The 55,772-nt window shown below is 61.2% G+C and carries 56 protein-coding genes (2 of these 56 only partly in view); 21 read left to right on the top strand and 35 right to left on the bottom strand.

From position 1 onward, the window contains the following. The 15 genes from nuoG to MRY17_RS15280 all read right to left on the bottom strand — a co-directional run. A protein-coding gene (gene nuoG / locus MRY17_RS15350) for an NADH-quinone oxidoreductase subunit NuoG (protein WP_243352410.1) crosses the window boundary here: on the bottom strand, positions 1-1,356 show its start. It extends 1,359 nt beyond the left edge of the window; the window shows 1,356 of its 2,715 coding nt (coding positions 1-1,356); the start codon lies at positions 1,354-1,356; its stop codon lies off the left edge, out of view. A gap of 136 nt (positions 1,357-1,492) precedes the next feature. Beyond that, positions 1,493-2,851, bottom strand: a complete 1,359-nt coding sequence (gene nuoF, locus MRY17_RS15345) for an NADH-quinone oxidoreductase subunit NuoF (RefSeq protein WP_057024316.1) — start codon at positions 2,849-2,851, stop codon at positions 1,493-1,495. Continuing rightward, entirely contained in the window at positions 2,848-3,345 is a 498-nt protein-coding gene (nuoE, locus tag MRY17_RS15340) for an NADH-quinone oxidoreductase subunit NuoE (protein ID WP_003232080.1), read from the bottom strand. The genes nuoF and nuoE overlap by 4 nt, the downstream gene beginning before the upstream one ends. Positions 3,346-3,347: 2 nt before the next feature. Beyond that, positions 3,348-5,132: an NADH-quinone oxidoreductase subunit C/D gene (gene nuoC / locus MRY17_RS15335; RefSeq protein WP_243352409.1), complete on the bottom strand. Its 1,785-nt coding sequence runs from the start codon at positions 5,130-5,132 to the stop codon at positions 3,348-3,350. 72 nt (positions 5,133-5,204) lie between these two features. Beyond that, the gene (locus tag MRY17_RS15330; protein WP_191951894.1) at positions 5,205-5,879 is read right to left on the bottom strand and encodes an NADH-quinone oxidoreductase subunit B; all 675 of its coding nucleotides are present in this window, start codon (positions 5,877-5,879) and stop codon (positions 5,205-5,207) included. A 10-nt stretch (positions 5,880-5,889) separates the two neighbouring features. Beyond that, positions 5,890-6,303 carry an NADH-quinone oxidoreductase subunit A gene (locus MRY17_RS15325; RefSeq protein ID WP_003192109.1) on the bottom strand — a complete coding sequence of 138 codons (414 nt, stop codon included), beginning with the start codon at positions 6,301-6,303 and terminating at the stop codon, positions 5,890-5,892. A 639-nt stretch (positions 6,304-6,942) separates the two neighbouring features. Further along, positions 6,943-8,268 (bottom strand): isocitrate lyase, encoded by a 1,326-nt coding sequence (gene aceA / locus MRY17_RS15320; RefSeq protein WP_025858968.1) that lies wholly within the window; start codon positions 8,266-8,268, stop codon positions 6,943-6,945. A gap of 177 nt (positions 8,269-8,445) precedes the next feature. After that, the gene (locus MRY17_RS15315) at positions 8,446-9,183 is read right to left on the bottom strand and encodes a secretin N-terminal domain-containing protein (protein ID WP_243352408.1); all 738 of its coding nucleotides are present in this window, start codon (positions 9,181-9,183) and stop codon (positions 8,446-8,448) included. A 220-nt stretch (positions 9,184-9,403) separates the two neighbouring features. Beyond that, a complete protein-coding gene (locus tag MRY17_RS15310; RefSeq protein WP_181284191.1) occupies positions 9,404-9,826 on the bottom strand; it encodes a GNAT family N-acetyltransferase in 423 nt (140 codons plus the stop codon). Then, the gene (locus MRY17_RS15305) at positions 9,819-10,985 is read right to left on the bottom strand and encodes a cupin domain-containing protein (protein ID WP_181284190.1); all 1,167 of its coding nucleotides are present in this window, start codon (positions 10,983-10,985) and stop codon (positions 9,819-9,821) included. Before MRY17_RS15305 ends, MRY17_RS15310 begins: the two co-directional genes overlap by 8 nt. An 84-nt stretch (positions 10,986-11,069) precedes the next feature. Next, the gene (gene purB, locus MRY17_RS15300; RefSeq protein ID WP_181284189.1) at positions 11,070-12,440 is read right to left on the bottom strand and encodes an adenylosuccinate lyase; all 1,371 of its coding nucleotides are present in this window, start codon (positions 12,438-12,440) and stop codon (positions 11,070-11,072) included. Between the two features lie 125 nt (positions 12,441-12,565). Beyond that, positions 12,566-13,189, bottom strand: coding sequence for a high frequency lysogenization protein HflD (gene hflD / locus MRY17_RS15295; RefSeq protein ID WP_003192101.1), 624 nt, complete (start codon positions 13,187-13,189; stop codon positions 12,566-12,568). Beyond that, positions 13,186-14,310: a tRNA 2-thiouridine(34) synthase MnmA gene (gene mnmA, locus MRY17_RS15290; protein ID WP_243352407.1), complete on the bottom strand. Its 1,125-nt coding sequence runs from the start codon at positions 14,308-14,310 to the stop codon at positions 13,186-13,188. Before mnmA ends, hflD begins: the two co-directional genes overlap by 4 nt. A gap of 59 nt (positions 14,311-14,369) precedes the next feature. Further along, positions 14,370-14,816, bottom strand: a complete 447-nt coding sequence (locus tag MRY17_RS15285; protein ID WP_243352406.1) for an NUDIX hydrolase — start codon at positions 14,814-14,816, stop codon at positions 14,370-14,372. A gap of 219 nt (positions 14,817-15,035) precedes the next feature. Next, a complete protein-coding gene (locus MRY17_RS15280; protein ID WP_243352405.1) occupies positions 15,036-17,261 on the bottom strand; it encodes an NADP-dependent isocitrate dehydrogenase in 2,226 nt (741 codons plus the stop codon). 494 nt (positions 17,262-17,755) lie between these two features. Between MRY17_RS15280 and icd the strand changes: the two genes are divergently transcribed. Continuing rightward, entirely contained in the window at positions 17,756-19,012 is a 1,257-nt protein-coding gene (icd, locus tag MRY17_RS15275) for an NADP-dependent isocitrate dehydrogenase (protein WP_191951889.1), read from the top strand. A 56-nt stretch (positions 19,013-19,068) separates the two neighbouring features. Here the strand turns inward: icd and cspD are convergent, their stop codons facing one another. Then, positions 19,069-19,377 (bottom strand): cold shock domain-containing protein CspD, encoded by a 309-nt coding sequence (gene cspD / locus MRY17_RS26440; RefSeq protein WP_181284185.1) that lies wholly within the window; start codon positions 19,375-19,377, stop codon positions 19,069-19,071. Positions 19,378-19,601: 224 nt separating this feature from the next. Between cspD and clpS the strand changes: the two genes are divergently transcribed. Both clpS and clpA read left to right on the top strand, forming a co-directional pair. Beyond that, positions 19,602-19,970, top strand: coding sequence for an ATP-dependent Clp protease adapter ClpS (gene clpS, locus MRY17_RS15265; protein ID WP_005789091.1), 369 nt, complete (start codon positions 19,602-19,604; stop codon positions 19,968-19,970). A 29-nt stretch (positions 19,971-19,999) separates the two neighbouring features. Next, positions 20,000-22,270 carry an ATP-dependent Clp protease ATP-binding subunit ClpA gene (gene clpA / locus MRY17_RS15260; RefSeq protein ID WP_057721795.1) on the top strand — a complete coding sequence of 757 codons (2,271 nt, stop codon included), beginning with the start codon at positions 20,000-20,002 and terminating at the stop codon, positions 22,268-22,270. Positions 22,271-22,453: 183 nt separating this feature from the next. Here the strand turns inward: clpA and infA are convergent, their stop codons facing one another. From infA to aat, 3 genes are all read right to left on the bottom strand, one after another. Continuing rightward, positions 22,454-22,672 (bottom strand): translation initiation factor IF-1, encoded by a 219-nt coding sequence (infA, locus tag MRY17_RS15255; protein WP_002553999.1) that lies wholly within the window; start codon positions 22,670-22,672, stop codon positions 22,454-22,456. A gap of 100 nt (positions 22,673-22,772) precedes the next feature. Further along, positions 22,773-23,480 (bottom strand): arginyltransferase, encoded by a 708-nt coding sequence (locus MRY17_RS15250; protein ID WP_181284184.1) that lies wholly within the window; start codon positions 23,478-23,480, stop codon positions 22,773-22,775. Positions 23,481-23,536: 56 nt separating this feature from the next. Next, a complete protein-coding gene (gene aat / locus MRY17_RS15245; protein WP_181284183.1) occupies positions 23,537-24,217 on the bottom strand; it encodes a leucyl/phenylalanyl-tRNA--protein transferase in 681 nt (226 codons plus the stop codon). A 475-nt stretch (positions 24,218-24,692) separates the two neighbouring features. On the opposite strand from aat, the gene MRY17_RS15240 reads away from it, so the two are divergent. The 6 genes from MRY17_RS15240 to cysG are packed head-to-tail and all read left to right on the top strand — an operon-like array spanning position 24,693 to position 32,195. Next, positions 24,693-27,101: a DNA translocase FtsK gene (locus MRY17_RS15240; RefSeq protein WP_124424042.1), complete on the top strand. Its 2,409-nt coding sequence runs from the start codon at positions 24,693-24,695 to the stop codon at positions 27,099-27,101. A gap of 54 nt (positions 27,102-27,155) precedes the next feature. Continuing rightward, entirely contained in the window at positions 27,156-27,779 is a 624-nt protein-coding gene (gene lolA / locus MRY17_RS15235; protein WP_124358889.1) for an outer membrane lipoprotein chaperone LolA, read from the top strand. 27 nt (positions 27,780-27,806) lie between these two features. Then, the gene (locus MRY17_RS15230; protein WP_057721800.1) at positions 27,807-29,129 is read left to right on the top strand and encodes a replication-associated recombination protein A; all 1,323 of its coding nucleotides are present in this window, start codon (positions 27,807-27,809) and stop codon (positions 29,127-29,129) included. Beyond that, entirely contained in the window at positions 29,129-29,503 is a 375-nt protein-coding gene (gene crcB, locus MRY17_RS15225; protein WP_124424039.1) for a fluoride efflux transporter CrcB, read from the top strand. Before MRY17_RS15230 ends, crcB begins: the two co-directional genes overlap by 1 nt. Before the next feature lie 16 nt (positions 29,504-29,519). Then, positions 29,520-30,800: a serine--tRNA ligase gene (gene serS / locus MRY17_RS15220; protein ID WP_243352404.1), complete on the top strand. Its 1,281-nt coding sequence runs from the start codon at positions 29,520-29,522 to the stop codon at positions 30,798-30,800. Then, positions 30,801-32,195, top strand: coding sequence for a siroheme synthase CysG (cysG, locus tag MRY17_RS15215; protein WP_124433162.1), 1,395 nt, complete (start codon positions 30,801-30,803; stop codon positions 32,193-32,195). It begins immediately after the preceding gene. A 616-nt stretch (positions 32,196-32,811) separates the two neighbouring features. Here cysG and MRY17_RS15210 read toward each other — a convergent pair. The 6 genes from MRY17_RS15210 to tusD form a co-directional block, all read right to left on the bottom strand. After that, positions 32,812-33,807 carry a glutathione S-transferase family protein gene (locus MRY17_RS15210; RefSeq protein WP_191951888.1) on the bottom strand — a complete coding sequence of 332 codons (996 nt, stop codon included), beginning with the start codon at positions 33,805-33,807 and terminating at the stop codon, positions 32,812-32,814. Positions 33,808-33,895: 88 nt separating this feature from the next. Further along, complete coding sequence (locus MRY17_RS15205; protein ID WP_243352403.1) at positions 33,896-34,897, bottom strand: glycosyl transferase family protein; 1,002 nt, start codon at positions 34,895-34,897, stop codon at positions 33,896-33,898. After that, the gene (locus tag MRY17_RS15200; protein WP_243352402.1) at positions 34,894-35,229 is read right to left on the bottom strand and encodes a TusE/DsrC/DsvC family sulfur relay protein; all 336 of its coding nucleotides are present in this window, start codon (positions 35,227-35,229) and stop codon (positions 34,894-34,896) included. Before MRY17_RS15200 ends, MRY17_RS15205 begins: the two co-directional genes overlap by 4 nt. Further along, positions 35,226-35,504, bottom strand: coding sequence for a sulfurtransferase complex subunit TusB (gene tusB, locus MRY17_RS15195; RefSeq protein WP_243352401.1), 279 nt, complete (start codon positions 35,502-35,504; stop codon positions 35,226-35,228). Before tusB ends, MRY17_RS15200 begins: the two co-directional genes overlap by 4 nt. Next, positions 35,504-35,854 carry a sulfurtransferase complex subunit TusC gene (gene tusC / locus MRY17_RS15190; protein ID WP_181283788.1) on the bottom strand — a complete coding sequence of 117 codons (351 nt, stop codon included), beginning with the start codon at positions 35,852-35,854 and terminating at the stop codon, positions 35,504-35,506. Before tusC ends, tusB begins: the two co-directional genes overlap by 1 nt. 1 nt (position 35,855) lies before the next feature. After that, positions 35,856-36,248 (bottom strand): sulfurtransferase complex subunit TusD, encoded by a 393-nt coding sequence (gene tusD, locus MRY17_RS15185; RefSeq protein ID WP_181283789.1) that lies wholly within the window; start codon positions 36,246-36,248, stop codon positions 35,856-35,858. Between the two features lie 158 nt (positions 36,249-36,406). On the opposite strand from tusD, the gene MRY17_RS15180 reads away from it, so the two are divergent. After that, positions 36,407-37,582 carry a CaiB/BaiF CoA transferase family protein gene (locus MRY17_RS15180; RefSeq protein ID WP_243352400.1) on the top strand — a complete coding sequence of 392 codons (1,176 nt, stop codon included), beginning with the start codon at positions 36,407-36,409 and terminating at the stop codon, positions 37,580-37,582. A gap of 92 nt (positions 37,583-37,674) precedes the next feature. Here MRY17_RS15180 and MRY17_RS15175 read toward each other — a convergent pair whose 3' ends face one another. Together MRY17_RS15175 and MRY17_RS15170 are read right to left on the bottom strand one after the other, a co-directional pair. Beyond that, complete coding sequence (locus MRY17_RS15175) at positions 37,675-38,169, bottom strand: SprT family zinc-dependent metalloprotease (protein ID WP_057721915.1); 495 nt, start codon at positions 38,167-38,169, stop codon at positions 37,675-37,677. A 127-nt stretch (positions 38,170-38,296) separates the two neighbouring features. Continuing rightward, positions 38,297-38,899: a Yip1 family protein gene (locus MRY17_RS15170; protein WP_181283792.1), complete on the bottom strand. Its 603-nt coding sequence runs from the start codon at positions 38,897-38,899 to the stop codon at positions 38,297-38,299. 362 nt (positions 38,900-39,261) lie between these two features. Here MRY17_RS15170 and ttcA point away from each other — a divergent pair, with 362 nt between their 5' ends. Both ttcA and MRY17_RS15160 read left to right on the top strand, forming a co-directional pair. Continuing rightward, positions 39,262-40,086, top strand: coding sequence for a tRNA 2-thiocytidine(32) synthetase TtcA (ttcA, locus tag MRY17_RS15165; protein ID WP_191951882.1), 825 nt, complete (start codon positions 39,262-39,264; stop codon positions 40,084-40,086). A gap of 67 nt (positions 40,087-40,153) precedes the next feature. Further along, the gene (locus tag MRY17_RS15160) at positions 40,154-40,825 is read left to right on the top strand and encodes a DNA-3-methyladenine glycosylase I (protein ID WP_191956454.1); all 672 of its coding nucleotides are present in this window, start codon (positions 40,154-40,156) and stop codon (positions 40,823-40,825) included. A 114-nt stretch (positions 40,826-40,939) separates the two neighbouring features. Here the strand turns inward: MRY17_RS15160 and MRY17_RS15155 are convergent, their stop codons facing one another. The 3 genes from MRY17_RS15155 to arsC are packed head-to-tail and all read right to left on the bottom strand — an operon-like array spanning position 40,940 to position 42,292. Continuing rightward, the gene (locus tag MRY17_RS15155; RefSeq protein WP_243352399.1) at positions 40,940-41,344 is read right to left on the bottom strand and encodes a DUF2069 domain-containing protein; all 405 of its coding nucleotides are present in this window, start codon (positions 41,342-41,344) and stop codon (positions 40,940-40,942) included. Beyond that, positions 41,328-41,942, bottom strand: a complete 615-nt coding sequence (wrbA, locus tag MRY17_RS15150; RefSeq protein ID WP_181283795.1) for an NAD(P)H:quinone oxidoreductase — start codon at positions 41,940-41,942, stop codon at positions 41,328-41,330. Before wrbA ends, MRY17_RS15155 begins: the two co-directional genes overlap by 17 nt. After that, the gene (gene arsC, locus MRY17_RS15145; RefSeq protein WP_181283796.1) at positions 41,939-42,292 is read right to left on the bottom strand and encodes an arsenate reductase (glutaredoxin); all 354 of its coding nucleotides are present in this window, start codon (positions 42,290-42,292) and stop codon (positions 41,939-41,941) included. The genes wrbA and arsC overlap by 4 nt, the downstream gene beginning before the upstream one ends. Before the next feature lie 115 nt (positions 42,293-42,407). Here arsC and MRY17_RS15140 point away from each other — a divergent pair, with 115 nt between their 5' ends. Continuing rightward, positions 42,408-42,869 carry a TlpA family protein disulfide reductase gene (locus MRY17_RS15140; protein ID WP_181283797.1) on the top strand — a complete coding sequence of 154 codons (462 nt, stop codon included), beginning with the start codon at positions 42,408-42,410 and terminating at the stop codon, positions 42,867-42,869. 123 nt (positions 42,870-42,992) lie between these two features. On the opposite strand, the gene MRY17_RS15135 is transcribed toward MRY17_RS15140, so the two are convergent. From MRY17_RS15135 to MRY17_RS15120, 4 genes are all read right to left on the bottom strand, one after another. After that, positions 42,993-43,397, bottom strand: coding sequence for an META domain-containing protein (locus MRY17_RS15135; protein WP_181283798.1), 405 nt, complete (start codon positions 43,395-43,397; stop codon positions 42,993-42,995). Then, on the bottom strand, positions 43,394-43,834 hold the full coding sequence (locus tag MRY17_RS15130; RefSeq protein WP_181283799.1) for a hypothetical protein: 441 nt from the start codon (positions 43,832-43,834) through the stop codon (positions 43,394-43,396). Before MRY17_RS15130 ends, MRY17_RS15135 begins: the two co-directional genes overlap by 4 nt. A gap of 71 nt (positions 43,835-43,905) precedes the next feature. Continuing rightward, a complete protein-coding gene (locus MRY17_RS15125; RefSeq protein WP_191951879.1) occupies positions 43,906-44,895 on the bottom strand; it encodes a 2-hydroxyacid dehydrogenase in 990 nt (329 codons plus the stop codon). Positions 44,896-45,064: 169 nt separating this feature from the next. Continuing rightward, the gene (locus tag MRY17_RS15120; protein WP_181283801.1) at positions 45,065-47,818 is read right to left on the bottom strand and encodes a response regulator; all 2,754 of its coding nucleotides are present in this window, start codon (positions 47,816-47,818) and stop codon (positions 45,065-45,067) included. A gap of 205 nt (positions 47,819-48,023) precedes the next feature. Between MRY17_RS15120 and MRY17_RS15115 the strand changes: the two genes are divergently transcribed. Continuing rightward, positions 48,024-48,752, top strand: coding sequence for a response regulator transcription factor (locus MRY17_RS15115; RefSeq protein WP_191951878.1), 729 nt, complete (start codon positions 48,024-48,026; stop codon positions 48,750-48,752). Continuing rightward, a complete protein-coding gene (locus MRY17_RS15110; protein WP_191951877.1) occupies positions 48,739-50,097 on the top strand; it encodes a sensor histidine kinase in 1,359 nt (452 codons plus the stop codon). Before MRY17_RS15115 ends, MRY17_RS15110 begins: the two co-directional genes overlap by 14 nt. 3 nt (positions 50,098-50,100) lie before the next feature. On the opposite strand, the gene MRY17_RS15105 is transcribed toward MRY17_RS15110, so the two are convergent. After that, the gene (locus MRY17_RS15105) at positions 50,101-50,616 is read right to left on the bottom strand and encodes a DUF2062 domain-containing protein (RefSeq protein ID WP_124358869.1); all 516 of its coding nucleotides are present in this window, start codon (positions 50,614-50,616) and stop codon (positions 50,101-50,103) included. Positions 50,617-50,751: 135 nt separating this feature from the next. Between MRY17_RS15105 and MRY17_RS15100 the strand changes: the two genes are divergently transcribed. The 6 genes from MRY17_RS15100 to kdsB all read left to right on the top strand — a co-directional run. Beyond that, positions 50,752-52,977, top strand: coding sequence for a DNA internalization-related competence protein ComEC/Rec2 (locus tag MRY17_RS15100; RefSeq protein ID WP_243352398.1), 2,226 nt, complete (start codon positions 50,752-50,754; stop codon positions 52,975-52,977). A 109-nt stretch (positions 52,978-53,086) separates the two neighbouring features. Continuing rightward, the gene (locus tag MRY17_RS15095; protein ID WP_104505301.1) at positions 53,087-53,722 is read left to right on the top strand and encodes a MotA/TolQ/ExbB proton channel family protein; all 636 of its coding nucleotides are present in this window, start codon (positions 53,087-53,089) and stop codon (positions 53,720-53,722) included. Beyond that, positions 53,719-54,147: an ExbD/TolR family protein gene (locus MRY17_RS15090; RefSeq protein WP_181283805.1), complete on the top strand. Its 429-nt coding sequence runs from the start codon at positions 53,719-53,721 to the stop codon at positions 54,145-54,147. Before MRY17_RS15095 ends, MRY17_RS15090 begins: the two co-directional genes overlap by 4 nt. Further along, positions 54,147-55,157, top strand: coding sequence for a tetraacyldisaccharide 4'-kinase (gene lpxK / locus MRY17_RS15085; protein ID WP_191951875.1), 1,011 nt, complete (start codon positions 54,147-54,149; stop codon positions 55,155-55,157). Before MRY17_RS15090 ends, lpxK begins: the two co-directional genes overlap by 1 nt. A gap of 24 nt (positions 55,158-55,181) precedes the next feature. Further along, positions 55,182-55,367 carry a Trm112 family protein gene (locus MRY17_RS15080; RefSeq protein ID WP_003174668.1) on the top strand — a complete coding sequence of 62 codons (186 nt, stop codon included), beginning with the start codon at positions 55,182-55,184 and terminating at the stop codon, positions 55,365-55,367. Continuing rightward, positions 55,364-55,772, top strand: partial view of a 3-deoxy-manno-octulosonate cytidylyltransferase gene (kdsB, locus tag MRY17_RS15075; RefSeq protein ID WP_191951874.1) — the 5' portion only. The gene runs 356 nt beyond the window's last position; only the first 409 of its 765 coding nucleotides appear in the window; its start codon is at positions 55,364-55,366; its stop codon lies off the right edge, out of view. Before MRY17_RS15080 ends, kdsB begins: the two co-directional genes overlap by 4 nt.

Below are 55,772 nucleotides of genomic sequence, written 5' to 3'. Positions count from 1 at the left end.
GCGGGCGAGGTCGTCCGGTGCGGCGTGGACGCATTCTTCGGCGATGTCGTCGAGCTTGGTTTCAGCCAGGGACGCGATAAACAGCGGGTTCAGCGCGTGCTGGCCGATGTTCTTCACTGCAGCGTCGAGCCAAGGCTGTACGCGCATGGCGTCGGCCATGTCTTCGGCCTTGCCTTTGACCGACTGGCGCAGCGACAGCGCTATACGCGCGGCGGTCTGGGTCAGGTCTTCACCGAGCACGAAGATCGCATCGTGGTCTTCGATGTCGCGCATGTTCGGCACGGGCAGGGGGCTGTCATTCAGCACTTGCAGAACCAAGCGGATGCGCTCCAGCTCGCCGGCTTCGATACCGCTGTAGAAGTGCTCGGCACCCACCAGCTCGCGCAACGCGAAATTGCTTTCGAGGCTGGCGCGGGGCGAACCGATCCCGACGATGTTACGGCCACGCAGCAGGTCGGCGGCCTTGTCCAGCGCCGCGTCCACGCTCAGCTTGGCGCCGTCGGCCAGCAGCGGCTGGCGTGGACGGTCTTCGCGGTTGACGTAGCCATAGCCGAAACGGCCACGGTCGCACAGGAAGTACTGGTTGACCGAACCGTTGAAGCGGTTTTCGATACGACGCAGTTCGCCGTAGCGCTCGCCCGGGGAGATGTTGCAACCGCTGGAGCAGCCATGGCAGATGCTTGGCGCGAATTGCATGTCCCATTTGCGGTTGTAGCGCTCGGAGTGAGTCTTGTCGGTGAACACACCGGTGGGGCAGACCTCGGTGAGGTTGCCGGAGAACTCGCTTTCGAGCACGCCGTCTTCAACGCGACCGAAGTACACGTTGTCGTGGGCGCCGAACACGCCCAGGTCAGTGCCGCCGGCATAGTCTTTATAGAAGCGCACGCAGCGGTAGCAGGCGATGCAGCGGTTCATTTCGTGGGAAATGAACGGGCCGAGGTCCTGGTTCTGGTGGGTACGCTTGGTGAAGCGATAACGGCGCTCGTTGTGGCCGGTCATCACCGTCATGTCTTGCAGGTGGCAGTGACCGCCTTCCTCACAGACCGGGCAGTCGTGGGGGTGGTTGGTCATCAGCCATTCGACCACGCTGGCGCGGAAAGCCTTGGATTCTTCATCGTCGATGGAGATCCAGGTGTTGTCGGTGGCTGGGGTCATGCACGACATGACGATACGACCACGGGTGTCGTTCTCGTCGGTGTATTGCTTGACCGCACACTGGCGACAGGCACCGACGCTACCAAGCGCGGGGTGCCAGCAGAAATACGGGATGTCGAGGCCGAGTGACAGACATGCCTGTAACAGGTTGTCCGCCCCATCGACTTCGAGCGCTTTGCCGTCTACGTGGATAGTGGCCATGGTTCAAAGTTCTTCGTTGGCCCGTTGTCAGCGGGCGTGGCTAATGGAATCTTGTTATTCATGTGCATCAACACAGCCATCAAGGCGTCCGCACATGAGAAAAGCGAAGGGCACGGACCCTTCGCCTTTTTAAGCGTTACGCACCGACCATCGTCGGTGATACCACCTGAGTGAGTTCGCCCGCGCGGGTTGGCGCGATGCCGGCCTCGAATTCAGGGCGGAAGTATTTGATTGCGCTGCCCAATGGCTCCACGGCGCCCGGTGCGTGAGCACAGAAGGTCTTGCCTGGGCCAAGGAAGCCGACCAGCCCGAGCAGGGTTTCGATATCACCCTCGCGACCTTCGCCGTTTTCCAGCGCCATCAGCAGCTTGACGCTCCACGGCAGACCGTCGCGGCAAGGGGTGCAGAAGCCGCAGGATTCACGGGCGAAGAACTGCTCCATGTTGCGCAGCAGCGAGACCATGTTCACCGTGTTGTCCACCGCCATCGCCAGGCCGGTGCCCATCCGGGTGCCCACCTTGCCGATGCCGCCGGCATACATCTGCGCGTCGAGGTGCTCGGGCAGCAGGAAACCGGTGCCGGCGCCGCCTGGCTGCCAGGCTTTCAAGGTGTAGCCGTCGCGCATGCCGCCGGCGTAGTCCTCAAACAGCTCGCGCGCGGTGACGCCAAATGGCAGTTCCCACAGGCCAGGGTTCTTGACCTTGCCAGAGAAGCCCATGAGCTTGGTGCCCATGTCTTCGCTGCCTTCACGGGCCAACGATTTGTACCAGTCCACGCCGTCGGCAATGATCGCCGGCACGTTGCACAGGGTCTCGACGTTGTTCACGCAGGTCGGCTTGCCCCACACGCCCACGGCGGCAGGGAAGGGCGGCTTGGAGCGCGGGTTCGCGCGGCGGCCTTCGAGGGAGTTGATCAGTGCGGTTTCTTCTCCGCAGATATAACGCCCGGCGCCGGTGTGCACGAACAGTTCGAAGTCAAAGCCGGAACCGAGGATGTTCTTGCCCAGCAGGCCCGCGGCCTTGGCTTCTGCCACGGCACGGTTGAGGTGCTTGGCGGCGGTGGTGTATTCGCCGCGCAGGAAGATGTAGCCCCGGTAGGTTTTCAGCGCGCGGGCACTGATCAGCATGCCTTCGATCAGCAGATGGGGCAGTTGCTCCATCAGCATGCGGTCTTTCCAGGTGTTGGGCTCCATTTCATCCGCGTTGCACAAAAGGTAGCGGATGTTGATGGATTCGTCTTTGGGCATCAGGCCCCATTTCACGCCCGTGGGGAAGCCTGCACCGCCACGGCCTTTGAGGCCGGCGTCCTTCACGGTCTGGACGATGTCGTCCTGGGCCATGTCGGCGAAGGCTTTGCGCGCAGCGGCGTAACCGTTCTTGGCCTGGTATTCGTCGAGCCATACCGGCTCGCCGTCATCACGCAGGCGCCAGGTCAGCGGGTGGGTCTCGGCCGAACGCTTGATCAGGTTGGCCGGGCCGAAAGATGTCAGGGTCATGGGTAGCCCTCGAGCAATTGGGTCACGCCAGCAGGCTGTACGTCACCGAATGTGTCGTCGTCGATCATCAACGCCGGCGCCTTGTCGCAGTTGCCCAGGCAGCACACCGGCAGCAGCGTGAAGCGGCCGTCGGCGGTGGTCTGGCCCAGGCCGATGCCCAGCTTTGCCTGTATTTCGCTGACCACGGACTCGTGGCCACCGATGTAGCAGACCATGCTGTCGCACACGCGAATGATGTGGCGGCCCACCGGCTGGCGGAAGATCTGGCTGTAGAACGTGGCCACGCCTTCAACGTCGCTGGCGGGGATGCCGAGGATCTCGCCGATGGCGTAGAGAGCGCCGTCCGGCACCCAGCCACGTTCCTTCTGGACGATCTTCAGGGCTTCGATCGACGCCGCGCGCGGGTCTTCGTAGTGATGCAGCTCGTGCTCGATGGCCGAGCGCTCGGTTTCACTCAAGGTGAAACGGTCTGTCTGGATAAGCGTGCTGTTCATGCTTAGCGGTCCACGTCGGCCATAACGAAATCGATACTACCCAGGTACGCAATCAAGTCCGCGACCATCTCGCCTTTGATCACCGAAGGGATCTGCTGCAAGTGCGGGAAGCTTGGGGTGCGAATCCGGGTGCGGTAGCTCATGGTGCCGCCATCGCTCGTCAGGTAATAACTGTTGATACCCTTGGTCGCTTCGATCATCTGGAAGGACTCGTTGGCCGGCATCACCGGGCCCCACGAAACCTGCAGGAAGTGCGTGATCAGGGTTTCGATGTGCTGCAGCGTGCGCTCTTTGGGCGGCGGCGTGGTCAGCGGGTGATCCGCCTTGTACGGGCCTGCCGGCATGTTGCGCATGCACTGCTCGATGATCTTCAGGCTCTGGCGCATTTCTTCGACGCGCACGATGCAGCGGTCGTAGGCATCGCCGTTGGCCGCCAGCGGTACTTCGAACTCGAAGTTCTGGTAGCCGGAGTACGGGCGCGCCTTGCGCAGGTCGAAGTCGCAACCGGTGGAACGCAGGCCGGCACCGGTGACGCCCCATTCCAGGGCCTCTTTGGTGTTGTATTGCGCGACGCCGATGGTACGGCCCTTGAGGATGCTGTTATCCAGGGCGGCCTTCTGGTATTCGTCCAGACGCTTGGGCATCCAGTCGATGAATTCCTTGACCAGGCGCTCCCAACCGTTAGGCAGGTCGTGGGCCACGCCGCCGATGCGGTACCAGGCCGGGTGCAGACGGAAACCGGTGACCGCTTCGATGACCTTGTAGGCGCGCTGGCGGTCGGTGAAGGTGAAGAACACCGGCGTCATGGCGCCCACGTCCTGGATGTAAGTACCCAGGAACAGCAGGTGGCTGGTGATGCGGAAGAACTCGGCCATCATGATGCGAATGGTGTCGACGCGGTCCGGCACCTTGATACCGGCCAGCTTCTCGACCGAGAGCACATACGGCAGGTTGTTCATCACGCCGCCGAGGTAGTCGATACGGTCAGTGTAGGGGATGAAGCTGTGCCAGGACTGACGCTCGGCCATTTTTTCGGCACCACGGTGGTGGTAGCCGATGTCCGGGACGCAGTCGACGATTTCCTCGCCATCCAGTTGCAGGATGATACGGAAGGCACCGTGGGCCGAAGGGTGGTTGGGGCCCAGGTTGAGGAACATGTAGTCCTCGTTGGTGCCCGAACGCTTCATGCCCCAGTCTTCCGGGTTGAAGCGCGCCGCTTCTTCCTCGAGCTGTTGCTTGGCCAGGGTGAGGCTGAAGGGGTCGAACTCGGTGGCGCGCGCCGGGAAGTCCTTGCGCAGCGGGTGACCTTCCCAGGTCGGTGGCATCATGATGCGGGTCAGGTGCGGGTGGCCCGGGAAGTCGATGCCGAACATGTCCCAGACTTCACGCTCGTACCAGTTGGCGTTCGGCCAGATGCCGGTCACGGTCGGTACGCTCAGGTCGCTCTCGCTCAGGGCGACCTTGAGCATCACGTCGCTGTTACGTTCCAGCGACATCAAGTGGTAGAACACGGTGAAATCGGCGCCACTGGGCAGGCCCTGGCGCTTGGTGCGCAGGCGCTCGTCCACGCCATGCAGGTCATAGAGCATGACGTAGGGCTTGGGCAAGTTGCGCAGGAAGGTCAGGACTTCGATGAGCCTGGCGCGGGCAACCCACAACACGGGCATGCCGGTGCGGGTCTCCTGGGCGGTGAACGCCTCGGCGCCAAAACGGTTGTTCAGTTCGACGACCACGTCCTGGTCGTTTGCCTTATAAGGCGGGATGTACAGAGCACTGCCTGTAGTCATGGTTTTTTATCGCTTTCGGTCAACGTAAAGAATGAAGCCAGGTTATCGTTCTATAAAAGAAGCGGTGCTGGATCAGACTTCGTCGGGGCTGCGCAGATTGGTGACTGCGATTCGCTGTTCGCGGCGCTGTTCCTTTTGCGACGGCATGTCGGCGCGGTACACGCCTTGATCGCCGACGACCCAGGACAACGGGCGACGCTCCTGTCCGATCGATTCCTGCAGCAACATCAAGCCTTGCAGGAACGCTTCGGGGCGGGGCGGGCAGCCGGGCACGTAGACATCCACCGGGAGGAACTTATCGACCCCCTGGACCACGGAATAGATGTCGTACATGCCACCGGAATTGGCACAGGCGCCCATGGAAATGACCCACTTGGGTTCCAGCATCTGTTCATACAGGCGCTGGATGATGGGGGCCATTTTCAGGAACGGCGTACCGGCGATAACCATGAAATCCGCCTGGCGCGGCGATGCCCGGATCACTTCGGCGCCAAAGCGCGCGATATCGTGGGGCGCCGTGAAGGCGGTGGTCATTTCCACGTAGCAGCACGAAAGGCCGAAGTTGTACGGCCACAGGGAGTTTTTACGCCCCCAGTTGACCGCGCCACTCAGCACGTCTTCCAGCTTGCCCATGTAGATGTTCTTGTGGACTTGGTCTTCTAACGGGTCGGAAACGGTTTGCCGTTCGCCGATGGGGTACTGCTCGTTAGGAGCATCCGGGTTGATCCTGGTGAGATTGTATTGCATTGCCAAAGCCTCATTGTTTCAGCTTCGCCTGCCGCTTGCGACGAGCTTCCGGAGCCCAGTCAAGGGCGCCCACTCGGAACAGGTAGACAAGACCTGCCAACAGAATTGCTATGAAAACGAGAGCTTCGACGAATCCGGTCCAGCCGCTTTCGCGGACGGACACAGACCAGGCAAAGAGAAAGAGGGCTTCGATATCGAAGATCACGAAGAGCATCGCGACCAGATAGAATTTGGCTGAGAGCCGCAAGCGGGCGCCACCTGTAGGTAGCATGCCGGACTCGAACGGTTCGTTTTTGCTGCGACCCCAGGCTTTTGACCCGAGGAGGCTGGAGACGCCGAGCATGAAGGCGCAAAGCCCCACAACACCGAGGAGGAAAATGGCAAAGCCCCAGTTGTGGGCCATGAGTCCTGTCGCGTCGGTCATGCTGGAAATCCTTAACAGAGAGCAAAGGTCTCTGAGCTCGAAAAAGTAACGATGCAGTGACGATATGTCGCACTGCAATCAATCTCGGTGATTTTATGGCTAAACACCGGGCAAGTAAAATTCCTGTGGCGAAATTATTCGGTGGAATAAGCACATAGTGCACCTTTATGGGGCTGTAGCCCTTGCGGGACGGGCATTAGCGGGCTTTTTATGAAATGTGTTTTGTTTAAGTGGTAAAGAAGTTTTCTCATTCCAAATGATAATGAATATTGTTTGCGCGGGGTTTAAGCGAATGTTTCTCGTGTGGCGGGGGAAGTTGCCGTTACTTGGTTGAGTGTCGCTTAGTTGGTGGTGCGGATCTTTTAACGGATTTGACCGGGGCAGATACCGCTCTGGATCAATGTTTTGCGCAAAATCCATTGTGGGAGGGGGCTTGCCCCCGATTGCGGAGTGCCAGTCAGCACATCTGTTGCTGATCCACCGCTATCGGGGGCAAGCCCCCTCCCACATTTTGATATGCGTTGTTCCAGCAGCATTTCTTACGCGCAAAAAAAACGCCCCGAACCAGTCGGGGCGTGATTGTTGCGCGGCACTGCGGTTAGGTCTTCCGTGGGGCGGCAGTGGCCGTGTACGCGGTGCTTAGTGGAACTGCTCTTCTTCGGTCGAACCGGTCAGCGCGGTCACGGACGAAGTGCCGCCCTGAATCACGGTGGTCATGTCGTCGAAGTAGCCGGTGCCCACTTCCTGCTGGTGCGCCACGAAGGTGTAGCCTTTGGCGGCGTCAGCGAATTCCTGCTCCTGCAGCTTCACGTAGGCGGTCATGTCGTTGCGGGCGTAGTCGTGCGCCAGGTTGAACATGCTGTGCCACATGTTGTGAATGCCGGCCAGGGTGATGAACTGGTGCTTGTAGCCCATGGCCGACAGTTCACGCTGGAACTTGGCGATGGTCGCGTCGTCCAGGTTCTTTTTCCAGTTGAAGGAGGGCGAGCAGTTGTAGGACAGCAGTTGGTCCGGGTATTCCTTCTTGATCGCTTCGGCGAAACGACGGGCTTCGTCCAGGTCCGGCTTGGCGGTTTCGCACCAGATCAGGTCGGCGTACGGCGCGTAGGCCAAGCCGCGGGCGATGGCCTGGTCGAGACCGGCGCGCACTTTATAGAAGCCTTCCTGAGTACGTTCGCCGGTGACGAATGGCTGGTCGTACGGGTCGCAGTCCGAAGTCAGCAGGTCGGCGGCGTTGGCATCGGTGCGCGCCAGGATGATGGTCGGCGTACCGGCCACGTCAGCGGCCAGGCGGGCAGCGGTCAGCTTCTGTACGGCTTCCTGGGTTGGAACCAGTACTTTGCCACCCATGTGGCCGCATTTCTTCACCGACGCCAGTTGGTCTTCGAAGTGCACGCCGGCGGCGCCAGCCTCGATCATGCTCTTCATCAGCTCGTAGGCGTTGAGCACGCCACCGAAACCGGCTTCGGCGTCGGCCACGATAGGGGCGAAGTAGTCGATGTAGCCTTCATCGCCCGGACCCTTACCGGCTTTCCACTGGATCTGGTCGGCGCGACGGAACGAGTTATTGATGCGCTTGACCACGGTTGGAACCGAGTCCACCGGGTACAGCGACTGGTCGGGGTACATGGATTCAGCGGAGTTGTTGTCCGCTGCCACTTGCCAGCCGGACAGGTAGATCGCCTGGATACCGGCTTTTACCTGTTGCACTGCCTGGCCGCCAGTGAGGGCGCCCATGCAGTTGACGAAATCTTTGTCGGGACGGAAGGACGGCTTGGCACCCTGGGTGACCAGGTTCCACAGCTTCTCGGCGCCGAGTTTTGCAAAGGTGTGCTCAGGTTGGACCGAGCCACGCAGGCGGACGACGTCAGCAGCGGAATAAGCGCGGGTCACGCCTTTCCAGCGTGGGTTTTCAGCCCAGTCTTTTTCAAGGGCTGCAATTTGCTGTTCGCGTGTCAGTGCCATGTAGATAAACCTCGTCGTCGCGTCTTGTAGGGTTCGAAGGCCCTTGCCAGGGCCCTTGATTAGCGGGAGCGAGGCCATCATGCACAGCCTTTTCAGGGGCGTCAAACATTTTGTAGTGCTTTTTTTTAAGCACTACATCTTTGGTCTAATACGACTAGCAAGTCAGTTTTTGGTGCTTCAGTTCAGCGTATCGACTTTTACCCGCAAAGTCAGATCATCGCGACCCTGAGTAGAGTAGCTGCGGGTTGTAGAGGATTTATCGGCCTGGGTCTCGCGGTTGATGCCGGCCAGGGAGATCCATTCGCCCAGGCGGCCACTGACACTTGTGTCGGTACTTTGCATGTTCACTACATCGGGACGTTCCTGGCTCATGCGGTCACGATTGGTACTGATGGCCAGGTGGACGGTCTCGCCGGTGACGCTTGCGGTCACGTAGAAACCCTGGGTGACGTTTCGATACTGGGTCTGGTTTTGCAGGCGGCCGTAGCTGTCCTGCTGGGTCGTGGTCAGCGGTACGCTCTGGCCGACCTGGATCAGCGCGGGTACGCCTTCACTGGCCTGGATCTGCTGGATGCCGCCGTCGCGGCTGGTGGTGCCGTAGCTGATGATACGAGTCTGGCTGTCGCCGCTGCTCTGCTGGTTGCTTTCGCTGGTGTCGACGGTGATCAACAGGCGCTTGGCCGGCGTGTCGAGTTGAGCGAGCAGGGCGCGCAGACCTTCGATCTTCGCCGGATCCGCGTTGACAATAAGCTGGTTGCCATAGGCGCTGACGGTGCCGTCCTTGCCAATGAAATTCTGCGCTACCGGCAGCAGATCGGCGCTGGTACGGTTGCTCAGGTTGACCACTTCGGTGTCGGCCACAGCCGTGACGCTGGCGGTCAGGAGCATGGCGGTGAGCAGGGTGCGTAGGGACATGTCCGTTATCTCTGCGAGTCATTTGGCTTGATAGTGCCAGTTTGTCGGCCTGGTGGGGGGCAAGTTGAATGCTGGACAGCAAAATGCCCTGGCAAGGCAGGGCATTTTTTTGGTGTGGCTGAAATAGTCATCGGGGGCAAGCCCCCTCCCACACTTAAGGATGTACTCGGTCAAAATGTGGGAGGGGGCTTGCCCCCGATAGCCGCGACACGGTCCCGGATCAGTCCCCACGCACCATATCCACATGCGGAATCCCGACTTCAAGAAACTCGTCGCTGACGATCTTGAAACCCAGCCGCTCATAGAACGGCGCCGCATACACCTGTGCACTCAGAAACTGGCGGGTCTGGCCACGTTTTTCGGCCACGCCGATCACCGTTTCCATCAGCTTGTCGCCGACCCTCAGCCCGCGCCAGTCCTTGAGTACCGACACGCGGCCGATCTCGCCGCTGGGCAGCAGCCGAGCAGTGCCAATCGGGAAGTCACCTTCGAACGCCAGAAAGTGCATCGCACCGGCGTCGTCCGCGTCCCATTCCAGCTCGGGTGGAACCGATTGTTCAGCGATGAATACCGCTTCACGAATGCGCCGAATCTCGTCGATATCCTTTCGCCAGTCCGCGACACTTACGTGAATCCTATTCATCCGCAAACCCCAGGCTGCCTTGCTTGACCAGTTCGCACAGCAGGTCGCGACCGTCTTCATCAGCCAGCCATTGGCCAAGGTTTTCGCTGTGCAAGGCATCGGCCGAGCACACCAGTTTCAACAGTTCGCGCAGTTTGCCCGGCAGGTAACGGCTCTGGCCGCTGGCGAACAGCAATACGTCGTCGTCCACTTCCGACCAGGCCATGCGTGCGCTCGGGTTGCGCACCAGGATCGCGCCGTCTTGCAGGCTGTTGATGAAATCGTCCTCGCCCAGCTCTTCGCCCGCCACCAGCTCCGGGTAGCGCGGTTCGGTCATGAACTGGCCGAACCAGGTCAGCAGCATGCGCTCGTCGCTCATGTGCTCGGCCAGCAGGCTCTTGAGGCGGTCCAGTGCATCGCTCTGAATCTGATGCGGGTCGCTGACCGGCTGGGCGTCGGCATCGGTGTAGCGCTCTTCGTCGGTCAGGTACTGGGCGAGGAAGTCGGTGAAGTGCGTCAGCACTTCAGCGGCGCTCGGCGCGCGGAAGCCTACCGAGTAGGTCATGCAGTCGTCTTCGGCAATGCCGAAGTGCGCCAGGCGCGGCGGCAGGTAGAGCATGTCGCCCGGTTCGAGCACCCATTCAGCGCTTTCTTCGAATTCGGCGAGGATGCGCAGGTCAGCGTGCTGCAGCAGCGCACTTTCAGAATTGCACATTTGGCCGATTTTCCAGTTGCGCTTGCCCTGGGCTTGCAGCAGGAACACATCGTAGTTGTCGAAGTGCGGGCCCACGCTACCGCCCGGCGCGGCGAAGCTGATCATCACATCGTCGATGCGCCAGCTTGGCAGAAAGCGAAAGTGCTCGAGCAATTCGGCGACTTCCGGCACGAATTGGTCGACGGCCTGTACCAGCAGGGTCCACTCGCGCGCGGGCAGGGTGCTGAAGGCATCTTCGGCGAACGGGCCGCGACGCAGCTCCCACGGGCGCTCGCCGTGTTCGATCACCAGCCGCGACTCGACTTCTTCTTCCAGCGCCAGGCCTGCCAGTTCGTCGGCGTCGATCGGGCTTTCGAAGTCGGGGATGGCCTGGCGGATCAGCAGCGGTTTTTTCTGCCAGTAGTCGCGCAGGAATTCCCGTGCGGTGATGCCGCCCAGAAGTTGAAGAGGGATATCAGGATTCATGTGTAACCTATTGAAAAAAAGCACTTTTAAGACAGGAATAAAAACGCCCGGCGCGGCCGGGCGTCTCAAAGGGTCGTGCGATGATCAGATGCGCTTGGCTTGCTCTACAGCGTTACCGATGTAGTTGGCCGGGGTGAGCAGTTTCAGCTCGGCCTTGGCGGCGGCTGGCATGTCCAGGCCGTCGATGAAAGTTTGCAGCGCGTCGGAGGTGATCCCCTTGCCGCGCGTCAACTCTTTGAGCTTCTCGTAAGGGTTTTCGATGTTGTAGCGGCGCATCACGGTCTGGATCGGCTCCGCCAGGACTTCCCAGCAGGCATCCAGGTCTGTGGCGATTTTCTGCTCGTTGAGCTCCAGCTTGCTGATGCCCTTGAGGCTGGCTTCGTACGCGATCACGCTGTGGGCGAAGCCCACGCCAAGGTTGCGCAGTACGGTGGAGTCGGTCAGGTCGCGCTGCCAGCGCGAGATCGGCAACTTGCTGGCCAGGTGCTGGAACAGCGCGTTGGCGATACCCAGGTTGCCTTCGGAGTTTTCGAAGTCGATCGGGTTGACCTTGTGCGGCATGGTCGACGAACCGATTTCACCGGCAATGGTGCGCTGCTTGAAGTAGCCCAGGGAGATGTAGCCCCAGATATCGCGGTCAAAGTCGATCAGGATGGTGTTGAAGCGCGCAATCGCGTCGAACAGCTCGGCAATGTAGTCGTGCGGTTCGATCTGCGTGGTGTAGGGGTTGAAGCCCAGGCCCAGCTCGTCTTCGATGAAGGCGCGGGCGTTGGCTTCCCAGTCAATCTCGGGGTAGGCCGACAGGTGTGCGTTGTAGTTACCCACGGCGCCGTTGATCTTGCCCAGCAATGGCACGGCGGCGACCTGAGCGATCTGACGCTCCAGGCGGTACACCACGTTGGCCAATTCCTTGCCCAGGGTGGTCGGCGATGCCGGCTGGCCGTGGGTGCGCGACAGCATCGGCACGGCGGCGAAGCGGATCGCCAGTTCGCGGATCGCTTCGGCGGTCTGGCGCATCAGTGGCAGCATCACGTCATCACGGCCTTCGCGCAGCATCAGGGCGTGGGACAGGTTGTTGATGTCCTCGCTGGTGCAGGCAAAGTGGATGAATTCGCTGACCTGGGCCAGTTCCGGCAGCTTGGCCGCTTGCTCTTTGAGCAGGTATTCGATGGCCTTGACGTCGTGGTTGGTGGTGCGCTCGATCTCTTTTACACGCTCGGCGTGCTCCAGGGAGAAGTTTTCCGCCAGGGTATTCAAGACAGCGTTGGCCTCGGCGGAAAACGCCGGCACTTCGCTGATGGCAGGGTGAGCGGCCAGGCGCTGGAGCCAGCGCACTTCAACCAGGACACGGGCACGGATCAAACCGTATTCGCTGAAAATAGGGCGCAGGGCCTGGGTTTTGCCGGCGTAGCGGCCGTCAACAGGGGAAACCGCAGTGAGCGAAGAAAGCTGCATGGGGTGTTCTCGGACAGTCGGGCAACGAAATGGGGCGCGTATCATACATGAAAACATCCGCCGGTCCGTCGCCAACTGACCGGCGTATTACGCGTAACGGCTTGAAAAAGGTCCGCTGGTGCGACTTATTCGTTGCGCATCAACGGGTAAAGCTCTTTGAGCAATTTGCGCCGGCTGATCACCAATTGCCAACGATGGCCGCCCAATTGACGCCATAACCGCGCCGAACGAATACCTGCCAGCAGCAGCGCGCGGATTTTCGAGGCGTTGTTGGGTTGCTGCAGGTTGCGCATGTCGCCGTGCACCTGGATGCGCTGGCGCAAGGTGCTCAAGGTGTCCTGGTACAGCGCGCCACAGGCTGCGATCACGTTTTCGTGGGCCGGGCCGAAGTGTTCTACCTGGGACTGGATCTGTGGCAGGCGCTTGCCGATGGTGTCCAGCAGATCGTCGCGCTTGGCCAGTTGGCGCTCAAGACCAAGCATCGACAGGGCGTAGCGCAACGGCTCGCGCTGCAAGGTGCTGGGGTCGCGCTCCAGGGCGCCGATCAGGGCGCGATACCCTTCACGCAAGGCCAGGTCGTCGCCGCCGTAGACTTCCAGGGTGTCCTTGGGGTCGCGGATCAACAGGCTGCCGAGCATGCAGGTCAGGCCGGCTTCGGTGACCTGGCCGGTCTTGGCGATCTTGTCCACCAGTACCGCAGCGAGAAATACACCGCCAAGGGCTGTCAATTGCTCCTGGGTCGGGCTCATGCCGGGTTGCTCCAGGCTTGCGCGACTTCGATGACGCCGCCGCCCAGGCAGATTTCGCCGTCATAGAACACCACGGATTGGCCTGGGGTGACCGCGCGTTGCGGGTCATCGAAGGTGGCGCGGTAGCCCGTGGCGGTTTTTTCCAGGGTGCACGGCTGGTCGCTCTGGCGATAGCGCACTTTGGCGGTCAGGCGGCGTGGCGTGCTCAAGTCGATCGGGTTGACCCAATAGATCTCCGAGGCCAGCAGCGCGCCGGAGAACAGCAACGGGTGTTCGTTGCCCTGGCCGACGATCAGTACGTTGTTTTCCAGGTCCTTGACCAGCACGTACCACGGCTCTTCACCGGCGTCTTTCAAGCCGCCGATACCCAGGCCCTGGCGCTGTCCGATGGTGTGGTACATCAGGCCGTGGTGGCGGCCGATTACTTCACCGTCAGTGGTCTTGATCTCGCCCGGCTGCGCCGGCAGGTACTGCTTGAGGAAGTCGCTGAAGCGGCGCTCGCCGATAAAGCAGATGCCGGTGGAGTCTTTCTTCTTGGCGGTGGCCAGGCCATGTTGCTCGGCGATCCTGCGCACTTCGGGCTTTTCCAGCTCGCCGACCGGGAACAGGGTCTTGGCGATCTGTTCACCGCCGACCGCGTGCAGGAAGTAGCTCTGGTCCTTGTTCGGGTCGAGGCCCTTGAGCAGTTCGGTACGGCCATCGATATCGCGGCGGCGCACGTAGTGGCCAGTGGCAATCAGGTCGGCGCCAAGCATCATGGCGTAGTCGAGGAACGCCTTGAACTTGATCTCGCGGTTGCACAGGATGTCCGGATTCGGCGTACGGCCGGCCTTGTATTCGGCCAGGAAGTGTTCGAACACATTGTCCCAGTACTCGGCGGCGAAGTTGGCGGTGTGCAGCTTGATGCCAATCTTGTCGCACACGGCCTGGGCGTCCGCCAGGTCGTCCATGGCGGTGCAATATTCCGTTCCATCGTCTTCTTCCCAGTTCTTCATGAACAGGCCTTCCACCTCATAACCCTGCTCCATGAGCAGAACGGCGGAAACGGAAGAATCCACGCCGCCGGACATGCCGACGATGACGCGCTTCTTTTGTGTGTCAGAAGGGGCTGGATCACGCATAGGGTTTCAACGGGTGTCTTGAAAAAGGACGCGATTCTAGCAGGCCTGGGCCCGCAAGGCTAAAGAGAAGGACGGATCAATTCCAGGCTGTGGCGCTGGCCGGCCAGATAATCATCGATACAGCGGATGATCAGCTCGCTGCGCCAGTCGTCGCGTACGGCCATCAGCTCGTCACGGGTCAGCCAGCGGGCACGGAGGATGCCTTCGTCGAGTTGATAGTCGGGGTGGTGTTTCAGCGCTTTGGCGATAAAGCAGACCCGTTGATAGGTCACGCCATTGCTTGGGGCGGTATACAGGTAGATGCCGACGATGCCGGTGGGTTGGACGTCCCAACCGGTTTCTTCGAGGGTTTCGCGCACGGCGGCTTCGGTCAGGGTTTCGTTCGGGTCCAGATGGCCCGCGGGCTGATTGAGCACGGCACGGCCGCCCTTGAGTTCTTCGACCATCAGGAAGCGGCCGTTGTCTTCGACGAGGGTGGCGACGGTGATGTGGGGGAGCCAGGTCATAGTTGCCTCGATTCAGGACGCAGCGCGGTCTTACAGAGGGAATACAGTCAGTGTGGTAGGGGGCTTGCCCCCGATGAGGGAGTGTCAGTAAATACATCTGGGGCTGACCCACTGCCATCGGGGGCAAGCCCCTTCCCACATTTGATCCGGTTTCTTCAGTTCGATAGTGGAAACAGAAACCCCGGCACTTGGCCGGGGCTTCTTTGCATCGTTACAACCTTACTTCAACTTGGCAATCGCCGCATTGAGGGTGTTGCTCGGGCGCATGGCCTTGCTGGTCAGCTCGGGGTTCGGCGCGTAGTAGCCGCCGATGTCCACTGGCTTGCCCTGGACGGCGTTGAGTTCGGCAACGATGGTTGCTTCGTTCGCGGCCAGGGTCTGGGCCAGTTCGCCAAACTGCGCTTGCAGTGCAGTGTCTTCAGTCTGGGCGGCCAGGGCTTGTGCCCAGTACAGCGCCAGGTAGAAGTGGCTGCCGCGGTTGTCGATGTTGCCGACTTTGCGCGATGGCGACTTGTTGTTGTCGAGGAACTGGCCGGTGGCCTGGTCCAGGGTCTTGGACAGTACCAGGGCTTTCGGGTTGTTGTAGGTCACACCCAAATGCTCAAGGGAGGCGGCCAGGGCCAGGAACTCGCCCAGGGAATCCCAGCGCAGGAAGTTTTCTTCCAGCAACTGCTGCACGTGCTTTGGAGCCGAACCGCCGGCGCCGGTTTCGAACAGGCCGCCACCGTTCATCAGCGGCACAATCGACAGCATCTTGGCGCTGGTGCCCAGTTCCATGATCGGGAACAGGTCGGTGAGGTAGTCACGCAGTACGTTGCCGGTCACCGAGATGGTGTCCAGGCCCTTGCGGGTGCGCTCCAGGGTGAACTTCATCGCATCGACCGGGGCCATGATGCGGATGTCCAGGCCTTCGGTGTTGTGGTCTTTCAGGTAAGCCTGAACTTTCTCGACCACCACGCCATCGTGGGCGCGCTGAGGGTCCAGCCAGAAGATGGCCGGGGTGTTGCTGGCGCGGGCGCGGTTGACGGCGAGCTTGACCCAGTCCTGGATCGGCGCATCCTTGGTCTGGCACATGCGGAAGATGTCGCCGGCTTCGACGTTCTGTTCCATCAGCAGGTTGCCCTTGCTGTCGGTGACGCGGACCACGCCGTCAGCCTTGATCTGGAAGGTCTTGTCGTGGGAACCGTACTCTTCGGCTTTCTTGGCCATCAGGCCGACGTTCGGCACGCTGCCCATGGTGGTCGGGTCGAAGGCGCCATTGGCCTTGCAGTCTTCGATGACCGCCTGGTAGATGGTGGCGTAGCAGCGATCCGGGATCACCGCCTTGGTGTCGTGCAACTGGCCGTCGGTGCCCCACATTTTGCCGGAGTCACGGATCATGGCCGGCATCGAGGCGTCGACGATGACGTCGCTCGGCACGTGCAGGTTGGTGATGCCTTTGTCGGAGTTGACCATCGCCAGCGATGGGCGAGCGGCGTAGACCGCCTGGATGTCCGCTTCGATCTGCGCCTGCTGGTCAGCCGGCAGCGCCTTGATGCGGGCGTACAGGTCGCCGATGCCGTTGTTCAGGTTGAAGCCGATCTGCTCCAGCACGGTAGCGTGCTTGGCCAGGGCATCTTTATAGAACTCGGCAACGATCTGGCCGAACATGATCGGGTCGGAGACCTTCATCATGGTGGCTTTCAAGTGAACCGACAGCAGCACGCCTTGCTTCTTGGCGTCTTCGATCTCGGCGGCGATGAATGCGCGCAGGGCTTTCTTGCTCAGCACAGCGGTGTCGATGATCTCGCCGGCCTGTACCGAGGTCTTTTCCTTCAGCACGGTGGCGGTGCCGTCATGAGCGATCAGCTCGATCTTGACAGCATCAGCGGCTTCGATTTGTACGGCTTTTTCGCTGCCGTAGAAGTCGCCATTGCTCATGTGAGCGATGTGCGACTTGGAGTCGGCAGCCCAGGCGCCCATCTTGTGCGGGTGCTTGCGTGCGTAGTTCTTGACCGACAGCGGCGCGCGGCGGTCGGAGTTGCCTTCGCGCAGTACCGGGTTCACGGCGCTGCCCTTGACCTTGTCGTAACGTGCACGGGTTTCTTTTTCCGCGTCGGTGGTTACGGTTTCCGGGTAGTCCGGCAGGGCGTAGCCCTGGGCCTGCAGTTCCTTGATTGCGGCTTGCAGCTGCGGGGTCGAGGCGCTGATGTTAGGCAGCTTGATGATGTTGGCTTCAGGCGTAACGGCCAGGTCGCCCAGTTCGGCGAGGTGGTCCGGGATGGCCTTGGTGCCCAGTTGCTCGGGGAAGCTTGCGAGGATGCGCCCGGCGAGGGAAATGTCGCGGGTTTCCACGGCAATATCAGCGGAAGCGGTGAAGGCCTCTACGATAGGCAGCAGTGAATAGGTGGCGAGGGCTGGGGCTTCGTCGGTGAAGGTGTAGATGATCTTCGAGCGGGTGGGCATATTCGGATTAACTCTCTTCTTTGCTGAAAGCGTGCGCAGAAACTCGAGATGCGCCGGGTGGAGCGCGTTCGTTCAAAGTCATCCATGAGCGAAATGTCGAGGTTTCTTCGCGGTGATGTTGGGTTGCATCAGTCGAGCGTCAAGCGTTTGGACTATTGTATTAGTCCTGCTTTCTGGCTGAAGGCTACTGTCTAGAGCGGTCAACCGTCGTGACTCTTTGGTCAGCGGCGGCATTATACATAGGTCGCTATGCTTACGCTGAGCCTTCATACAAAAGGTGTGTCGTCCATTGGTCTAAAGGTCGCAGGCCGGCCGGGTGCGCCCAGCGTCGCACGTTGTGCTCAAGATTGGCGGTTTTACCTTTGTTTTCAGGCTTGTAGGCGACAAATTATGCTGTTTTCGAGGCAAATGAGCATGGCGCGAGGTTTCAGTCGCCATTTATCTGGAGTAGGCTCGAACGCAGCCAGATGTTCAATCCATAGATGGAGTTCAGCATGGGATACAAGAAGATTCAGGTTCCGGCAGTCGGCGACAAAATCACCGTCAATGCAGACCATTCTCTCAATGTTCCTGACCAACCGATCATTCCGTATATCGAAGGAGACGGTATCGGCGTCGACATCAGTCCGGTGATGATCAAGGTGGTCGACGCTGCTGTTGAAAAGGCCTACGGCGGCAAGCGCAAGATCTCGTGGATGGAGGTGTATGCCGGCGAGAAGGCGACTCAGGTCTACGACCAGGACACCTGGCTACCCCAGGAGACTCTGGACGCGGTCAAGGATTACGTGGTGTCCATCAAGGGCCCGCTGACCACGCCGGTCGGCGGCGGCATCCGTTCCCTGAACGTGGCCCTGCGTCAGCAACTGGACCTGTATGTATGCCTGCGCCCGGTGCGCTGGTTCGAAGGCGTGCCCAGCCCGGTCAAGAAGCCTGGCGACGTGGACATGACCATCTTCCGCGAAAACTCCGAGGACATTTACGCCGGCATCGAGTGGAAAGCCGGTTCGCCCGAGGCGATCAAGGTGATCAAGTTCCTCAAGGAAGAAATGGGCGTCACCAAGATCCGTTTCGATCAGGATTGCGGGATTGGCGTCAAGCCGGTGTCGAAAGAGGGCACCAAGCGCCTGGCGCGCAAGGCCCTGCAATATGTGGTGGATAACGACCGCGATTCGCTGACCATCGTGCACAAAGGCAACATCATGAAGTTCACCGAAGGTGCCTTCAAGGAATGGGCCTACGAAGTGGCGGCCGAAGAGTTCGGCGCGACCCTGCTCGATGGCGGGCCGTGGATGCAATTCAAGAACTCCAGGACCGGCAAGAATGTGGTGGTCAAGGATGCGATTGCCGATGCGATGCTCCAGCAGATCCTGCTGCGCCCGGCTGAATATGACGTGATTGCCACGCTTAACCTCAACGGCGACTACTTGTCCGACGCTCTGGCGGCAGAAGTGGGCGGCATCGGTATTGCCCCGGGTGCCAACCTGTCCGACACCGTGGCCATGTTCGAAGCCACCCACGGCACCGCACCAAAATATGCAGGCAAGGATCAGGTCAACCCGGGTTCATTGATTCTGTCGGCGGAAATGATGCTGCGGCATATGGGCTGGGTCGAAGCGGCGGATCTGATCATCAAGGGCACCAACGGCGCAATCTCGGCCAAGACCGTGACCTATGACTTCGAGCGCCTGATGGAAGGGGCGACATTGGTGTCGTCGTCGGGCTTTGGTGATGCGTTGATCAAACATATGTAAGCAGCCACGAAAAAGCCGGCCATTCTGTTGGTTCAGATTGGTCGGCTTTTTATTGGTCAGGCCAGGCGCAATGATCTATCAGGCAGTTCTTTTGCAGGTTTTTTCACCTTGACCTTCTTGCCCTGGCTGGTCGTTGGCTCGGCGGGGGCGTCATCCAGTTGGGGCACTGACTTTATTTTTACGGCATGCAAACCCTTGGGTCCTTGAATAGTTTCAAAGGAAACCGGTTGACCCGCCTTCAACGTTTTGTAGCCATCCATATCAATCGCTGAGTAATGCGCAAAAAGGTCTTCGTCCTTGCCGTCTTCAATAATGAAGCCGTAACCCTTGGCATTGTTGAACCACTTGACCTTACCTCTCGCCATTCCCTTATCCCTCTGCACCAGACTCCATCACTGGAGTATCATCCTGTCTATCCGTCCTAACCCGAATAAATAAGGTTGACTGCGCGGACCTTTTTTACCCACTGTGGGCTCTATTGGTTGTAACACCGATTTGCCGATAGTCAAGGCGACCAAAGGGTTGGAGTTGAAAATCTGACAGGTCGCCCCCACCACTGTATTTGAACCACTGACGAACCTTTCTTTCCATGCATGCAAATAGCCAGATTCGACTAACATTCAATCAGGATCGCCCGGATCAGGAACATGACGACGACGGTTCTGCAGGCATTGCTGTTCAGGAGGCCAAGCCTGCTTTACAGGCGCCGCCGATGTACAAGGTGGTTTTGTTCAATGATGACTACACACCGATGGATTTCGTGGTCGAAGTGCTCGAGGTGTTTTTTAACCTGAACCGCGAGTTGGCGACCAAGGTAATGCTGGCCGTTCACACAGAAGGACGGGCAGTATGTGGAGTGTTTACCCGCGACATCGCCGAGACAAAGGCCATGCAGGTCAACCAGTACGCCAGGGAAAGCCAGCATCCGCTACTCTGTGAAATCGAGAAGGACGGTTAACGCCGACCACTTGGGTATGAGGTGAAGCTATGTTAAACCGCGAGCTCGAAGTCACCCTCAATCTTGCCTTCAAGGAGGCTCGTTCGAAGCGTCATGAATTCATGACCGTCGAGCACCTTTTGCTGGCACTTTTGGATAACGAAGCTGCCGCCACCGTTCTACGTGCGTGCGGCGCCAACCTCGACAAACTCAAGCATGACCTGCAGGAGTTTATCGACTCCACCACGCCACTGATCCCCGTGCATGACGAGGACCGTGAGACCCAGCCAACCCTGGGCTTCCAGCGGGTATTGCAGCGTGCTGTATTCCACGTTCAGAGCTCCGGTAAGCGTGAAGTCACGGGCGCCAATGTGCTGGTGGCGATTTTCAGCGAACAGGAAAGCCAGGCGGTGTTTCTGCTCAAGCAGCAGAGCGTTGCCCGTATCGATGTCGTCAACTACATCGCCCATGGTATCTCCAAGGTGCCCGGGCACGGCGATCATTCCGAGGGTGAGCAGGATATGCAGGACGAGGAGGGTGGTGAGTCTTCTTCTTCAAGCAACCCGCTGGATGCCTATGCCAGCAACCTCAATGAGCTGGCGCGCCAGGGGCGGATCGATCCGCTGGTGGGGCGTGAGCTTGAGGTTGAGCGCGTAGCGCAGATCCTCGCGCGTCGTCGCAAGAACAATCCGCTGCTGGTCGGTGAAGCGGGCGTGGGTAAAACCGCGATCGCCGAGGGCCTGGCCAAGCGTATCGTCGACAACCAGGTGCCGGATTTGCTGGCCAACAGTGTCGTCTACTCCCTGGACCTGGGCGCACTGCTCGCCGGGACCAAGTACCGTGGCGATTTCGAAAAGCGCTTCAAGGCGCTGCTCGGCGAACTGAAAAAACGCCCGCAGGCGATCCTGTTCATCGACGAGATCCACACCATCATTGGTGCGGGGGCCGCGTCGGGCGGGGTGATGGATGCGTCCAACCTGCTCAAGCCGTTGCTGTCGTCGGGTGATATCCGCTGCATTGGCTCGACCACGTTCCAGGAATTTCGCGGGATCTTCGAAAAAGACCGTGCCCTGGCGCGCCGCTTCCAGAAAGTCGACGTGTCCGAGCCTTCGGTTGAAGACACCATCGGCATCCTGCGCGGTCTCAAGGGGCGTTTCGAAGCGCACCATGGCATCGAGTACACCGATGAAGCCCTGCGTGCGGCGGCTGAGCTGGCGTCACGCTACATCAATGACCGGCATATGCCGGACAAGGCGATCGATGTGATCGACGAGGCGGGTGCCTACCAGCGTCTGCAGCCGGTCGAGAAACGTGTGAAGCGCATTGACGTGCCTCAGGTCGAGGATATCGTGGCGAAAATCGCGCGGATTCCCCCTAAGCACGTCAACAGTTCCGACAAGGAGCTGCTGCGTAACCTGGAGCGTGACCTCAAACTGACCGTTTTCGGTCAGGATGCGGCCATCGATGCACTGTCCACCGCGATCAAGCTGTCGCGTGCGGGTCTCAAGTCGCCGGACAAGCCAGTGGGTTCGTTCCTGTTCGCAGGTCCGACCGGTGTCGGCAAAACCGAGGCGGCGCGCCAATTGGCCAAGGCCATGGGTATCGAGCTGGTGCGCTTCGACATGTCCGAGTACATGGAGCGCCACACCGTGTCGCGCCTGATCGGTGCGCCTCCGGGCTATGTCGGCTTCGATCAGGGCGGCCTGTTGACCGAGGCGATTACCAAGCAGCCGCATTGCGTGTTGCTGCTCGATGAAATCGAAAAGGCTCACCCGGAGGTCTTCAACCTGCTGCTGCAGGTCATGGATCACGGTACCCTGACCGACAACAACGGGCGCAAGGCGGATTTCCGCAACGTGATCGTGATCATGACCACCAACGCCGGTGCCGAAACGGCCGCGCGGGCTTCGATCGGCTTCAGTCATCAGGATCACTCGTCGGATGCGATGGAAGTGATCAAGAAGAGCTTTACGCCGGAGTTCCGCAACCGTCTGGACACCATTATCCAGTTTGGTCGCCTCAGCCATGAGGTCATCAAAAGCGTGGTGGACAAGTTCCTCACCGAGCTTCAGGCGCAGTTGGAAGACAAGCGCGTGCAACTGGAAGTGTCGGAAGCGGCGCGCAGCTGGATTGCAGAAGGCGGCTACGACGCGGCAATGGGCGCACGCCCGATGGCGCGTCTGATCCAGGACAAGATCAAGCGGCCGCTGGCCGAGGAGATCCTGTTTGGCGAGCTTTCCGACCATGGTGGCGTGGTGCATATCGATCTGAAGGACGGCGAGCTGACCTTCGAGTTCGAAACCACGGCTGAAATGGCCTGATCGATAGCTACGGGCGCCAATGTGGGAGGGGGCTTGCCCCCGATAGCAGTGTTTCAGTCGCTACATGAGTGACTTATCTACCGCTATCGGGGGCAAGCCCCCTCCCACATTGGGTTTTGGCACTTGGTAAATTGCACACACACAAAAACGCCCGGCATAACCGGGCGTTTTGTATTGACTTGCTTAGCGAGCGCGGTAAGTGATGCGCCCTTTGCTCAAGTCATAGGGCGTCAGCTCGACGCGCACTTTGTCACCGGTAAGAATACGAATGTAGTTCTTGCGCATCTTGCCGGAGATATGCGCGGTTACGACGTGCCCATTTTCCAACTCCACACGAAACATGGTGTTGGGCAGGGTGTCGACGACAGTGCCTTCCATTTCGAAGCTGTCTTCTTTCGACATGCAGTAAAGCCCTCGGTATCCAGTGAATGGCCCGGTGCAACTGCGCCAGGCAAAAGCGGCGTGCATTGTGCCCGAAAAAGGGTGTTCAAGCCAAGGGGTTCTAGTTAAGCGTTACCCATCTTTGATTAATCAGCAGCTCAATGGGCCGATATTGGGTCTTGTAGCTCATCTTTTTGCAGTTCTTGATCCAGTATCCGAGGTACACCGCCTCAAGTTGCAGGCGCAGCGCTTCACCGATCTGCCATAGGATCGCAAAGCGCCCCAGGCTGCGGCGCTCTTCGGCGGGTTCATAGAAGGTGTATACCGCCGAGAGGCCGTTGGGCAGCAGGTCGGTCACTGCCACCGCCAACAACCGTCCGTCGAGGCGAAATTCGTAGAAGCGCGAAAAAGGCAGGTCACGTACCAGGAATGTCGAAAATTGGTCGCGGCTGGGCGGGAACATATCGCCGTCGGCATGGCGTTGTTCGATGTAGCGTTGATAGAGATCGAAATATTCTTCGCTGTACTGCGGCTTGACCGCGCTTACCGTCAGGTCGGCATTGCGCTTGAGAATGCGTTTCTGGTTGCGATCCGGTAGAAATTGCGCCACCGGGATGCGCGCCGGCACACAGGCGTTGCAGTTTTGGCAATGGGGTCGGTACAGATGATCGCCGCTGCGCCGAAAGCCCATCTCCGACAGGTCGGCGTACACATGCACGTCCATCGGCTGGCTGGGATCGAGGAACAGCGTGGTGGCCTGCTCGTCGGGCAGATAGCTGCAAGAGTGGGCTTGAGTGGCATAAAACTTCAAGCGCGCCAACTCGGTCATGATCAACCCTCGGAATAAGCTTTGAAATAAGTGTAAGCCAGGTACGCGGATGTCGCTCAAGAAACCCACGGCCCAGAGCTGGGCACGTCCAGATGATTGTGCAGAAACGCAGCGAATTCGCTGCGCGGTATGCCGCGTGCGCCCAGGCTATGCAGGTGATCATTGGGCATCTGGCAGTCAATCAGCACAAAGCCCCAGGCCTGCAGTTGCCGGGTGAGCGTGGCGAAGCCGAATTTCGAGGCGTTATCGGCGCGGCTGAACATGGATTCGCCAAAAAACAATTGGCCCATCGCCAGGCCGTACAGGCCGCCGACCAGTTCGCCCTGGTCCCAGACCTCTACCGAATGCGCGTAACCACGCTGATGCAGCTCCAGGTAGGCGCTCTGGATGCCTTCGGTGATCCAGGTGCCATCCGCATAGGCGCGGGGCGCCGCGCAGGCTTGAATCACCGCAGCGAAATCCTGATCGAAGGTCACGCTGTAGCGCTGCTGGCGTAATAATTTGCCAAGACTGCGCGAGACGTGCAGCTCGCCGGGGAATATCACCGTGCGAGGGTCGGGCGACCACCACAGAATCGGCTGGCCTTCGGAGAACCAAGGGAAGCAGCCGTGGCGGTAGGCCTGGATCAATCGTTCGGCCGACAGGTCGCCGCCGGCGGCAAGCAGGCCGTTGGGTTCGCGCATGGCCTTGGCCAGTGGCGGAAATGTCAGGGTGTCGCGTTGCAACCAGGTCAGCATGGCATCCAGGCTTACGGAAGGGGAGGGGAGTGGCAGGTCTGGCGCCTGCCCAGGGACCTGATTATTGTCGACACAGCGCCTTGGGGCCAGCCCAAATGGCTGTTCGGCCTGGATTAGCGTGTAAGGGTGTTTCTGCAACTCTGCGTATAAGGTGCGGTCGTAATCGGGTCTGGCCAGTGCAGGCCATTTGCCAAGCTTGCCTGGATTGGTCAATACAGCGCATAAGCCTTTGTCAGCAAAGGCAATGCATGCTCAAATTGAACAGACCGCCGTGTGACGGGCAAGTGCGTGGCATCGTGCGCGCAAACCCGTACAATGCGGCGATTATGGCGTTATCGCCATTTCACCGCTGCATTGCGCGGTGTTAACAGTAGATTCAGCAACACTCTTCATTTTTTCAGCTGCTTCGGATAGAGCAGTCGTGTGCAGTCATTCAACAGATGGACGCGCTACAAGGCGCAGGAAAAGACCCGTTTTGAAGAAATCCGCCGCAACACCCAAAGCAGCAGTCGTGCCGGCCTGGCGTCAGCACCTGCATTACCGACTCAAGGAAGGTGCGCTGATCGCGATCGGCGCGCTGTGCCTGTTCCTGATGATGGCCTTGCTCACCTACGGCAAGGACGATCCCGGCTGGAGCCATAACAGCAAGATCGACGACGTGCAGAATTTCGGTGGCCCCGTGGGTTCCTACAGCGCCGATATCCTGTTCATGATCCTCGGTTATTTCGCATACATCTTTCCGCTGTTGCTGGCGATCAAGACCTGGCAGATCTTCCGCCAGCGTCACGAGCCGTGGCAGTGGAGCGGCTGGCTGTTCTCCTGGCGCCTGATCGGGCTGGTCTTCCTGGTGTTGTCCGGCGCAGCGCTTGCACATATCCATTTCCATGCGCCGACCGGTCTGCCGGCGGGTGCCGGCGGGGCGCTCGGCGAAAGCCTGGGCGATCTGGCGCGCCGCACCCTGAATATCCAGGGCAGCACCCTGATGTTTATCGCGCTGTTTCTGTTCGGCCTTACGGTGTTCACCGACCTTTCATGGTTCAAGGTGATGGACGTGACCGGCAAGATCACTCTTGATCTGCTGGAGCTGTTCCAGGGCGCGGCCAACCGCTGGTGGGCAGCGCGCGTGGAGCGCAAGCAGATGGTCGCGCAACTGCGCGAAGTTGACACCCGCGTCAACGAGGTGGTGGCCCCGAGCACGCCGGATCGACGCGAACAGGCCAAGGTCAAGGAGCGGCTGATCGAGCGCGAACAGGCCCTGAGCAAACACATGTCGGACCGCGAGAAGCAGGTGCCACCGGTGATCGCCCCCGCGCCGCCCAAGGCGCCCGAGCCCAGCCACCGCGTGCAGAAAGAGAAACAGGCGCCGCTGTTCATCGACAGCGCCGTCGAAGGCACCTTGCCGCCCATCTCGATTCTCGACCCGGCGGAAAAGAAACAGCTCAATTATTCGCCCGAGTCCCTGGCGGCCGTCGGCCATCTGCTGGAAATCAAGCTCAAGGAATTCGGCGTCGAAGTATCGGTGGACTCGATTCACCCAGGTCCGGTGATTACCCGCTACGAGATCCAGCCGGCCGCAGGCGTCAAGGTCAGCCGTATTTCCAACCTGGCCAAGGACCTGGCCCGTTCCCTGGCCGTGACCAGCGTGCGCGTGGTGGAAGTGATTCCCGGCAAGACCACCGTGGGTATCGAGATTCCCAACGAAGACCGCCAGATCGTGCGTTTCTCCGAGGTACTGTCGACCCCGGAATACGACAATTTCAAATCGCCGGTCACCCTGGCCCTTGGTCATGATATCGGCGGCAAGCCGGTGATTACCGACCTGGCGAAAATGCCGCACCTGCTGGTGGCCGGTACCACCGGTTCCGGTAAGTCGGTGGGTGTGAACGCGATGATCCTGTCGATCCTGTTCAAATCGGGCCCGGACGACGCCAAGCTGATCATGATCGACCCGAAAATGCTTGAGCTGTCGATCTACGAAGGCATTCCGCACCTGCTGTGCCCGGTGGTCACCGACATGAAGGACGCCGCCAACGCCCTGCGCTGGAGCGTCGCCGAGATGGAGCGTCGCTACAAGCTGATGGCGAAGATGGGCGTGCGTAACCTGTCCGGCTTCAATGCCAAGGTCAAGGAAGCCCAGGAGGCCGGTACACCGCTGACCGACCCGCTGTACAAGCGCGAGAACATTCACGACGAAGCGCCGCTGCTGACCAAGCTGCCGACCATCGTGGTGGTGGTCGACGAATTCGCCGACATGATGATGATCGTCGGCAAGAAGGTCGAAGAATTGATCGCGCGTATCGCCCAGAAAGCCCGTGCGGCCGGGATCCACCTGATCCTCGCCACCCAGCGGCCATCGGTGGATGTGATTACCGGCCTGATCAAGGCCAACATTCCTACGCGTATGGCGTTCCAGGTGTCGAGCAAGATCGACTCGCGGACCATCATCGACCAGGGCGGCGCCGAGCAACTGCTGGGCCACGGTGACATGCTCTACATGCCGCCCGGCACCAGCCTGCCGATTCGTGTCCACGGTGCGTTCGTTTCCGACGATGAAGTGCATCGCGTGGTGGAAGCCTGGAAACTGCGTGGCGCACCGGAATATAACGACGACATCCTCGCTGGCGTGGAAGAGGCCGGCAGCGGTTTCGACGGCGGCAGCGGGGGTGGCGACGATGACGCCGAAACCGACGCGCTCTACGACGAAGCCGTGGCGTTCGTGCTGGAAAGCCGCCGTGCCTCGATTTCCGCCGTGCAACGCAAGCTGAAGATCGGCTACAACCGCGCCGCCCGCATGATCGAAGCCATGGAACACGCCGGCGTCGTGACCGCCATGAACACCAACGGCTCGCGTGAAATCATCGCCCCCGGGCAGATGCGCGACTGATCCCGCGCCGCGTGGCAGCACGCGGCGCGCCCTGACTACTCAATGAGGACTCCCATGCGCATCATTCGCATGCTGTTGTTGCCGGCACTGGCCCTGACCGCCGTTTCGGCCCACGCTGACCCGGCTTCCGTGGCCAGTCTGAAGAACCTGCTGGACAAGTCCCAGACCCTGACCGCACGCTTTTCCCAGATGACCCTGGACGCCGGTGGTACCCAGTTGCAGGAGACCGCAGGCGAAATGGCGGTGCAGCGTCCCGGCCTGTTCTACTGGCACACCGAAGGCAAGGCTGAGCAGACCATCGTGTCCGACGGCCAGAAAGTCACGCTGTGGGACCCGGACCTGGAACAGGCGACCATCAAGAAGCTCGACCCGCGCTTGAACCAGACGCCGGCACTGCTGTTGTCGGGTGACGTGTCGAAAATCAACGACAGTTTCGACATCACCTCCAAGCAAACCAGCAACGTGATTGAGTTCACGCTCAAGCCCAAATCCAAGGACACGCTGTTTGACACGCTGTCGCTGTCGTTCGGCAATGGCGTGATCAATAACATGCGGTTGGTCGACAGCGTCGGCCAGCGCACCGATATCCTGTTCTCCGGGGTCAAGGCCAACCAGCCTGTGCCCGCGTCCAAGTTCAAGTTCGACATCCCCAAGGGTGCCGACGTGATCCAGGAATAAACTCCCCAGAGGTTTCAAACGCTGCCCATGGATCTGTTTCGAAGTGACCCGATTGCCCAGCCCCTGGCCGCGCGCCTGCGCTCGACCAACCTGGATGAGTACGTCGGTCAGGAACATCTGCTCGCTCGCGGCAAGCCGTTGCGCGAAGCCCTGGAGCAGGGTGCGCTGCACTCGATGATTTTCTGGGGGCCGCCGGGGGTGGGTAAAACCACCCTGGCGCGCCTGCTCGCCAAGGTCTCGGATGCGCACTTCGAAACGGTCTCGGCGGTACTGGCCGGGGTCAAGGAGATCCGCCAGGCGGTGGAAGTCGCCAAGCAGCAGGCCGGGCAATATGGCAAGCGCACCATCCTGTTTGTCGACGAAGTGCATCGCTTCAACAAGTCGCAGCAGGATGCGTTCCTGCCGTACGTCGAAGACGGCACGTTGATCTTTATCGGCGCCACCACTGAAAACCCGTCTTTCGAACTCAATAACGCACTGCTTTCGCGAGCCCGCGTCTATGTGCTCAAGAGCCTGGACGAAGCGGCGATGCAGAAGCTGTTGCAGCGCGCCTTGAGCGAAGACAAGGGCCTGGGCAAGCGCCAACTGAGCGTCAGTGAAGAGGGCTTCAAGATTCTGCTCACTGCCGCCGATGGCGACGGCCGGCGTTTTCTCAACCTGCTGGAGAACGCCTCGGACCTTGCCGAAGACGGCGGTGAGATTGGCGTCGACCTGCTGCAAAGTCTGCTGGGCGACACGCGTCGGCGTTTCGATAAGGGCGGCGAAGCGTTCTACGACCAGATTTCGGCGCTGCACAAGTCCGTACGCGGCTCCAACCCGGACGGTGCGCTGTACTGGTTTGCGCGCATGATCGACGGCGGTTGCGACCCGTTGTACCTGGCGCGCCGGGTCGTGCGCATGGCCAGCGAAGACATCGGTAATGCCGACCCGCGCGCCTTGAGCCTGTGCCTGGCCGCCTGGGACGTGCAGGAGCGCCTCGGCAGCCCGGAAGGCGAGCTGGCGGTGGCCCAGGCCATCACTTACCTGGCCTGCGCGCCGAAAAGCAACGCGGTGTACATGGGCTTCAAGTCGGCGCTGCGAGCGGCGGCCGAGCATGGTTCCCTCGAAGTGCCGATGCACTTGCGCAACGCGCCGACCAAACTGATGAAACAGCTGGGTTACGGTGATGAATACCGTTATGCCCATGACGAGCCGGACGCCTACGCGGCCGGCGAAGATTACTTCCCCGATGAACTGGAGCCGCTGGCGCTCTATCAGCCTGTGCCCCGTGGCCTGGAGCTGAAGATCGGCGAAAAGCTCAACCATCTGGCCCAACTCGACCGTCTCAGTCCCCGTCAGCGGAGAAAGTAGTGCTTAAGACGATTCTTGCCGTGTCCGCAGCCGGCATCGCTGGTACATTATTGCGTTTCGCCACCGGGACCTGGGTCAGCGCCAACTGGCCGAAGCATTATTATGCCGCGACCCTGGCGGTCAACCTGGTGGGCTGCCTGATCATCGGATTGTTGTACGGCTGGTTCCTGTTGCGCCCGGAAGTACCGATTGAAATTCGCGCCGGCTTGATTGTCGGCTTTGTAGGCGGTCTGACGACCTTTTCATCCTTTTCACTGGATACGCTGCGCCTGCTGGAAAGCGGGCAGGCCCTGGTCGCCTTCGGCTACCTGGGCATCAGCGTGTTCGGCGGGCTGCTCGCCACCTGGGCCGGCCTGTCCTTGACCAAACTTTGATAAACGAGAGACCGACATGCTCGATTCCAAACTGTTACGTAGCAACCTCCAGGACGTAGCGGACCGCCTGGCATCCCGTGGCTTTGCCCTGGATGTTGCGCGCATCGAAGCGCTGGAAGAACAGCGCAAGACCGTCCAGACCCGCACCGAAGCACTGCAGGCTGAGCGGAATGCGCGTTCCAAATCCATCGGTCAGGCCAAGCAGCGCGGCGAAGACATCGCGCCGTTGATGGCGGACGTCGAGCGTATGGGCACCGAGCTGTCCGACGGTAAAGTCGAGCTGGAAGGCATTCAGACCGAGCTGGATTCGATCCTGTTGGGCATCCCCAATATTCCCCATGAGTCGGTACCGATCGGCGAAGACGAAGACGGCAACGTTGAAGTGCGCCGCTGGGGCACGCCAAAAGCCTTCGATTTCGAGATCAAGGACCACGTTGCGTTGGGCGAACTGACCGGCGGCCTGGATTTCGAGACCGCCGCGAAAATGTCCGGCGCGCGCTTTGCCTTGCTGCGTGGCCCGATCGCACGCATGCACCGGGCCCTGGCGCAGTTCATGATCAACCTGCACACCGCCGAGCACGGTTACGAAGAAGCCTACACGCCTTACCTGGTGCAGGCGCCGGCGCTGATGGGCACCAGCCAGTTGCCGAAATTCGAGGAGGACCTGTTCAGGATCAGCCGCGACGGCGAAGCCGACCTGTACTTGATCCCGACCGCCGAAGTGTCGTTGACCAATATCGTTGCCGGCGAAATCCTCGATGCCAAGCAACTGCCGTTGAAGTTCGTGGCCCACAGCCCGTGCTTTCGCAGTGAAGCCGGTGCGTCGGGTCGCGATACGCGCGGCATGATTCGCCAGCACCAGTTCGACAAGGTCGAGATGGTCCAGGTGGTCGAGCCGTCCCAGTCGATGCAAGCGCTGGAAGGCCTGACCGCCAACGCCGAGCGCGTCCTGCAACTGCTGGAGCTGCCGTACCGCGTACTGGCGCTGTGCACCGGCGACATGGGTTTCAGCGCCGTGAAGACCTACGACCTCGAAGTGTGGGTGCCGAGCCAGGACAAATACCGCGAGATTTCGTCGTGCTCCAACTGCGGTGACTTCCAGGCCCGGCGCATGCAGGCGCGGTTCCGCAACCCGGAAACCGGCAAGCCGGAGCTGGTGCACACCCTCAACGGTTCGGGCCTGGCCGTCGGGCGTACCCTGGTGGCCGTGCTGGAAAACTACCAGCAGGCCGACGGTTCGATCCGCGTGCCGGACGTGCTCAAGCCGTACATGGGCGGCGTCGAGGTCATCGGCTAAATGGAATTTCTGCCGCTGTTTCATAACCTGCGCGGCAGTCGTGTGCTGGTGGTCGGTGGCGGGGAGATTGCCTTGCGCAAATCCCGCCTGCTGGCCGATGCCGGCGCGGTGCTGCGGGTGGTTGCTCCCCAGATCGAAAACCAGTTGCGTGAGCTGGTGCTGGGCAGTGGCGGGGACCTGATGTTGCGCGGTTATCAGGAAGCCGACCTCGACGGTTGCGTGCTGATCATCGCGGCCACCGACGACGAGCCACTGAACGCGCAAGTGTCCAGTGATGCCAAGCGTCGCTGTGTGCCGGTCAACGTGGTGGATGCGCCGGCTTTGTGCAGCGTGATCTTCCCGGCGATCGTCGACCGGTCGCCGCTGGTGATTGCGGTATCCAGTGGCGGCGATGCGCCGGTGCTGGCGCGCTTGATCCGCGCCAAGCTGGAGACCTGGATTCCGTCCACCTATGGCCAATTGGCCGGTTTGGCGGCGCGTTTTCGTGCCCAGGTCAAAGGTTTGTACCCGGACGTGCAGCAGCGTCGGGCGTTCTGGGAAGAGGTGTTCCAGGGCCCGATTGCCGACCGCCAACTGGCCGGGCAGGGCGATGAGGCCGAGCGCCTGTTGATCGAAAAGGTCAATGGCGCGCCGCCTTACGCACCGGGTGAGGTGTACCTGGTGGGCGCAGGTCCGGGCGATCCGGACCTGCTGACTTTCCGTGCCTTGCGCCTGATGCAGCAAGCCGATGTGGTGTTGTATGACCGTCTGGTGGCCCCGGCGATTCTGGATTTGTGCCGCCGTGATGCCGAGCGCGTGTATGTCGGCAAGCGTCGTGCCGAGCATGCCGTGCCCCAGGATCAGATCAACCAGCAACTGGTGGACCTGGCCAAGCAAGGCAAGCGCGTGCTGCGCCTGAAGGGCGGCGATCCGTTCATTTTTGGCCGTGGCGGCGAGGAGATCGAGGAACTGGCGGCCCATGGCATCCCGTTCCAGGTGGTGCCGGGCATCACGGCGGCCAGTGGTTGCGCGGCGTATGCGGGCATTCCGCTGACGCACCGTGACTATGCGCAGTCGGTGCGCTTCATCACCGGGCACCTGAAAAACGGCACGTCGGACCTGCCATGGCAGGACCTGGTCGGGCCGTCGCAGACCCTGGTGTTCTATATGGGCTTGATCGGTTTGCCGATCATCTGCGAACAACTGATCCTGCATGGCCGCGCCGCCGATACACCGGCAGCGTTGATCCAGCAGGGCACCACCGCCAACCAGCGCGTGTTCACCGGCACTCTCGCCGACTTGCCGCGCATGGTGGCGGAGCATGAAGTGCATGCGCCGACACTGGTGATCGTGGGAGAGGTGGTGGTGTTGCGCGAGAAGCTCAAGTGGTTTGAAGGCGCTCAGTCTCAGGTGTAGCCTCAAAAGCATCGGGAGCAAGCCCCCTCCCACACTTGGAATGCATACCCATGTGGGAGGGGGCTTGCCCCCGATGAGCATAGGTATCTACACAATTTTGGTGAGACACCGCACCTGTGGCGAGGGAGCTAACTCGTATCTACCTGACGCTCCGAGGTCCAAATGTGGGAGGGGGCTTGCCCCCGATGGCGGCCTCCGGGCCGACCAGGATGCTGGATTGGACCGAGTACATATCCGTTTCTGCGGTCACGGCTGCTATGGGTTCCGCTTTTACAGCGGCTCACTTTTGAAAAGCGCAAAAGTAAGCAAAACGCTCTTGCCCCACCACTCGGCACCTCGCTTAGGCTCGGTGTGCCCTCACTCCGGCTTGAATCCGTGGGCCGCCGCAATGGGCCATCCATGGCCCAGTGCGGCTAACCCGGCGTCCTGCCGGGTTACCCACGGATTCAAGCCTGCGTTCGGCCAGCGTGGTTTGACGGGGCGCCTGAGATCAAGATCAAAAGCAGATCAAGATCAAGAGCGACTCGCTTCGCATTGTGGTTACGGGTTGAGCGCTACAGAGTTGTGTAGATAGCTATGCCCCGATGAGGCCATCAACTCCAGCCCATCATCCGGATCAGCTCCACACACCTTTGCCACTCAACCGCTCCCGATCATGCCCAACATCAAACCGCTGCAACGGCCCCTTTGGCACAATCCCCGTCGGATTGATGGTCCGATGGCTGGCATAGTAATGCCCCTTGATATGCTCGAAATCCACCGTCTCGGCTACCCCAGGCCACTGATACATTTCCCTTAGCCAATTCGACAGGTTCGGATAATCGGCAATCCGGCGCAGGTTGCATTTGAAGTGGCTGTAATACACCGCATCAAAACGGATCAGCGTGGTAAACAGCCTGACATCCGCCTCGGTCAGGTATTCACCCGCCAGATAGCGTTGCTCGCCCAGGTGACGTTCCAGCTGATCCAGCTCGGCAAACACATCATCAAACGCACGTTCATAAGCCTGCTGCGAAGTAGCGAACCCGGCACGATACACGCCATTGTTCACGGCGGGGTAGATGCGTTCATTGAGTGTGTCGATGGTCGAGCGCAGTGCTTGGGGGTAGAAATCCAGGGTATTGCCGGTCAGTTCATTGAACGCGCTGTTGAACATGCGAATGATCTCCGCCGATTCGTTGCTGACGATGCGCTTGAGCTGCTTGTCCCATAACACCGGTACCGTGACGCGCCCGGTGTAGCCAGCGGTGTCGGCGGTGTAGCGCTGGTGCATGAAATCGAAACCGTCCAGCGCGTCGCCGCTTGAGCCGTCGGCCTTGTCGAAGGTCCAGCCGTTTTCCAGCATCAACCAACTGACGACCGAGACGTCGATCAGGCTTTCCAGGCCCTTGAGTTTGCGCAGGATCAAGGTGCGATGGGCCCAGGGACAGGCCAGGGAAACGTAGAGGTGATAGCGCCCGGCCTCGGCCTTGAAGCCGCCTTCGCCACTCGGCCCGGGTTGGCCGTCGGCGGTCACCCAGTGACGGCGTTGCGCCTGTTCGCGTTGAAAAGCGCCATCTGCGCTACTTTCGTACCACTGGTCTTTCCAGTGTCCTTCGATCAGCAAACCCATGACTGGCTCCTTGGCTAATAAGCGTTGGAGCCCAGTCTACGGGGATGAGTTCGAACTAAAAGCGCAAAGACCGGGGGAGAATGATCGATTAAATCGATTTGTCTCGCGCGTCCCAGTACTGCCGGGCCAGTTCGAATGCCTGCTCGCGGGTGCGTCCAAGGCCGCGCAAAGCCAGGGCCATGGTCGCGATCAGCGCCAGTTGCGGGTAGCTGTCCTCGACGTCGCCACGCCATACGGCTTTCAGATGCTCGGGCTCCAGGGTCGCCGGTTTGACGTGGCGCTGGGCGGAGAGGGCGGGCCATTCTTCGTCCCAGCTCTGGCCGCCGGTGGTGCCATACAAGTGGCTGAGGGTGTCGGGGTTGATCTCGATCTCGCCACCATCGCCCTTGACCACAATCACATTGTCGCCCAGCAGGCCACTGGCATCGCGGTGTACGCCCTGGTAACCCGGGTGGAAAATGCTTTGCAGGCCGCAACGGGCATTCAGCGGGTTGAGCAAGCGTGCCAGGGAGTGAATCGGCGAGCGCAGGCCGAGGGTGTTGCGCAGGTTGATCATGCGCTGCAACTGGGGCGCCCAGTCACCCAGCGGGATAAACGCGAGGTTGCCGTGTGCATATGCCGCCTCGACCTGTTGCCAATTGCGGCACAGCGGTATCTGCAAGCGCTCCAGCAGTTGCTCTGTATACAAGCGCCCCGCCGTATGCGCGCCGCCGCCGTGCATGAGGATGCGCACGCCATGTTGCGCCAGACACTTGGCCGCCAGCAGGAACCACGGCAAATGCCGCTTTTTGCCCGCGTAGGTCGGCCAGTCGATGTCCACGTTCAGTGCGGGCGGGTGCAAGCGCTCGCGGACCGCCTCGGTGAAGCCGGCGAGCTCTTCCGGGCTCTCTTCCTTGTGGCGCAGCAGCATGAGGAAGGCGCCCAGTTGGGTGTCTTCGACTTTTTCGTCGAGCAGCATGCCCATGGCTTGCCGCGCTTCCTCACGGGTGAGATTGCGTGCGCCGCGCTTGCCTTTGCCGAGGATGCGCACGAACGGCGCAAACGGATGTTCTTCAGGCGTTGAGAGGGTCAGGGAGGCAAAGTCGGTCATAAGCAATTCGTCGGCCTGGGCAGGCCCGCCAGCTTGGCGGCGAGTTTGGCGGGAGTGCCGTTGAACAGTTTGTTGAGGTGCAGGCTGTTGCCCTTTTCCACGCCGAGTTTCAAGGCGGTGTACTTGATCAGCGGGCGCGTGGCGGGGGACAGTTGGTACTCGGCATAAAAGTCGCGCAGCAGTTCGAGAATTTCCCAGTGGTCCTGGGTCAACTCCAGCGACTCGGCGGCGGCCAGGGCATTGGCAACGTCGGCAGACCACTCGTTGAGGTCGACGAGGTAGCCGTCCTTGTCCAGTTCGAGGGTGCGCATGCCTACGGTCAGTGTGTTCATAACCAGCTGTTGACCCTGGCATAGTCGATCGACAACTGCACGAAACCCGGATAGTCCACGCTGTCGGCCCAGTCCGGGAGCGGCAGGTTGCGTGCCTGCAGGTCTTCAGCCAGCACAAACACTTTTATCCCCTTGGTTTGCAGCACTGCGTTGTGCAGGCCGTAGGCGCCGTCACCGCAGAGCAGGATGGCATCGTCGGTGCCGCAAACGCGCAGGCAACTGTCCAGACGGCTGTCGGTAAAGGGGGAGTGGGTCACCACATGTAGAGTCGACATCAGAGGGTAATCACCTGGTCGTAACGGTCAATCAAACTGGAAATGGCTTGGCTGTCCAGCGCCTGCGCCGTGTCGGGTGGCGGCAGCCCGCGTGCGGACAGGCTGTGGCCGCAGGCGAACACCTCATCGATGCCGAACAGGCCCAGCGCCTGCAGGTTGGCGCTCAAATCCTTTTGCTGTACGGCCTTGGCGTCCTGGTGCGGCGCCAGTTGAAACACGCCGTCATCCATGAACAGCAGGCCGATGGGCAGGTCGAACGCGCCACCGGCCAGCACGATATCCAGCGCCTCCCGGGCACTGGGGCCGGACCATGGCGCCTGGCGGCTGATGATCAGCAATGATTTGGCCATGTCAGGTGCCTCCAAAACAGATCAGGCGATCGGCGTCCTGGATCGCGTCATGCAATTGCCCCAGGCCCGACAGCGCCCAGGGCGCCTCCAGATTCACCGCGCTGCGTTGATAGCGCGTGGCTTCCTCGGCATTGAGCACACCACGGCGCAAGGCCGCGGCGATGCACACAACGCCGTCCAGCTGGTGGGTGCTGACAAATTCGCGCCACTGGCGCGCGATGTCCTGCTCGTCCTGGGGTGCGACGATGTTATTGGAGGCGCTGTACACGCCATCCTGATAAAAAAACAGCCGCACAATCTCATGCCCGCCGGCCAAAGCCGCCTGGGCGAACAACAGGGCGCGGCGCGAGGCGGGCGCGTGGGCGGCGCAAAACACTGCAATCGCGAACTTCATGGAACACTCTGCGAACAAACGTGGGCCAATGATAAAGCCGCTGCGTCGAAAAAGCCCGCCGTGATCAAAACGGTCACTGCGGTTGATCGTTCTGACGATTGCCGTCGGCGCCGAAGGCTGACTACGCTGTGACCCGTCCAATCGCAAACGGAGTGTGTATGTCAGGTCCCTTGGCGTCCCTCAAAGTGCTGGATTTTTCCACCTTGTTACCCGGCCCGTTCGCCTCGCTGATGCTGGCGGACATGGGCGCCGAGGTGCTGCGCATCGAATCGCCGACGCGGCCGGACCTGCTGCGCGTATGGCCGCCCCACGATCATGGCACGTCGGCGAGCCATGCCTACCTCAATCGCAACAAGCGCAGCCTGGCGCTGGACCTCAAGCGGGACGAGGCGCTGCAGATCGTCCTCGAGCTGGTCAAGGGCGTGGATATTCTCATCGAACAGTTTCGCCCCGGGGTCATGGAACGTCTGGGCCTGGGGTACGCCGCACTGAAGGCGATCAACCCCAGGCTGATCTACGTGTCGATCACCGGCTACGGCCAGACCGGCCCCTACCGGGATCGTGCCGGCCACGACATCAACTACCTGGCAGTCGCCGGCGTAGCCAGCCACACCGGGCGGCGAGACAGCGGACCGTTGCCGCTGGGCGTGCAGCTGGCGGATGTTGGCGGCGGGTCCCTGCATGCGGTGGTGGGCCTGCTGGCGGCGGTGGTTGCACGGCAGCACAGTGGCGTCGGTCAGTATCTGGATGTGAGCATGACCGACTGCTCGTTCAGCCTGAACGCCATGGCCGGCGCGGGATACCTGGCCTGCGGGGTGGAGCCGGCGCGGGAAAACCACGTGCTCAATGGCGGCAGTTTCTACGATTACTACCGCACCCGGGATGGACGCTGGATGTCGGTGGGCAGCCTGGAACCGGCGTTTATGCAGCAGTTGTGTGAAATCCTGGGGCGACCGGAGCTGGCCGTGCACGGCGTGAAGCCCGAGCAGCAGCTGGCACTCAAGCGGGCGTTGCAGGTGGAGTTTGAAAAACGCAGCTTTGACGAGTTGTGCGCGTTGTTTGCGGGCGTGGATGCGTGTGTGGAACCGGTGTTGAGCCTGAGCGAAGCGCTGGCGCATCCGCAGTTGCAGGCGCGCGGTTTGATCAGCCAGGTGCCGAGGGGCGATGGTTCGACGCAGGCGCAGATCGCCTGCCCGCTGAAATTCTCCGAAGGTTTGCCGGCGCCACGGCATATCGGGGCTGCCGTGGGGGCGCACAGTGATGAAGTGTTGGCGGAGTTGGGGTTCAGTGCGCAGCGGATAAGTGAGTTGCGCCTGGCCAAAGTTATTGGGTGATTGTTCTGGCGTCATCGGGGGCAAGCCCCCTCCCACCTTTGATTTGTGCATACATTCAAAATGTGGGAGGGGGCTTGCCCCCGATGAGGCCCTTATTCCACGCGAGTTTCCCCAGTGAACACCAGGGTCTGCCGACACCGCCGACACAAATACCGCCGCCCCTGGCCCACCAGCCCATGGCGCTGCGGCGAAAACGGGAAGTCGCTGTCGGCACAGGGGCACCGGTAGATATAGCGAGTCACCTGGCGACGCTTGACCGCATAGGTGTGGCAACGGTCCGGCGGCAGTTCGTAAACCCCGCGCATGATCAACTGCCATTCCTCCCCATGGGGCTGGATGCGCTCGCCAAACAGTTGGTGGGCAATCAGGTGCGCGACTTCGTGAGCCACGGTCTGTTTCAGGAAGTGTTGGCTGTTTTCTCGGTAGAGCTGAGGGTTGAAGCGCAGCAGGTTTTCGTGCAAATGCGCGACACCGGCTTTCTGACCCCGCAGCTTGAGGCTGACCTTGGGGCGTTTGAAGCTTCGTTTGAAAAAGGATTCGGCTTGCAGGAAACACTCTTCGACGCGGGTATTGAGTTGCTCGGGCATGCTGTACATATCTCCAGAGACGCCCAGTATGCCGCAAAGCAGGGGGTTTCCGAATCTGTCAGGCGCCGAATGGTCATGCATGATGTACAAAGCCACCTTGCGGTGGCTTTGCTGCGGGTTGAGTCGCTCAGCTGGTGTAGATGGGTCCGACGCCCAGGCCCCAGACGATCACGGTAAACGCCATGATCGCGACCAACACCACCAGGCCTACGGCCAATACCGAGCTGGAAAACAGAAAGCCTTCATCCGGGTCGATACTCATGAACGTCGGCAAGCCCACGTACAGCAGATACACCGTGTAGCAGATGGCCGCCGTGCCCACCACCATGCCTAGCCACATATGGGGGTAAAGCGCGGCGAGTCCGCCGACAAACAGCGGCGTCGCGGTGTAGGTGGCAAAGGCCACGCAACGCGCCATGCTGGGATTGGCATCATAGGTGCGGGCCATCCAGTGAATGAACGCGCCCATCACCGCCACCCCGCCCAGCATGGCGGCGTACGACATCAGGGTCATCCACAGTGCGCTTTCCTGGGTGAGCATGACCGGGGCACGGTTGCCGATGACCCAACCGACCCGGGTAGTGCCGATAAACGCGGAGATGGCGGGGATCGCCGCGAGAACCAGGGTGTGAGTGAGGTACATGTGGCTGATGCTTTCTTCCTTGTCGCCACGAATTTCCCGCCATTCCTGATCGGGATGGGTAAACAGCCCCACGACGTGATGGATCATGCCAGTCACTCCTGTCGTTATTCCTATCGCCCCCATCGGAGCGCCCACCGGCCAACTGGCCTGCAAGGTCTGGATAGTTGTGCGACCTCACGTTGCAGTATAGGAAGTGATGTCCGGTAAAACTGTAGGACCTTTAGAGTAAATTGGGCTGTAAACGCGGCGCTTAATCGCCACGTGGTCTGTCGATGACAACACGATCCAATGTGGGAGGGGGCTTGCCCCCGATGGCAGTGCGTCAGTCGAGGTAGTTGCTACTGCTACACCGCAATCGGGGGCAAGCCCCCTCCCACATTGGAACTCGGTCGTTCATGAAGGTAAAATGCTGCGCTTTTCGTCACACACCTCTAGCGGATCCAAGCGCCATGGGCACTCTTACGGTCAACCAGAACAAACTGCAAAAACGCCTGCGTCGCCTGGCCGGTGAAGCAGTCGCCGACTTCAACATGATCGAAGAGGGCGACAAGGTGATGGTCTGCCTCTCCGGCGGCAAGGACAGCTACACCCTGCTCGACGTGCTGCTGCACCTGCAAAAGGTCGCACCGATCAAGTTCGAGATCGTCGCCGTCAACATGGATCAGAAGCAGCCGGGCTTTCCCGAGCATGTGCTGCCGGCCTACCTGAAAGAGCTGGGCGTCGAGTACCACATTGTCGAGAAAGATACGTACTCGGTGGTCAAGGAACTGATCCCGGAAGGCAAGACCACCTGCTCGCTGTGTTCGCGCCTACGCCGTGGCACGCTGTACACCTTTGCCGATGAGATCGGCGCGACCAAGATGGCCCTGGGGCATCATCGCGACGACATCGTCGAAACTTTCTTCCTGAATATGTTCTTCAACGGCTCCCTCAAGGCCATGCCGCCCAAGCTGCGCGCCGACGACGGACGCAACGTGGTGATCCGCCCGCTGGCGTATTGCAGCGAGAAAGACATCCAGGCGTATTCCGACTTCAAGCAATTCCCGATCATCCCGTGCAACCTGTGCGGTTCCCAGGAAAACCTGCAACGCCAAGTGGTCAAGGAAATGTTGCTGGATTGGGAGCGCAAGACCCCGGGGCGTACCGAAAGTATTTTCCGCAGCCTGCAGAACGTGCAGCCGTCGCAACTGGCCGATCGCAACCTGTTCGACTTCGCCAGCTTGAAAATCGATGAGACGGCCGCTTCGCGTTTCGTCAATGTAGTGAACCTCTGAGCCTGGTCGAGGCTCTAGTACACGGCGCTTGCGGGCGCCGTTTTCAATTCAACTGCCAGGAGAGGGCATGCACGATTACAAGTGGCTGCACGAATATTGTCTGAACCGCTTCGGTTCGGCGGCCAAGCTGGAAGCCCATCTGCCTGTGCCCAAGACCCCGGCGCAATTGCGCAGGATCAGCGCTGATCGCTACCTGTCGACCCTGGCGCTGCGGGTATTCCGTGCGGGCTTGAAGCACAGTGTGGTCGACGCCAAATGGCCGGCGTTCGAACAGGTGTTCTTCGGCTTCGATCCGGAAAAAGTAGTGTTGATGGGCGCCGAACATCTTGAACGCCTGATGCAGGACACGCGGATCATTCGTCACCTGGGCAAGCTCAAGAGCGTGCCACGCAACGCGCAGATGATCCTGGACATCGAGCAGGAAAAGGGCAGCTTCGGTGCGTTTGTCGCCGACTGGCCGGTGACCGATATCGTCGGGCTGTGGAAATACCTGAGCAAGCACGGTCACCAACTGGGTGGGCTGTCGGCACCGCGTTTTCTGCGCATGGTCGGCAAGGACACCTTTGTGCCGAGCTATGATGTGGTGGCGGCCTTGAATGCACAAAAGATCGTCGACAAGGCACCCACCAGCCTGCGCGACCTGGCGGCAGTGCAGGGCGCTTTCAACCAGTGGCATGCCGAGAGTGGGCGACCGATGTGCCAGTTGTCGATGATGCTGGCGTACACCGTCAACCACTGATCATTGTAGGAGCGAGCTTGCTCGCGAAGAACTTGAGGGCGACGCGTTAAACCCCGCATGAGCGCGTTATCGTTAATGATCTTCGCGAGCAAGCTCGCTCCTACGAAGAGTGTGTCAATCGTCGAGTCGACGATTCAATTGATGCCGCCAGCGCACATACAACAGCGCCGTACAAAACACTGCCAGACTCGCCAGCATCTCCAGCACCCCGAACCACTGGCGGTTCGGGTCATACGCGGCCAGTGCGCCCTTGATGAAATACAGGTTCACCACAAAGCACATCCAGGAATGCCCGCGTGCGCTGCCCGTGATCATCCCTGGCGCCAGCACCAGCAGCGGCACCAGTTCGATCAGCAGGATCACCCACGGACGCGCCCCGTGCAGGTCGGCGACGAACAGGTAATATGCGCACAACAAGCCCACCAGAGCGAAAAACGCCAGGAGACTCAGTGTGCGCGCCAGCTTGACCCGTGGTTCCAGCCACGCCTGGGGCGGCAGGACCTTAGGCTTTTTGGCCACGGCCGTTCTCCAGCAGCGTGGCGGTCTTGGCCAGGCGCAGGCCCAGGGCGCGGCACAGGGCGATTTCATGCGGGTCGAGCAGACGCTTGCCGTCAGGCCCGGCGTGGTGACTGGCGCCATAGGGCGTGCCGCCGCCCTGGGTATCGAGCAGCGCCTGTTCGCTATAGGGCAGGCCGGTGATCAGCATGCCGTGGTGCAGCAGTGGTAGCAGCATCGACATCAGCGTGGTTTCCTGACCGCCGTGCAGGCTGGCGGTGGAGGTGAACACGCCGGCGGGCTTGCCCACCAGGGCGCCGGTGAGCCACAGGTTGCTGGTGCCGTCGAGGAAGTACTTGAGCGGCGCGGCCATGTTGCCGAAACGCGTCGGGCTGCCCAGGGCCAGGGCCGAGCAGTGTTTCAGGTCATCCAGGCTGGCATACAGCGCGCCCTCGTCCGGGATACTCGGCGCCACGGCCTCGCACTCGGTGGAGATCGCCGGCACGGTGCGCAGCCGGGCTTCCATGCCGCCCTGCTCGATGCCCCTGGCAATCTGCCGGGCCATTTCGCTGACCGAGCCATTGCGGCTGTAATACAACACCAGCACGTAGGGCGCAGTCACGGCAGGATCTCCAGCACGTTTTCCGGCGGGCGGCCAATGATGGCTTTGTCGGCGGTTTCCAGGATCGGACGTTCCATCAGCTTGGGGTGTGCGGCGATGGCGGCGATCAGTTGCGCTTCGCTGAGGCTGGCGTCGGCCAGGTTGAGGCTCTTGTATTCATCTTCGCCGGTGCGCAGCAATTGGCGGGCGCCGTGGCCAAGTTTGGCCAGCAGGGCCCGCAGTTGCGCAGCGTTGAGTGGCGTTTCCAGATAGCGCACCACGGTTGGCGTGAGGCCGCGAGCTTCGAGCAGTTCAAGCGCACCGCGCGATTTCGAGCAGCGCGGGTTGTGATAAAGCGTCAGATCGGTCATGTGCGGGTCGCATCTTGCGTAAGGTGGCGGGTATTCTACCTGCGCTGGCGCCTGTCCTTAAACCGTAAGAGGCGATAGGCCGCAGCCAACGTTCATTTTTGCGAAGGAATACCCCATGACAAGGCGACTGATCGGTGCATTGGCGATCATCACAACCCTGCTGCTCAGCGGCTGCGGTAACGATTACGGCGTTGACCAGTATGGCCGGGCAGTGCCGGCCGAGCGCCTGGACAAGCAATGGCTGGTAGTCAATTACTGGGCCGAATGGTGTGGCCCGTGCCGTACGGAAATCCCCGAGCTCAATGCCCTGGCCGAACAACTCAAAGCGCAGAACGTGGGCGTGTTCGGGGTCAACTTCGACAATGTGCAGGGTGAGGAACTCAAGGCTGCCAGCGACAAGCTGGGCATCAAGTTCACCGTGCTGGCGCAGAACCCGGAGGGCATCTTTGATATTCCGCGCAGTGAGGCGCTGCCGGTGACCTACATCATCGATGACAAGGGCAAGGTGCGCGAGCAACTGATGGGTGAGCAGACGGCGGAGGGCGTGTTGGCCAAGCTCAAGGCCTTGCGCGGTTAAAATGTGGGAGGGGGCTTGCCCCCGATGGCGGTGTATCAGCCAGCACATACAGTGACTGACACACTGCTATCGGGGGCAAGCCCCCTCCCACATTTGGAGCTCATCAATCCTGAACGGGTGGTGTTAGCCTTCTTCAAGCCACAAGCGAATCGGCTTGCCTTCGGCGGGCCAGAACCGCGTCTGCTCGATTGGCGAGATGTCCCAGCGCTGCACGCCTTGCAGGGCCTGGAAGAAGCGATGCTCCTGCTCCATCAACGCCTCGGCGCACAGTTTGCGGGTGCTGCCGATCGGGCCGAAGCTGAGCTTGTCGCCTTTAAGGGTGTACGGCGCAAACCAATGGTTGCAGCCGCCATTGCCATAGGCGCGGCCATCGGCTCCGAGGGTCACGGTCAGGTGCGCATAGTCCATCAATGGCCGCTCGCCGATCCACTCCACTGCATAGCTGTGATCCTGCTTGAGCTTGACCGCATCGCCGGCGCAGCCGCTCAGGGCCGTGCCTATGGCGGCGAGCAGCAGCAGGCGCTTCATTGCGCGGCCTGCCGGCATTTCGGGCAGCGGTGCCGGTCGCCTTCGCTGGCCCAGCCGAGTTCTTTGATGCGGGCATTGGCGGCCGGTTGCAGCGGTTCTTTGGTGAGCTTGGTTTCCACCGCGAATTCAAATTCCAGCACGCTGTCGCAACTGTCGCAATTGACCTTCCAGGTGTGAATCTCCAGCTCGCCGAATTTGGGCCCCTGGGCCATGGCGACCCATTGGCCTGCCGGGCGGATGGAATAGCGCGCGTCACCTTCCACGGTCAGGCGCATGGACAGGGTTTTACTGCCGCGCAGGGTGACGATCAGCACGTCGCCATGCTTGATCGAACCACCGTTGCCGGTGACTTGGTAACGGCCCGGCACCAGGGCGCGGCATTCGATCAGGGTGTGTTGCGGGCTCAGCAAGCTGAAGCGGAAATCGTGTTCGGCCATGGATCCTCCAAATAGGCGCGGCATCCTATCACGGGTGCCGACCTATCATGAGCCCGGTATGTGACCGCTGATCATCCCTCGACGAGGTTCTGCGCGCGGCCGTCGGCCCACGCCGCAATATTGGCCAGTGTAGTGCCAGCAATCGCCGCCAGTGCCTCGCGGGTCAGGAAGGCCTGGTGGGCGGTGATGATCACATTGGGGAAGGTCAGCAGGCGGGCGAGCACGTCGTCTTGCAGGGGCAGGTCCGAGCGGTCCTCGAAAAACAGTTGGGCCTCTTCTTCGTAGACATCCAGGCCCAGGTAACCGAGTTGGCCGGTCTTGAGCGCCTCCACCAGCGCCGGCGTGTCGACCAGGCCACCGCGGCCGGTATTGATCAGCATGGCGCCCGGTTGCATGTGGGCCAGGGTGCCGGCGTTGATCAGGTGTTTGCTATCGGCCGTCAGTGGGCAATGCAGGCTGATGACCTGCGCCTCGGCGAGCAGTTCGGGCAGGCTCACGTAGCGCGCGCCCATGGCTTGGACCTCGGGGTTGGGGAAGGGGTCGTAGGCCAGCAGTTGGCAGCCGAAACCGGTCATTATCCTGGCAAAGGTGGCGCCGATCTGCCCGGTGCCGACCACGCCGACGGTTTTGCCGACCAGGTCGAACCCGGTGAGCCCGTGCAGGCTGAAATCGCCATCGCGGGTGCGGTTGTAGGCGCGGTGCAGGCGACGGTTCAGCGCCAGGACCAGCGCGACGGCATGCTCGGCCACGGCGTGGGGCGAGTAGGCCGGTACGCGCACAACGCTCAGGCCCAGGCGCTGGGCGGCGTGCAGGTCGACATGGTTGTAGCCGGCCGAGCGCAACGCAATCAGGCGCGTGCCGCCTTCGGCCAGTTGCTCAAGTACCGGGGCGCTGAGGTCATCGTTGATAAAGGCGCAGACCACTTCGTGCTGTTCGGCCAGGGCCACGGTGTCGAGGTTGAGGCGGGCGGGCTGGAACTGCAGTTCGATGCCCTGGGGGCGCGGCTCAGCGATAAAACTGTCGCGGTCGTAGGTTTGGCTGCTGAAAAGAATGACGCGCATTAAAAAAGGCTCCCTGCGATTTACAAGTGAAAAATGCCTGTAGGAGCGAGCTTGCTCGCGAAAAACGTCAACGATAACGCGAGCTTCCTGAATGAGCGCGGTGCCTGGGAGTTTTTCGCGAGCAAGCTCGCTCCTACAGGCATCAAGGCAAGCCCCACTGAAAATAGCCTCAGGCGCTGACCCGCGCTTCACTGGCCAGCCGCGCAATCGCCATGTCCAGTTCATCCAGTGCCGCCATGGCCTTGGCGTCGTCCTGCTTGAGCAGGGTTTCGGCGCGTTGGCACGCTGCGCGCAATTGCGGCACGCCGCAGTAGCGCGTGGCGCCATGCAGCCGATGGACGCGTTCGATCAGGGCATGATTGTCATTGGCCTCACGCGCGACCGTGATCGCCTGGCGATCGGCTTCCAGGGAGGCCAGCAGCATGGCAAGCATGTCGGCCGCCAGATCGGCCTTGTTGGCGGCCAGGCGCAGGCCCTCCTCATGATCCAGCACCAGCAATTGGACGCGTGGGCCAAGGCCTTCGGGAGGGCGCTCCGGCCCTTGGTTGCGCAGGGCCAGGCCGGTCCATTTCAGCACCACCTGGGCCAACTGCCGCTCGCTGATGGGTTTGGTCAGGTAATCGTCCATGCCGCTTTGCAGCAGGGCGCGTTTTTCGTTGGCCATGGCATGGGCGGTGAGGGCGACTATCGGCAGCGGCGTGCCATGGCGTTCGCTTTCCCATTGGCGAATCGCCTCGGTGCTCTGGCGTCCATCCATGCCGGGCATCTGCACGTCCATCAACACCAGATCGAAGGTTTCCTGCTTCACGGCGTCGATGGCCGCGTAGCCGCTTTCCACCGCCTGCACCTTGGCGCCCATGTCTTCAAGCAGGGTTTGCACCAGCAACAGGTTGGCCGGGTTATCGTCCACGCACAACACACGCGGCGCGCGGCTGGACAAGGGTTCACCCGGTTCGTTGCGCGAGGGGCGCGGGCTGATCAGGTCCGCCAGGGAGCGGCGCAGCTTGCGCGTACACGCGGGCTTGGCCTGCAACTGGCTGTTGGGGTTGGGCACCGACTGGTTGAACAACATCTGCTCGGTCGTCGGGCACAGCACCAGCACCTTGCAGCCCAGGTGTTCGAGGTCCCATAAATGCTGGTTGAGGCGCTCGGGCGGGATGTCATTGGCGGTGACGCCGAGCACCGCCAGGTCAATTGCCTGCTCGGTCTGGTGCGCGCTGGTAATGCCGTTGGTCAGGCTTTCCAGGGTATTGAACGGGGTCACCTCCAGGCCGCAGTCTTCCAACTGGTGTTGCAGGGCCTGGCGCGCCAGCTCATGGTTCTCCAGTACGGCCACGCGGCGCCCGAGCAGCGGCGCGCTGGGCAAATCTTCGACGTCGTCGCGGGTCTTGGGCAGGTTCAGGCTGATCCAGAACTCCGAGCCTTCGCCCGGTGTGCTGTCGACCCCGATTTCGCCGCCCATCTGTTCGATCAGGCGCTTGGAAATCACCAGGCCCAAGCCGGTGCCGCCCGGCTGGCGCGACAGTGAATTGTCCGCCTGGCTGAACGCTTGGAACAGCGCGCGCACATCCTGATTGGACAGGCCGATGCCGGTGTCCTGCACGCTGATGCGCAGTTGCACGCTGTCTTCCTGTTCCTCCTCGATCATCGCCCTGGCAACGATGGTGCCTTCGCGGGTGAACTTGATCGCATTGCTGATCAGGTTGGTCAGGATCTGCTTGAGGCGCAGCGGGTCGCCCACCAGTGACAGCGGCGTGTCGCGGTAGACCAGGCTGACCAGTTCGAGCTGTTTGGCGTGGGCGGCGGGGGCGAGGATGGTCAGGGTGTCTTGCAGCAGGTCGCGCAGGTTGAAGGGCACGCTGTCGAGCACCAGTTTGCCGGCTTCGATCTTGGAGAAGTCGAGGATCTCGTTGATGATGCCCAGCAGGTTGTCGGCGGATTTTTCGATGGTGCCCAGATAATCCAGCTGACGCGGCGACAGCTCGCTTTTTTGCAGCAGGTGGGTGAACCCCAGGATGCCGTTGAGCGGCGTGCGGATCTCATGGCTCATATTGGCCAGAAACTCCGATTTGATCCGGCTGGCTTCCAGGGCTTCCTTGCGGGCCAGGTCCAGCTCGATATTCTGGATCTCGATGGTTTCCAGGTTCTGGCGCACGTCCTCGGTGGCTTGGTCGATGCTGTGTTGCAGTTCTTCCTGGGCGTTTTGCAGGGTCTCGGCCATGCGGTTGATACCCGACGCCAACTGATCCAGCTCCTGGCTGCCCAACGGCGGCAGGCGGGTTTGCAGGTTGCCGTCCTTGAGTTGGGCCACGGCTTGCTTGATCTGGCCGATGGGTGAATTGATGGTGCGGCTGATACGCAGGGCCAGCGCCGCGGTGCAGATCAAGCCGACGGCGATCAACAGCAGGCTGGCGAACAGGCTGCGATAACCGCGCAGCAACATGCCATTGTGGGACAGTTCCACTTCGACCCAGCCCAACAGGCGGTCGGACTCATCCGGAATCAGCTCGCCCGCCAGGTTGCGATGGCGACCAAACACGGGCATCAGATAGCGGGTCGCATCATTGCCGGTGCGCTGCAGCAGATGCGAACTGTTGCCGGTGGGCGGTTGATTGAGCATGGTCGGGCCGGCATGGGCCAGGGACGAGCGGTCCGGCGCCAGGATTGACACCGTACGCACATCCGGTTGTTCCAGGGATTGGGTTGCGATGCGTTCCAGCAGTTCGGTGTTCCTGCTGCTCAGGGCGGGCGCGACCAGCGGCGCCAACTGCTCGGCGATCATTTCGCCGCGTTGCAGCAATTGGGTTTGCAGTTCGGAGAGCTGCATCCAGGTGAAGTAGCCGCCCAACAACAGGGCCATCAGGCTGGTCGGCAATAAAGTCAGCAACAGTACGCGGCCTTTTATTCCCATTCTTCTAAGCACGCCACTCTCCTGCTACCACATTGATATCAAACACCCACGCGGGCATCCGGCCCGCGTCACTTGCGCAGTGTAGCCATTTGCGCCCACAGGAAGCTCGTAAATTAGTGACACATGGCAATCTTCGGGCCATTCGGCGCCGGCCGGCGATTGCCTGTAACACTTTAATCTTGAATAATCAGTCATTGAGAATGACTTGCAGACGCTAATGAATCCCGCAGCCGTTGGCCTACCCAGTATCCTGACTATCGAAGATGATCCCGTACTGGGCGCCTACGTCCACGAGCATCTGGGCCGCAGCGGCTTCCAGGTCACCTGGTGCCGAAATGGCCAGCAAGGCCTGCAACTGGCCTGCGATCAGGCGTTTGATCTGGTGCTGATGGACGTTCTGCTGCCGGGACTGGACGGGCTGTCGATCCTCACCCACTTGCGCCAGCGTCATGCCATCCCGGTGATACTCATGTCGGCCCTGGGCGCCGAAGCCGACCGTATCAGCGGCTTTCGCCTGGGCGCCGATGATTATCTGCCCAAGCCGTTCAGCATGATTGAGCTGCGTGTACGCATCGAAGCCATCCTGCGCCGGGTGGCCCTGGACCGCCGCCCCCAGACGAGCCTTGCGCCTGTGCGCGAAGATGCGTTGGTCCTGCATTTTGACGATGGGCTGTGCGATGTGTGCTGCCGCACGCATTGGGCGGGCCTGACGCGCAGTGAATACCGGCTGTTGGAGACCTTGCATCGCAATGCTGAAGAAGTGCTCAGCAAAGCCTTCCTTTATCAGCACGTGCTGCAGCGCGGTTATGCGCCGCACGACCGCAGTCTCGACATGCATGTGAGCCAGATTCGCCGCAAGCTCAAGGCGGTCGGCTACACCGAGCGCGAGGTACGTACGGTGTGGGGCAAGGGCTACGTGCTGAGCGGCCACGATGAAGACCTTTGAGCGATTGCCGGGCAGACATTCGCTGTTCTGGAAGCTGGCCTGCCTGTTGATCGCCTTTTGTTTGCTGATGATCTGGCTCAGTTGGTCCTGGGGCCGGTACATGGAACAGCAGAACGCTTACCTCTCCGAGGAGGCCCGCGATACGCTGCGCGGTTATGCGGCGGGGGCCGAGTTGGCCTGGAGCACCCAGGGCAGTGCCGGTGTGGATGCCTGGCTGCGGCATGTGGCTGAGCGTGAAACCACTTGGCTCGGCGTGATCGGCAATGACTTGCAATCCCTCGGCAGCGCACCGTTGAGCGACAGGGAAAGCCAGCGGCTGACCTTTCTGCGCGGACTGGACTGGCCGGTGAGCCGCCATGCCAAAGGCCTGCCATGGTTGAAGGTCGCGTTTCCAGTGGACCCCGACGCGGGGTCATTGGTGATCGAGCTGCCCAAACGCTTCATGCCGGGGCGCTATCAAGTGTTCTGGCGGATCATCACCAACGGCGTGATTCCCGGGCTGTTTACCTTGTTGTTATGTATCGGGCTGTATCGATTGCTGATCATGCCCCTCAATCAACTGCGCGAGCAGGCCAACGCCTGGCGTGCCGACCAGCTGAATGCGCGGATGTCCCGTGACGCGACCAGCCGCCAGGATGAGTTGGGCGAACTGGGACGTGCCTTTGATCACATGTCCGAGCGCTTGCAGGGCACGGTGCAGTTGCAGCAGCAACTGCTGCGGGACATGTCCCATGAATTGCGCACGCCGTTGAGCCGATTGCGGGTGGCCTGCGACAGCGAGCAGGATCTGACGCAGTTGCGCGCACGCCTGAACCGGGAAATCGACGCCATGCAGCGCCTGGTGGAAGACAGCCTGCAACTGGCCTGGCTGGACAGCGACAGGGCGCCTCTGCCCCAAGAGGACATCCAGCTGCCGGCGCTGTGGGATATGCTGCGTGAGAACGCCTGTTTTGAAAGTGACTGGCCGGCATCCCGCCTGCCATGTTTGTTGCCAACCGACTGCTGGGTGCGCGGTAACCTCAACGCACTGGCCCAGGCCGTGGAGAACATTCTACGTAACGCAATACGTCACTCTCCAAGTCAGGGATGGGTGACATTGGACGGCGTTCGCGAGGCCGATCATTGGCATATCTGGCTGGAGGATCAGGGCGCAGGCGTCGATGAGGCCGATTTGGAGCGTATCTTCGCGCCGTTCACTCGATTGGACGGGTCACGGCCCGGCGACGGCGGCTTCGGCCTGGGCTTGAGCATTGCGCGCAACGCCGTCCAGCGCCAGGGCGGCCGTATATGGGCGGAAAATACCGGACAGGGCCTGCGCGTGCATCTGCACCTGCCTGCCCGTTAGCCCTCAGCGGCGGCGCAGTTTGCGTTTCTTCCACTGGTGCGCGACCCACCAGCGCCAATACCCCATGGTCAGGCAATAGGCCAGGGCGCCCAGTACCAATCCGCAGACCACCGAGCCCAGCAGGAACGGTTGCCACATCGTGCTCAACTCGCCGCTGATCCATTCCCAGGTGAGGTTGTCGGGGAGACTGCGTGGCGGCACGTTCATCAACCAGGCACCGGTCATGTAGGTGCAGAAAAACACCACCGGCATCGTGATCGGATTGGTCAGCCAAACCAGGCTGACGGCGATCGGCATGTTGCCGCGCACCACGATCGCCAGGATCGCGGCCAGCAACATCTGCAGGGGGATGGGGATAAACGCGGCGAACAGACCCACGGCCATGGCGCGGGCGACTGAGTGCCGGTTCAGGTGCCAGAGGTTCGGGTCATGCAACAGGGTGCCAAGAAACTGTAATGACTTGTGTTCCCTGATACTGCTGGGGTCGGGCATGTACCGTTTGAATAAGCGCCGGGGCATAAGGGGTCCAGGTCAGTTCGAGGGGCAAGTATGCGCGCATTCTATAAACAGAAAATTCAGACTTTGTGACAAAACATCAAAGGCGTTGCGGGGAACCCCGGCCAAGACTGAGTGAATCATTAAAAGGAATGATTCATGAGGACAGGGATGTTCGCGCTGGCGCTGGGGTTATTGATCCTGCGGTTTCTACCGGCGTTGCCGCACGCCGGATGGCTGCTGGTCATGTTGGTGCTGGCCTTGATGCTGCTGCCGTTTCGTACGTACCCGTTGGCGTTTTTCCTGCTCGGTTTGAGCTGGGCGTGCATCAGCGCGCAGTGGGCACTGGATGATCGATTGCGACCTGCACTGGACGGTGAGACGCGTTGGCTGGAGGGGCGTGTGGTCGGCTTGCCGCAACAGACGGACACCGGCGTGCGCTTTGAACTGGCCGACAGCCGGTCGCGCAAAGCCCGTCTGCCTAAGCGCACCCGTGTGTCCTGGCACGGCGGGCCGCCGGTACGCAGTGGGGAACGCTGGCGCTTGGCTGTCACGCTCAGGCGGCCGTCCGGCCTGCTCAATTTCCATGGCTTCGACCACGAGGCCTGGCTGCTGGCGCAACGCATCGGGGCCACGGGCTCGGTGAAAGACGGCGAGCGCCTGGTGCCGGCCCGCAGCGCCTTGCGCGACAGCCTGCGTCAACGCCTGATGACCGCCGATGCGCAAAGCCACGAAGGCGCCCTGGCGGCGTTGGTGCTGGGTGACGGTTCCGGGCTGCGAGCGGAGCAATGGCAGGTGTTGCAAGACACCGGCACCGTGCACCTGCTGGTCATTTCCGGCCAGCACATTGGCCTGTTGGCCGGGCTGATCTATGCGCTGGTGGCCGGGATGGCACGTTACGGTTGCTGGCCGCGCAGCCTGCCATGGCTGCCGTGGGCCTGCGGCCTGGCCTTTGCCGCAGCGCTGGGTTACGGCCTGCTGGCGGGGTTTGGCGTGCCGGTGCAGCGGGCCTGCGTGATGGTCGGGCTGGTGTTGCTCTGGCGGCTGCGCTTTCGGCATTTGGGCGCTTGGTGGCCGTTATTGCTGGCGTTCAACGGCGTACTGCTGCTTGAGCCCCTGGCCAGTCTGCAACCGGGCTTCTGGTTGTCATTTGCCGCAGTTGCGGTCCTGGTCCTGACCTTCGGCGGGCGGCTGGGGCCCTGGGGTGTCTGGCAGGCATGGACGCGCCCCCAGTGGCTGATTGCTATCGGCTTGTTTCCGGTCCTGCTGGTGCTGGGGTTACCCATCAGCCTCACCGCGCCCGTGGCCAATTTGTTCGCGGTGCCCTGGATCAGTCTGGTGGTGTTGCCTCTGGCGCTGCTGGGCACGGTGCTGCTGTGGGTGCCATTGATCGGTGACAGTTTACTTTGGTTGGCTGGCGGGGCGTTGGAGGTGTGGTTCCAGGTGCTGGCCCTGCTTGCCGGACAGTTGCCCGCCTGGACGCCGGCCCAGGTGCCGCTGGCGTATTGGCTGGTCAGCCTGCTGGGCGCGGTGATGCTGCTGCTGCCCAAGGGGGTGCCGTTTCGGTTCCTGGGCTGGCCCCTGCTGTTGCTGGCAGTGTTTCCACCCGGGGAGTCGGTACCCCACGGGCAGGTGATGGTGGTGCAATTGGATGTCGGCCAGGGGCAGGCGTTGATCCTGCGCACCCGCAATCATGCCTTGCTTTACGATGCCGGGCCTCGTTCCGGGTCGGTCGATCTGGGCGCTCGTGTGGTGTTGCCATCGTTGAAAAAGCTCGGCATAGAGCGGCTGGACATGCTGCTGCTGAGCCATGCAGACGCCGATCACGCCGGTGGCGCGCCAGCCATTGCCCGTGGGTTGCCCATCAGGCGCGTGGTAGGCGGCGAAACCGAGGGGTTGCCGGCTTCTCTTGGAGCTGAGCCGTGCAGCAGCGGGGAGCGGTGGGAGTGGGATGGTGTGTCGTTCGCGTTATGGCAGTGGTCTGACGCCACAAGCGGCAATGCCAAATCCTGCGTATTGCAGGTGCAGGCCAATGGCGAACGGCTGCTGCTCACCGGCGATATTGACAGCGCGGCGGAGCACGCCTTGCTTGACACACCCCTGGCGGTGCCAACCGACTGGCTGCAAGCGCCCCATCATGGTAGCCGCAGCTCGTCGTCCAAACCCTTTGTGCAAAGGCTTGCGCCCAAGTCGGTGCTGATTTCCCGAGGCCGGGGCAACGCCTTCGGTCATCCTCATTCGCAAGTGATAGAGCGTTATAAAACCCAGGGCAGCCGGATATACGACAGCGCCGAACAAGGCGCCGTGCGTCTTCAGTTGGGTGCCTTCCAGCCAGCAGTTGTTGCGCGCAGTCAACGCCGATTCTGGCGCGAACCGTTACCGTAACCCGGCGTTACCAAACACTGCGGGCCGCGACAGTCCGGTCTGCGGCCAACGAACCCCGCCACTGAACCTATATGATAAAGTGGCGCACTTTTTCGAGGGGGCATTCACTGTGTGGGAATTGGTCAAATCCGGCGGCTGGATGATGTTGCCGATCATCATGAGTTCCATCGCCGCACTCGGCATCGTCGCCGAACGCCTGTGGACCCTGCGCGCCAGTCGCGTCACTCCCGAACACCTGCTGGGGCAAGTCTGGGGCTGGATCAAGAACAAGCAGCTCGACAAGCAGAAGCTCAAGGAGCTGCGTGCCAATTCTCCATTGGGTGAAATCCTTGCCGCCGGCCTTGCCAACTCCAAGCATGGTCGCGAGATCATGAAAGAGTGCATCGAGGAAGCCGCCGCGCGGGTAATCCATGAGTTGGAGCGCTACATCAATGCCCTCGGCACCATCGCCGCCATGGCCCCGCTGCTCGGTTTGCTGGGCACGGTGCTGGGTATGATCGACATTTTCAGCTCGTTCATGGGCTCGGGCATGAGCACCAACGCCGCCGTGCTGGCCGGTGGCATCTCCAAGGCATTGATCACCACGGCCGCGGGCCTGATGGTGGGTATCCCTTCGGTGTTCTTCCACCGCTTCCTGCAACGGCGCATCGATGAACTGGTGGTCGGCATGGAACAGGAAGCCATCAAGCTGGTGGAAGTGGTGCAGGGCGACCGTGATGTGGACCTGGTCGAGGACAAAGCGTGAAATTTCGCCGCAAGCAACGGGAGAACGTCGATATCAACCTTGCGTCGCTGATTGACGTGGTGTTTATCCTGCTGCTGTTCTTTGTCGTCACCACCACGTTCACCCGGGAAACCCAGCTGCGCGTCGACTTGCCCGAAGCCGTGAGCGGCTCGCCCGCCGAAGACCAGCAGGTCAAGCAACTGGACATTGCCATCAGCGCCGACGGGGTGTTTTCGGTGAACAACCAGTTGCTTGAGAAAAACGACCTGACCACCCTGATGGAGGCCTTGCAGAAGGAATCCGGGGGCGACACCAGCCTGCCACTGTCGATCAGTGCCGACGGCAAGACCCAGCACCAGGCCGTGATTACCGCAATGGACGCCGCCGGCAAGCTCGGCTTCAGTCATCTGCGCATGACCACCGTCGAGGCGGCGAGCCCACCCTGATGGCCATGTCCGATCGTTTGCTCAAAGCCTGGTACGAGGGCCATCCGGCGCTTGTGCTGTTACGGCCGCTGGAGTCGTTGTATCGCCGGGTGGTGCAGCGCAAGCGCGCGCGCTTTCTGGCGGGCGAGGGCGCCATCTACCGGCCACCGGTGCCGGTTGTGGTCGTGGGGAATATCACCGTGGGGGGCACGGGCAAGACGCCGCTGATCCTGTGGATGATCGAGCACTGTCGGCGCAGTGGCTTGCGCGTAGGCGTGGTCAGCCGGGGGTATGGCGCCAGGCCGCCGCAGTTGCCCTGGCGGGTCGAGGCCAACCAGAGTGCCGAAGTGGCCGGCGACGAACCCTTGCTGATCGTGCAGCGCTGCGGTGTCCCGTTGATGATCGATCCGGACCGCAGCCGCGCGGTGAAAGCGCTGTTGGCCAGCGAAACCCTGGACCTGATCCTTTCCGACGACGGCCTGCAACACTATCGTCTGGCTCGCGACCTCGAGCTGGTCTTGATCGATGCCGCCCGTGGCCTGGGCAATCGCCGCTGCCTGCCGGCCGGGCCGTTGCGCGAGCCGGTCGAGCGCCTGCACAGTGTGGATGCGCTGCTCTATAACGGTGCCGCCGAGGATCGCGAAGACGGCTTTGCCTTTCGTCTGCAGCCTGCGGCGCTGGTCAACCTGCACAGCGGCGCGCGGCAGCCAGTTAGCTATTTTCCGGCAGGCCAACCAATACACGCGGTTGCCGGTATCGGCAATCCGCAACGTTTCTTCACTACCCTTGAAACGCTACACTGGCAGCCGACCCCCCATGCGTTTGCCGACCACGCGCCCTACAGCGCCGAGGTATTGGATTTTACACCGCGTTGGCCGCTGGTCATGACTGAAAAGGACGCGGTGAAGTGCCGCGCCTTCGCCCGGCCCGACTGGTGGTACCTTGCGGTGGATGCGCTGCCGTCGCCGGCGTTTGTCGCCTGGTTCGACACGCAACTGATGCGCCTGCTGCCCAACCGTCTTTTGCCTTAAACCGTTTATTTCCAGGACATACTCATGGACACCAAATTGCTCGACATCCTTGCTTGCCCGATCTGCAAAGGCCCGCTCAAGCTCAGCGCCGACAAAACCGAGCTGATCAGCAAAGGTGCCGGCCTGGCTTACCCGATCCGTGACGGCATTCCGGTGATGCTCGAAAGCGAAGCCCGCACCCTGACGACCGATGAGCGCCTGGATAAATGACTACCGCTTTTACCGTGGTGATTCCCTCGCGCTATGCGTCGACCCGTCTGCCGGGCAAGCCGCTGCAAATGATCGGCGCCAAGCCGATGATCCAGCTGGTATGGGAACAGGCCTGCAAAAGCAGCGCCGAACGTGTGGTGGTGGCGACCGATGATCCGCGCATCATTGAAGCCTGCAAAGGTTTCGGCGCCGAGGCGGTGCTGACCCGCGAAGACCATAATTCCGGTACCGATCGCCTGGCAGAAGTGGCGATGCAACTGGGCTTGGCGCCCGATGCCATCGTGGTAAACGTGCAAGGTGACGAGCCGTTGATCCCGCCGAGCGTCATCGACCAGGTCGCCGCCAATCTGGCGGCCCATGGCGAAGCGCGCATGGCGACCCTGGCCGAACCGATCGAAGACAGCG

Origin of the sequence: Pseudomonas orientalis (assembly GCF_022807995.1) — a bacterium.
Classification (GTDB): Bacteria; Pseudomonadota; Gammaproteobacteria; order Pseudomonadales; family Pseudomonadaceae; genus Aquipseudomonas; species Aquipseudomonas orientalis_B.
This window is presented reverse-complemented; position numbering and strand designations above follow the sequence as displayed.

Excerpts from the sequence above, each read along its gene's own strand:
- nuoF (WP_057024316.1), bottom strand. The coding sequence starts at position 2,851 with ATGACCCTGACATCTTTCGGCCCGGCCAACCTGATCAAGCGTTCGGCC.
- nuoE (WP_003232080.1), bottom strand. The coding sequence starts at position 3,345 with ATGAACAGCACGCTTATCCAGACAGACCGTTTCACCTTGAGTGAAACC.
- nuoC (WP_243352409.1), bottom strand. The coding sequence starts at position 5,132 with ATGACTACAGGCAGTGCTCTGTACATCCCGCCTTATAAGGCAAACGAC.
- MRY17_RS15330 (WP_191951894.1), bottom strand. The coding sequence starts at position 5,879 with ATGCAATACAATCTCACCAGGATCAACCCGGATGCTCCTAACGAGCAG.
- MRY17_RS15325 (WP_003192109.1), bottom strand. The coding sequence starts at position 6,303 with ATGACCGACGCGACAGGACTCATGGCCCACAACTGGGGCTTTGCCATT.
- aceA (WP_025858968.1), bottom strand. The coding sequence starts at position 8,268 with ATGGCACTGACACGCGAACAGCAAATTGCAGCCCTTGAAAAAGACTGG.
- MRY17_RS15315 (WP_243352408.1), bottom strand. The coding sequence starts at position 9,183 with ATGTCCCTACGCACCCTGCTCACCGCCATGCTCCTGACCGCCAGCGTC.
- MRY17_RS15310 (WP_181284191.1), bottom strand. The coding sequence starts at position 9,826 with ATGAATAGGATTCACGTAAGTGTCGCGGACTGGCGAAAGGATATCGAC.
- MRY17_RS15305 (WP_181284190.1), bottom strand. The coding sequence starts at position 10,985 with ATGAATCCTGATATCCCTCTTCAACTTCTGGGCGGCATCACCGCACGG.
- purB (WP_181284189.1), bottom strand. The coding sequence starts at position 12,440 with ATGCAGCTTTCTTCGCTCACTGCGGTTTCCCCTGTTGACGGCCGCTAC.
- hflD (WP_003192101.1), bottom strand. The coding sequence starts at position 13,189 with ATGAGCCCGACCCAGGAGCAATTGACAGCCCTTGGCGGTGTATTTCTC.
- mnmA (WP_243352407.1), bottom strand. The coding sequence starts at position 14,310 with ATGCGTGATCCAGCCCCTTCTGACACACAAAAGAAGCGCGTCATCGTC.
- MRY17_RS15285 (WP_243352406.1), bottom strand. The coding sequence starts at position 14,816 with ATGACCTGGCTCCCCCACATCACCGTCGCCACCCTCGTCGAAGACAAC.
- MRY17_RS15280 (WP_243352405.1), bottom strand. The coding sequence starts at position 17,261 with ATGCCCACCCGCTCGAAGATCATCTACACCTTCACCGACGAAGCCCCA.
- icd (WP_191951889.1), top strand. The coding sequence starts at position 17,756 with ATGGGATACAAGAAGATTCAGGTTCCGGCAGTCGGCGACAAAATCACC.
- cspD (WP_181284185.1), bottom strand. The coding sequence starts at position 19,377 with ATGGCGAGAGGTAAGGTCAAGTGGTTCAACAATGCCAAGGGTTACGGC.
- clpS (WP_005789091.1), top strand. The coding sequence starts at position 19,602 with ATGCATGCAAATAGCCAGATTCGACTAACATTCAATCAGGATCGCCCG.
- clpA (WP_057721795.1), top strand. The coding sequence starts at position 20,000 with ATGTTAAACCGCGAGCTCGAAGTCACCCTCAATCTTGCCTTCAAGGAG.
- infA (WP_002553999.1), bottom strand. The coding sequence starts at position 22,672 with ATGTCGAAAGAAGACAGCTTCGAAATGGAAGGCACTGTCGTCGACACC.
- MRY17_RS15250 (WP_181284184.1), bottom strand. The coding sequence starts at position 23,480 with ATGACCGAGTTGGCGCGCTTGAAGTTTTATGCCACTCAAGCCCACTCT.
- aat (WP_181284183.1), bottom strand. The coding sequence starts at position 24,217 with ATGCTGACCTGGTTGCAACGCGACACCCTGACATTTCCGCCACTGGCC.
- lolA (WP_124358889.1), top strand. The coding sequence starts at position 27,156 with ATGCGCATCATTCGCATGCTGTTGTTGCCGGCACTGGCCCTGACCGCC.
- MRY17_RS15230 (WP_057721800.1), top strand. The coding sequence starts at position 27,807 with ATGGATCTGTTTCGAAGTGACCCGATTGCCCAGCCCCTGGCCGCGCGC.
- serS (WP_243352404.1), top strand. The coding sequence starts at position 29,520 with ATGCTCGATTCCAAACTGTTACGTAGCAACCTCCAGGACGTAGCGGAC.
- cysG (WP_124433162.1), top strand. The coding sequence starts at position 30,801 with ATGGAATTTCTGCCGCTGTTTCATAACCTGCGCGGCAGTCGTGTGCTG.
- MRY17_RS15210 (WP_191951888.1), bottom strand. The coding sequence starts at position 33,807 with ATGGGTTTGCTGATCGAAGGACACTGGAAAGACCAGTGGTACGAAAGT.
- MRY17_RS15205 (WP_243352403.1), bottom strand. The coding sequence starts at position 34,897 with ATGACCGACTTTGCCTCCCTGACCCTCTCAACGCCTGAAGAACATCCG.
- MRY17_RS15200 (WP_243352402.1), bottom strand. The coding sequence starts at position 35,229 with ATGAACACACTGACCGTAGGCATGCGCACCCTCGAACTGGACAAGGAC.
- tusB (WP_243352401.1), bottom strand. The coding sequence starts at position 35,504 with ATGTCGACTCTACATGTGGTGACCCACTCCCCCTTTACCGACAGCCGT.
- tusC (WP_181283788.1), bottom strand. The coding sequence starts at position 35,854 with ATGGCCAAATCATTGCTGATCATCAGCCGCCAGGCGCCATGGTCCGGC.
- tusD (WP_181283789.1), bottom strand. The coding sequence starts at position 36,248 with ATGAAGTTCGCGATTGCAGTGTTTTGCGCCGCCCACGCGCCCGCCTCG.
- MRY17_RS15180 (WP_243352400.1), top strand. The coding sequence starts at position 36,407 with ATGTCAGGTCCCTTGGCGTCCCTCAAAGTGCTGGATTTTTCCACCTTG.
- MRY17_RS15175 (WP_057721915.1), bottom strand. The coding sequence starts at position 38,169 with ATGCCCGAGCAACTCAATACCCGCGTCGAAGAGTGTTTCCTGCAAGCC.
- MRY17_RS15170 (WP_181283792.1), bottom strand. The coding sequence starts at position 38,899 with ATGATCCATCACGTCGTGGGGCTGTTTACCCATCCCGATCAGGAATGG.
- ttcA (WP_191951882.1), top strand. The coding sequence starts at position 39,262 with ATGGGCACTCTTACGGTCAACCAGAACAAACTGCAAAAACGCCTGCGT.
- MRY17_RS15160 (WP_191956454.1), top strand. The coding sequence starts at position 40,154 with ATGCACGATTACAAGTGGCTGCACGAATATTGTCTGAACCGCTTCGGT.
- arsC (WP_181283796.1), bottom strand. The coding sequence starts at position 42,292 with ATGACCGATCTGACGCTTTATCACAACCCGCGCTGCTCGAAATCGCGC.
- MRY17_RS15140 (WP_181283797.1), top strand. The coding sequence starts at position 42,408 with ATGACAAGGCGACTGATCGGTGCATTGGCGATCATCACAACCCTGCTG.
- MRY17_RS15135 (WP_181283798.1), bottom strand. The coding sequence starts at position 43,397 with ATGAAGCGCCTGCTGCTGCTCGCCGCCATAGGCACGGCCCTGAGCGGC.
- MRY17_RS15130 (WP_181283799.1), bottom strand. The coding sequence starts at position 43,834 with ATGGCCGAACACGATTTCCGCTTCAGCTTGCTGAGCCCGCAACACACC.
- MRY17_RS15125 (WP_191951879.1), bottom strand. The coding sequence starts at position 44,895 with ATGCGCGTCATTCTTTTCAGCAGCCAAACCTACGACCGCGACAGTTTT.
- MRY17_RS15115 (WP_191951878.1), top strand. The coding sequence starts at position 48,024 with ATGAATCCCGCAGCCGTTGGCCTACCCAGTATCCTGACTATCGAAGAT.
- MRY17_RS15110 (WP_191951877.1), top strand. The coding sequence starts at position 48,739 with ATGAAGACCTTTGAGCGATTGCCGGGCAGACATTCGCTGTTCTGGAAG.
- MRY17_RS15105 (WP_124358869.1), bottom strand. The coding sequence starts at position 50,616 with ATGCCCCGGCGCTTATTCAAACGGTACATGCCCGACCCCAGCAGTATC.
- MRY17_RS15100 (WP_243352398.1), top strand. The coding sequence starts at position 50,752 with ATGAGGACAGGGATGTTCGCGCTGGCGCTGGGGTTATTGATCCTGCGG.
- lpxK (WP_191951875.1), top strand. The coding sequence starts at position 54,147 with ATGGCCATGTCCGATCGTTTGCTCAAAGCCTGGTACGAGGGCCATCCG.
- MRY17_RS15080 (WP_003174668.1), top strand. The coding sequence starts at position 55,182 with ATGGACACCAAATTGCTCGACATCCTTGCTTGCCCGATCTGCAAAGGC.